This window comes from Bradyrhizobium sp. 17 (assembly GCF_023073515.1).
Taxonomy (GTDB): Bacteria; Pseudomonadota; Alphaproteobacteria; order Rhizobiales; family Xanthobacteraceae; genus Bradyrhizobium; species Bradyrhizobium canariense_D.
Window position 1 is genome coordinate 113,130 of record NZ_JADPJQ010000098.1, and the last position, 47,360, is coordinate 160,489.

The following is a 47,360-nucleotide window of genomic DNA, read 5'->3' on the forward strand; positions in this document are numbered from 1 at the left end:
GAATACATTGTGAACGACAAATTTTCCATCAGCGGAACACCCGTCACCGTCAGGATGGACAAGAACGTCCTTACGCTGTCGTCCGTCAACAAGGAAAATCCAACTGAGAAGGCGAACATAGAGCTCCGCCCTGTCTGGAAGCTCGTGCCAGCGCCGGAGGATGCTTCAAGCAAGCGCGAGAAAACCTCGCAGCCTCGTGCCGCCAAAAAGGAAAGCGCGGCCGAACCGAGCCCGTCAGGCAATGTCAGTGGGACGAGCATGGAAGAGCGCTATCGTGCTTGCAGAAAACTCGTCAAAGGATTTGCCCGGCGCGAGGCTTGTGCCCGTACGGGCGTGATCTAGCACCGGCGGGACATCCTGCCGCTAAACTAATCCTTTGATAAGGGCAACGCCTTAGCGATGCGCGTGATCCGCACGGTCGAGCGACTCCAGTGTCGAGGCATTGGCGCAGAAGCCGTGATAGTTCTCCGCGGCGGTGCCGTCGGCCAGCTCGCGATCGCACTGGCCCTTGTGGCTGCAAAGCGCGCACACCCGCTCCATGTCGCGCAGCAGCAGCGGATGCGCGCGGCCGAGCCCTTCGGCACTGATGCCGAGCTGCTCCAGCATCTTCGGCAGCTCGTCGGCGGCGTGCTTGCCGTGACGGACCAGATCTTCCAGATCGTCAGGCGCGATCCGCAGGTCTTGCGCGATCCGGTCGAAATCGGCGCGGTCGAGCTGCCGGATCTCGTTCAGCTCGCGGCGATGCTTCAGCCAGCTTGCAAAGGACTCGATGAGGTCCTGGACAATGGGATAAGGCCTGGTTGCGGTGCTCATGCGAAGCTCCATTCGAACGACGGAATTGGAGCGAGATTAGGCACAATGGTGCAGGTGCGCGTTGCGCTGGATCAAATACAGCTCTCGTGTCCCGGACGCGCTGCAGCGTGAAGCGCTGCTCGCAGAGCCGGAGCCATCTCGCCGCATCGCTGGGCCCCGGCTCAGCAAAGCACCGCTTCGCGCTGCGCTGCGTCCGGGCGCGAGAGCGCCGCACAGCGGAGAAAATTATGCGAACCGCTCCGCCGCCCACGCATACAGGCTGCCCGGGATCGGCTTCTCACCGCCGCGGCCCTTGGGCGAGATATGCAGGCCGATGATGTCGCGGTCGGTGACGAGGCCGAGATAGCTCGAGGGATCGAAGAACAGTTTTGGCTCGGCATGCACGGCGTAGAACGATTGCTTCGGCAAGGCGCAGTGCAGCTCGCCGGTGCGGCGCGCGAGCGCGGTGAGTGCCGCCGGCCCGAAGATCGCGACGCGGATGTCGGAGAGGCGGTTCGAGCCGCCGCGCAGGCGGCGCATCGCAAACGTGACGCGATGGCGCAGCGACAGCCAGTTCGGCGTCAGCTCCTCCTGCTCCATCAGCTCTTCGAAAGCGGCAACGATGCCGTGTTCAGGTGGAAGGTAAATCACGGAGTTGCCGAGCTGGCGCGGCCGCTCCCACGCGAAATAGGGCTTTGCCGGATCGATCTCGACGGGCCTGAGCAGCAGCACGTCGGCGTCGAGCCAGAGGCCGAGGTCCTTCGCCATCAGCTTCATGCGGAAGAAGTCGCTGAACTGAAGCGTGGTCCAGTCGCGCCAGCTGCCGTCCGGCTGCGGCGGTCGCAATCGTTCGGAGAACGCATGTGGCAGGATAGCTTCGGCATCGGCATTCTCGACGCCTGCGGGCAGGCCGGGAATGGTGTCAAAACTGTAGACCGTGACCTTGTGGCCGGCAGCCAGCTGCGAGCGCAGACAGGTCTGGCGCAAGGCGTCCATCGGGCCGTGCCAGAAGGTGACGATGTCGGGCAGCATGCGCGGAGCTTAGAGCATGATCCGGAAAAGTGTGCAGCGGTTTTCCGACAAGATCATGCTCGAAAGATACGGGATAATCAGAACAAAGAAAAAGCCCCGGCGCTTGTAGCACCGGGGCTTGAACAAAAACTTGAGATCAGGCCCAGGCGCGTTCGCGCTTTAGCTTGTCCTCATAGGTGTCGATCGAGGCCTTCTTCTCCATCGTCAGGCCGATGTCGTCGAGGCCGTTGATCAGGCAGTGCTTGCGGAACGGGTCGATCTCGAACTTGACCTTGCCGCCGTCGGGACCGCGGATCTCCTGGTTCGGCAGGTCGATCGTCAGCGTCGCGTTGGCGCCGCGCTCGGCGTCGTCGAACAGCTTGTCGAGGTCTTCCTGGGCCACGCGGATCGGCAGAATGCCGTTCTTGAAGCAGTTGTTGTAGAAGATGTCGCCGAACGAGGTCGAGATCACGCAGCGGATGCCGAAGTCGAGCAGCGCCCAGGGCGCGTGCTCGCGGCTCGAGCCGCAGCCGAAATTGTCGCCGGCGACCAGCACCTTCGCGTTGCGATAGGCGGGCTGGTTGAGGACGAAATCGGGGTTCTCGCTGCCGTCGTCCTTGTAGCGCTGCTCGGAGAAGAGCCCCTTGCCAAGGCCGGTGCGCTTGATGGTCTTGAGGTACTGCTTCGGAATGATCATGTCGGTGTCGACATTGATGATCTTCAGCGGCGCCGCGACGCCTTCCAGCGTGGTGAACTTGTCCATGGTTGCGCTTTCCCGGGATGGTCTAGGGAACCGGTATTTATCGCGATCGGGGCGGAAATCCTAGGCCGAATTCGGCAGATCTCGTCTGCCTAACCGGGCTCTCTGCTCAACCCGGCTCTTGAGCCTCGATCGCGGACATATCGTCGTCCGACAGGCCGAAATGATGGCCAATCTCGTGGATCAGGACGTGGCGAACGATATGGCCGAGGCTTTCGTCGTGCTCGGCCCAGTAATCCAGGATCGGCCGGCGGTAGAGCCAGACCATGTTGGGCAGCCGCGCCACGTCGGCAAAACTCTGCTGCGGCAGGCCGACGCCCTGGAACAGGCCGAGCAGGTCGAACTCGCTCTCGCATGCCATCTCGTCCAGGACTTCCTCGGTGGGGAAGTCGTCGACGCGGATGATCACGCCCTCGCACAGCCTACGAAACTCCGCCGGCAGGCGTTCGAACACTTCATGCGCCATCGCTTCCATCTCGGCCAGCGAGGGCGCTTTCAATTCCGTCCACATGGGCTTCTCATAGCGTGGGTTTCGCGGCGATGCATCCGGCTTTATAAGCGCGGCGAGGTTGACGAGCGCCGTCAAAACGGGGAGCGTAGGCCTCGAAGTGGACGTTCAGGTGGGCAGAAAAATGCGAGCGAAAACAGCGCTGACGCTACTGTGCATGGGGTTGTTTTCGCAGTTTTGCGTTGGCGCGGAGGCCCAGACCGCGGCTCCCGGGATCAGGCTGGCCCAAGCGGCCTCGCGAGACGATCTGCCGCCGCCGCGCAAGCGGACCCCGGCGCGCCTGCGCGTCACGCCCTATTACAGTCCGGATGGCGTCTATCCCCGCTACAATCCCGGTCCCGATGCGGTCCGCGAGTGCAACGCCACCTATGTGCAGGAATATCGCCCGAGCGGCACGGTGATCGTGCCGCATATGAGCTGCTACTGGCGCCGGGGCTGATACGAGCGCGATGCCGTCGCGCGCCGATGAAGCGCCATGTTGCAGGCAGAGGCCGTCATGATGAGATGGATCGCGTTGGCCGTCGCTGCCGGACTTGCCGCAGGCCTGCCTCACGCTTTTGCAGCGCATAGGGTGACGAAGCTGCCGGATGCCTCGGCAGGGCGCGCGGCGTTCGACGGAGGGCGACATGTGCGGCCCGACATCATGCATTACGCTCCGCGTCCTGATCCGCATTATTACGCGCGGCCGGTCTTCTACCGCCCCTATCCCTATGCCGTGCCGGCGCCATTCGTGTTCGGCTATGGACCGTGGCGGTGATGCACTAGCCTGCAGGCGCTTCCGCGGAATGCCGTTCATTCATGATGGGTTCACGTCGCTGTCCGTAATTTAATCTCGGGAGCGACCGCCAATGAACACGGATGACGCGAGCCGGGAGCGAGCGTCGCAACTCCGCTGTCCAGATTCAGGGAGAAGTCGATGCTGAGGATATTGGGTCTCAAGGCAAGCCGGATGCGCTTGCTCGGAATTGCGGCCGCCGCGACGCTGATGTTGTCGGCCGGCACGACGCGCCGCGCTGAAGCGATGACACCAGTCAATCCGACCGCGTTGCCTGCGGCGAAGGCCGCAAGTGACGACATGATCCAGGTTCGCCACGGCGGCGGCGGTGGTGGTGGACATGGCGGCGGCTTTCATGGCGGCGGCGGTTTCCACGGTGGAGGCGGCTTCCACGGTGGCGGAGGACATATCGGTGGCTTCCGCGGCGGTGGTTTCCACGCTGGTGGCTTCCGGGCCGCACCCGCCTTTCATGGCGGCGGCTATCGTTACGGCGGAGTTCGCCACTATGGCGGAGGCGGATTCCATCGCTACGGCATCTATCGTCCCGCCTATTACGGCCATCGCCATTTCCACCGGCGCTACTATGGCGGCTACTATCCCTATTACAGCCATCCGCGCCGCTGCCGGGTCATCTGGACCTATTACGGCCCGCGCCGCGTCTGCCGCTGGCATCGCTGGCACCATCCGTATCGCTATTGGTAAGCACGACCGAAATGAAAAGGGCGCCTCGACGGCGCCCTTGTTCATCCGGTGGCCTAAAGCCAATCCTTCAGTTTCCACGTCGCCGACGTCCAGCGCGTGAGGTTCTCCAGCTTCCATTGCTTGAACATCGCCGGCGGCCAGCGGCTGAGCTTCGAGGCCTCCTCGACCTCGGGCTTGGCGACCATGCGCAGCGGTGCCGCGCGCCGCCGGTGCTGGGGCGTCGCCGCGCTGATCAGATCGACATATTCAGGCTTGCTGGCCATGAGCTGGTGTCCTCGCGAAACGCTCGCGAGGACACAGTGTCGGCGCTGCCGATTAACGGCGGTTTGCCGCAATCACTCAAATTGCAGGGAGCAGCTTACCGCCACTCCCTGATGTCGACGAAGTGACCCGCGATCGCAGCGGCTGCGGCCATCGCCGGCGACACCAGATGGGTGCGGCCCTTGAAGCCCTGGCGGCCCTCGAAGTTGCGGTTCGAGGTCGAGGCGCAGCGCTCTTCCGGAGCCAGCTTGTCGGGGTTCATCGCGAGGCACATCGAGCAACCGGGCTCGCGCCATTCGAAGCCGGCCTTGATGAAGATCTTGTCCAGACCTTCAGCCTCGGCCTGCTCCTTCACGAGGCCGGAGCCCGGCACGACCATGGCGTTGACGCCGCCTGCGACCTGCTTGCCTTCCGCGATCTTGGCGGCGGCGCGCAGATCCTCGATCCGGCCGTTGGTGCAGGAGCCGATGAAGATGCGGTCGAGCTTGATGTCGGTGATCTTCGTCCCCGCGGTCAGGCCCATGTATTTCAGCGCGCGGTGCTTCGACAGGCGCTTGGCCTCGTCCGCGATCTTGTCGGGATCGGGCACGCTGCCGGTGACCGAGATCACGTCTTCAGGGCTCGTGCCCCAGGTCACGATCGGCGGCAGCTTCGCGGCATCGAGCCGCAGCTCGTGGTCGAAATGCGCGCCCTCGTCCGAGCGCAGCTTCTCCCAGTAACGCATCGCCGCGTCCCAGTCGGCGCCCTTCGGTGCCTTCGGGCGGCCGCGCAGGAAGTCGAACGCCTTCTGGTCCGGCGCGACCAGTCCGGCGCGTGCACCGCCTTCGATCGACATGTTGCAGACCGTCATGCGGCCTTCCATGCTGAGCGCACGGATCGCGTCGCCGGCGTATTCGAGCACGTAGCCGGTACCGCCCGCGGTGCCGATCTCGCCGATGATGGCGAGGATGATGTCCTTGCCCGTCACGCCATCCGGCAATTTGCCGTCGACAGTGACGCGCATGTTCTTCGCCTTCTTCTGGATCAGCGTCTGCGTCGCCAGCACATGTTCGACTTCCGACGTGCCGATGCCGTGCGCGAGCGCGCCGAACGCACCATGCGTCGAGGTGTGGCTGTCACCGCAGACGATGGTGGTGCCGGGCAGCGTAAAGCCCTGCTCGGGGCCGATGACATGGACGACGCCCTGACGCTTGTCGAACTCGTCGTAATATTCGATGCCGAATTCCCGGGCGTTGTCGGCCAGTGCCTTGATCTGCTCGATGCTTTCAGGGTCGGGGTTCGGCTTGGTGCGGTCGGTGGTCGGCACGTTGTGGTCGACGACGGCCAGCGTCTTCTCCGGCGCGCGCACCTTGCGTCCGGTGGCGCGCAAGCCTTCGAACGCCTGCGGTGAAGTGACCTCGTGCACCAGATGGCGATCGATATAGAGCAGGCAGGTGCCGTCCTCGGCTTCGTGCACCAGATGGTCGTTCCAGATCTTGTCGTACAATGTGGTCGGCTTGGACATGAGCGTCAGCTCCAGGAATGTTGTGTAGAGCGGGTTGCGCGGATAGCGCGCGGGCAACAAAATCGTCAGCGCAGCTTTTAGGCTGCGCGCGTAAGCTCTGACGTTGCCGAGGTCGCGAAGCGTCCGAAGAACCGGCCAGGCAGCCGCGAGCGATCGTCGATGACGACGCGCTTGACGGGCGAGAGGCTGGTCAAATCTGGAAACATTCCAAGAATATATAGCAGGCCGAACCGGAATCGCGAGGGCTTTGACGCGCACGGCTGACGCAACAAAAAAGCGCGGGGTTGGCCCCGCGCTTTTGGAAACTCGCCTGTAAGCGGAGCTTACTCGTTGACGGCAGCCGGACGGTCCTGCTTCTTCTCGACGATGCGGGCCGACTTGCCGCGAAGGTTGCGGAGATAATAGAGCTTGGCGCGACGCACCTTGCCGCGGCGCACCACCTTGATCGAGTCGATCATCGGCGACATCACCGGGAACACGCGCTCCACGCCTTCGCCGTACGAAATCTTGCGCACCGTGAAGCTCTCGTTGAGACCGCCGCCGGAACGGCCGATGCAAACGCCTTCATAGGCCTGCACGCGGGTGCGGTCGCCTTCGACGACCTTCACGTTGACGATCACGGTATCGCCGGGGCCGAATTCCGGAATCTCCTTGTTGGCGGAGAGCTTGTCGAATTGCTCTTTTTCGAGCTGTTGGATCAGGTTCATGGGTAAATCTCCATCGGCGCGCCCAGCCTTGGAAAACGGGGGCTGCGCGAAATTCGTTTATCCAGCCATTGCGGATGTGGCCGCTGCTATAAGGCAAGCCGGAGCGTTTGTCACCCGTCTGTCTTGTTTTTTGGCGTTTTTTGGCGTCCGCCCCGATTCGGGACTTTGCTCGGGATCCGGGCCCACAAATCCGGTCGCCGGGCCGCGGTCAGGGCCTCGGATTCCTCCCGCCGCCAGCTGGCGACCTTGGCATGGTCACCGGAGGTCAGGATCTCCGGAATCGGGGTTCCCTCGAACCGCTGCGGCCGGGTGTATTGGGGGTATTCGAGCAGGCCGTCCGAGAAGCTTTCCTCGGTTCCCGAGGCCTCCTTGCCCATCACGCCCGGAAGCAGCCGAACACAGGCGTCGATCAGGGCCAAGGCCGCGATTTCGCCGCCGGAGAGGACGTAATCCCCAATCGAGACCTCCTCCAGGCCCCGCCCGTCGATCACGCGCTGGTCCACCCCCTCGAACCGCCCGCAGACGATCAGAGGACCCGGGCCCTTGGCGAGTTCGAGAACCCGGGCCTGGGTCAATGGCCGACCCCTCGGGCTCATCAGCAGTTTCGGCCGGTCCGGCCCGATCCCGGCGGCATCGATCGCGGCCGCCAGAACATCGGCCCGAAGCACCATGCCCGGTCCGCCGCCGGCCGGGGTGTCATCGACACTGCGGTGGCGGTCGGTGGCCGAGGCCCGGATGTCCCGCGCCTCCAGCTCCCAGAGCCCGCCAGCCAGCGCCCGGCCGGCCAGGCTCACGCCCAGCGGCCCCGGAAACATCTCCGGAAACAGCGTCAGCACCGTCGCGCGCCAGGGTGAGGGGTTGGTCATCGGATCTCAGTTATTGTCGTCCCGGACAAGCGGAGCGCAGATCCGGGACCCAGAACCACCGCACTTCGTTTGGCGACGGCTGGCGCGATCAGCTTAGCTAAAAATTCTGGCACTGTGGTTATGGGTCTCGGCCTTCGCCGGGACGACCCGGGGAGGGATCCTCGCCCGCGATCTCCTGCGGCAGCGCGATCACGACGCGGCCGCCGGCGATGTCGACCTCCGGCACCACCGCATCGGTGAACGGCAGCAGCATCGTGGTGCCTGTGGGCGGCGCAATCTCGATGATGTCACCGGCGCCGAAATTGTGGATCGCGAGCACGCGGCCGAGCGCATCGCCGGCCATGGTGACGGCGGCGAGCCCGATCAGATCGGTGTGGTAATATTCGCCCTCGTCCGTCGCGGGCAGCTTTTCGCGCGCGACGTAGAGCTCGATGCCGTTGAGGCGCTCGGCCTCATCGCGAGTCGTGACGCCCTTGAACGTTGCAACCAGATGATCCTTGGCCGCGCGCGCCGTTGCGACCTCGAACTGGCGCTTGCCGTCCTTGGACGAAAGCAGACCGTAGCTCCGCACGGCAAACGGATCTTCCGTGAAGGTCCACAGTTTGACCGCGCCGCGCACACCATGCGCGGCGCCGATCCGCGCGACGCAGACCAGCGCCGGCATGATCTGGCCTTAACCCTTCGCGGCGGCTTCGGCCTGCGCCTTGCGCTCCTTGCGCGGCACGGCCTTCTCGGGGTTGTTGCGCACTTCGCGCTTCTTGACGCCGGCGGCGTCGAGGAAGCGCGATACACGGTCCGACGGCTGCGCGCCCTTGGCGAGCCAGGCCTTCACCTTGTCCATGTCGAGCTTCAGCCGGGTCTCGTTGTCCTTCGGCAGCAGCGGGTTGAAATAGCCGAGACGCTCGATGAAGCGGCCATCGCGCGGAAAGCGCGAATCGGCGACGACGACGTGATAGACGGGACGCTTCTTGGTGCCAGCGCGGGCGAGACGGATAACGACGGACATCTAAGTTCTCCTTCAAAGTACGTTTTGTTCGGTTGATTGGTATTCCGCGTTGCGCGAGACCGCTGCGATCTCCCGCGACGAATTCCTCATTTCTTCTTGCCAGGGAAACCGCCGAGACCCGGCAGCATCGGCTTGCCGCTCAGCCCGGTCAGGCCCGGAACGTTCGGCAGACCCTGGCGCAGCCCGGCAGGTAGATCCTTCGGCAGGCTGGGCAGACCCTGTCCGCCGCCACCCTGCATCTTCTCCTGCAGCGCCTTCATCTCTTCCGGCGAAGGCGGCTTCATGCCGCCGCCAAAGCCCATCGCCTGCGCTATGCCCGCGAGCGGACCGCGCTTGCCGGAGCCCATGGCCTTCATCATATCGGCCATGTTCCGGTGCATCTTGAGCAGCTTGTTGACCTGCTCGACGCTCTGGCCGGAACCTGCGGCGATGCGCTTCTTGCGGCTGGCCTTGAGCAAATCGGGATGACGGCGCTCGTCGCGCGTCATCGAATCAATCACCGCGACCTGGCGCTTCAAAATCTTGTCGTCGATGCCGGCGGCCGCGATCTGGTTCTTCATCTTGGCGATGCCGGGCATCATGCCCATCAGGCCGCTGATGCCGCCCATATTGGCCATCTGCAACAGCTGCTCGCGCATGTCGTTGAGGTCGAACTGACCCTTGCGCATGCGCTCGGCGGTGCGCGCGGCCTTTTCGGCATCGATGTTGGCGGCAGCGCGTTCGACCAGCGAGACCACGTCGCCCATGCCGAGGATGCGGCCGGCGATACGATCAGGATGGAAATCCTCCAGCGCATCGGTCTTTTCGCCGGTGCCGAGCAGCTTGATCGGCTTGCCGGTGACCGCGCGCATCGACAGCGCGGCGCCGCCGCGGCCGTCGCCGTCCACGCGCGTCAGCACGATACCGGTGAGGCCGACGCGCTCGTCGAAGGCGCGAGCGAGATTGACGGCGTCCTGGCCGGTGAGGCTGTCCGCCACCAGCAGCACTTCATGCGGATTGGCGGCGGCTTTGATCGCTGCCGCTTCCGCCATCATCTCTTCGTCGAGCGTGGTACGGCCGGCAGTGTCGAGCAGCACGACGTCGTAGCCGCCGAGCTTGCCGGCCTCGAGCGCGCGCTTCGCGATCTGCGCCGGCTGCTGGCCGGCGACGATCGGCAGCGTCGGAATGTCGAGATCGCGGCCCAGGACGGCCAGCTGCTCCATCGCCGCGGGACGGTAGATGTCGAGCGACGCCATCAGCACCTTGCGCTTGTCGCGCTGGACCATGCGACGGGCGAGCTTTGCGGTGGTGGTGGTCTTGCCGGAGCCTTGCAGACCGACCATCATGATCGGCACCGGCGGCACGGAATTGATGTCGATGGTCTGGCTTTCGGCGCCGAGCGTGTTGATCAGCTCGTCATGGACGATCTTGACCACCATCTGGCCTGGCGTCACCGACTTGACGACGGTGGCGCCGATCGCCTGCTCGCGGACCCGCTCGGTGAAGCTGCGCACCACCTCTAACGCGACGTCGGCTTCCAGCAGTGCGCGGCGCACTTCGCGCATCGCGGCGTCGACGTCCTTTTCGGTCAGCGCACCGCGCCCCGTCAGACGATCGAGAATGCCGCCAAGCCGTTCCGACAGATTGTCGAACAATGCCGTTGTCCTTTTTTCACCTCTCCCCGCAAGCGCGGGGCGAGGGAGCAGAAATCCAAACACCTTCACGCCCGAGGGCGCATCGCGCTGTCGGGCGTTGGCCTCTGGCCTCTGGGACCAGTCGGCGGGTCGAAAAGAAAGCCTTTCCGAGAAGTGCCGGGGTTAAACGCCGCTGACGCCCGAAAGTCAAGGAAAGTTAGGGTGGCCGGGGCTGCTTTGGAAGGCAAAGCCTTGAAAAGATGAACTTTCCGGCGGCGGGTTCCTTTTCCGCAGACCCCGCCCATATAGCGGTGATGTCCTCCCCCTCCGACCATCTTTGAAGCCAGTTCCGTGCCGATCACCCGCCGCCGCCTTTTCGGACTGCTCGCCGGTGCCGGCGCATTGGTCGGCGTGCCCTCCCTTTGGATGTCCCGCATGAAAACCTATGACGGCCCGGTCTCCGACCATTTCGACGGCCTGAACTTCTTCGATCCGGACGGCGTGCCGCCGAAATCGCTTCGTGAGGTCCTGCGCTGGCAATTCGGCGGCAAGCGGCAGCGCGCGACTTGGCCGGATTGGGCGCCGAGCCCCCATGCCGACGCCCCGCCCGACCGCGTCCACGGCGACAAGGTGCGGCTCTCTTTCGTCGGCCACGCCAGCTGGCTGATCCAGACCGGCGGCCTCAATATTCTCGTCGATCCCGTCTGGTCGACGCGGGTCTCGCCCGTCAGCTTCGCCGGGCCGAAACGGCACAACGATCCCGGCATTGCGTTCGACAAGCTGCCGAAGATCGATGTCGTGCTGGTCTCGCACGGCCATTACGATCATCTCGACATGGCGACGCTGTCGCGGCTCGCCAAGAATTTTGCGCCGCGTGTGGTGACCCCGCTCGGCAATGACGTCACGATGCGCAGCACCGATGCGACGATCAAGGTGGAAGCGTTCGACTGGCATGATCGCGTCGAGCTCGGCGGCGGTATCGCCGTGACCCTGGTGCCGACCCGGCACTGGTCGGCGCGCGGCATGTTCGATCGCAACAAGGCGCTGTGGGCGAGTTTCGTGCTGGAGACGCCTGCGGGGAAAATCTACGTCGTCTGCGATTCCGGCTACGGCGATGGCGGGCATTTCCGCCGCGTCGCCGAGAGGCACGGGCCGCTCCGCCTGGCGATCCTCCCGATCGGCGCCTATGAGCCGCGCTGGTTCATGCACGACCAGCACATGAACCCGGAAGACGCGGTGAAGGCGCTCGCGGATTGCGGCGCGCAAGCCGCACTCGGGCATCACCACGGCACGTTTCAGCTGACCGATGAAGCAATCGATGCGCCGGCGAAAGCGCTGGTCGAGGCGCTCGATGCCGCGAAGGTTCCGCAGGAAAGATTTGTGGCGATGAAGCCGGGGCAGGTGGTGGAGATCTAGCTTCGCCGTCGCTTCGAACCCGCTGTCGTCCCGGCCTAGTGCGCAATTGCGGCCGGGACGACAATGGAGTCTGTAGCGGCAGCTGCCCCTACTGCTCTTTCGCCTTGATCGCCCAGCTCACATTCACCGTCACCGCTAGCGTTTCCTCGCCCGGCGCGACCGCGGCCTGCGGTACGGCCATGGGAGCTGCGGCCATGCGTCCCTTGAACAGCGGCATCGGGGCGCCGCCTTCGGAGACGCTGAGCGGTGCACCCAGCGTGACGCCGGTCGCCTTGGCGTAGATCTCCGCTTTGCGGCGGGCGTCTGCGACAGCTTTCTCGCGGGCATCGTCGAGCAGTTTCGAGGCCTGCGTAACCTCGAAGGAGATGTTGCCGATATCATTGGCGCCGGCGCCGACCAGCGTGTCGATGATGGCGGCGACCTTGGTCACGTCGCGGATCTTCACGGTGACGCGGTTTGAGGCGCGGAAGCCGACCACGGGCGAGGCGCCGGTGGATTTGTTCTGGCCGTATTGCGGCTGCAGCGACAGCCGCGAGGTCTGGTAGTCCTTCTCGTCAATGCCTGCGCCCTTCAGCGCCAGCAGCACCTTGCCCATCGCGGCGTTGTTGGCGTCGGAGGCTTCCTTCGCAGACTTGGCGTCGTTGGCGACGCCGGCGTCGATCTGCGCCAGATCAGGCGCGGCGGAGATCGTGGCTTCGCCGCTCACCGAAATCGCGGACGGAAAATCGTCGGCGAGCGCAGGCGTTGCCAGCATCGTGGCGGCAAAGGACGCAACAAGGGAGGTCAAAAGGATGGCAGGCTTTTTCATCGGTTTCACTTCAGCGGCACGAAAACATTGATCACGAGCTTGTCCTCCGCCGTCTTCAGGGGATCGGTGAGGTATTCCTCGATGAAGGTGTCCTTGGCTTCCAGCTTCTTGTCGTCGAGATGATTGGTGATCGCCTCATAGGTGTTGTCCATGTTGTCGTAGGAGCCGCGATGAACGAATTTCAGCGCCTTGCCCTCCGGCGATTTGCCGACGCTCATGTCCTTGGGCAGGTTCTTCGGGTCCTGCTCGACCGGGATCTCGGCTAGGAAGGTGAAGCCGGTGTCGTCGGTCGAGGTGTAGACGATCATCGAATTGCCGGCGTGCTTGATGCCCTGCTTGTCCAGCAGCGTGTTCAGCGCCTTGAAGGCGTCAATCAGCGTGTCGAAGGCCGAGTCCCAATTGGCAGTGCCCTTGACCATCAAAACCTTCTTGGACTCGAGCGTGGTCTCCTGGCCGAAAGGATCGGCCGTCTGCACGGGAGCCGGCGTCGCGGCGGCAGCCGGGGGCGGAGTGGCCGGGCTGGGTGACGCACTGGCGGCTGGCGAGGGCGAGGTTGCAGGGGACGTTGCAGGGCTTGGCGTGGCGCTGGCCGCCGGCGAGGGCGTGGCGACGCGGGCAGCGCTCGCGGCCGGGGCGGGCGAAGCCGACGGGGCCGGCGAGGGGCTCGCTGATGCGGCCGGTGCCGGGCTCGGCGTTTGGGCCAGCGTGGCGGACAGACTAAACGACAAGGCCGCTGCCGGGATCAGCGCGGCCAAAACGAGACGACGAAACCTGAACATTTTTATTCTCCCCAATAGCTTATCCGCCAAGGCCTTACGTCCCCGAAGCCTTAGCCCGGCCGCATGTCCCGGATCGCGCGAATTGCGCCGTTCTAACACGCGAGCGCCGAATTCGTCCCATGACAGATGCGTCATGGCAGCGTCCTGGCTCTTGTCGGCAAATCACTGGCCAAGAGGGCCAAGGATCGCCATATAAGGCAGGCGAAATTCGGGAATTTTCATGAGCGCGCTGGCCAACCACGCATTTGCCAAGATGAACGGCATCGGCAACGAGATCGTCGTTGTCGACATGCGCGATTCCACCTCAAAGGTCACCCCGGACGATGCCCGCGCGGTGGCATCGCCGCGAGGCGGCGTGCCCTACGACCAACTCATGGTGCTGCAGAAGCCGCGCTTCGACGGCACCGAAGCGTTCATCAGCATCTACAACAGAGACGGCTCCGAGGCCGGCGCCTGCGGCAACGGCATGCGCTGCGTCGTGCGGCGCATCTTCGAAAAGACCGGCCAGAGCACGGCAACGTTCGAGACGGCCGCGGGCCTGCTCAATGCCTGGCAGGGTCCGGCGCCGGATCTTTATACGGTGGACATGGGCGCGCCGAAGTTCGGCTGGCAGGACATTCCGCTCGACCAGGAATTTCGTGACACCCGCTACATCGAATTGCAGATCGGCCCGATCGACAATCCGATCCTGCATTCGCCCTCGGTGGTCAGCATGGGCAATCCGCATGCGATCTTCTGGGTCGATGACGTCAACGCCTACGACCTCGAGCGTTTCGGTCCGCTGCTGGAGAACCATCCGATCTTCCCGGAGCGCGCCAACATCACGCTAGCCCATATCGTCGATCCCCAGCACATCACGATCCGCACCTGGGAGCGCGGCGCCGGCCTGACCAGGGCCTGCGGCTCGGCCGCATGTGCCACGGCGGTCGCGGCGGCGCGGCTGAAGCGCGCCGAGCGCAATGTCGAGATCACGCTGCCCGGCGGCAAGCTCGGGATCGAATGGCGCGAGCGCGACGATCACGTGCTGATGACGGGCACGGCGACCTTCGAATATGAAGGCCGTTTCGATCCGGCGCTGTTCGCGCCGGTCGGGTGATGAGCGTCGACATCGTCACCTTCGGATGCCGCCTCAATGCTTTCGAGGCCGAGGTGATCCGCCGCGAGGCCGAGGGCGCGGGCCTTTCAGATGCCATCGTCATCAACAGCTGCGCCGTCACCAACGAAGCGGTGGCGCAGGCGAGGCAGTCGATCCGCAAATTGAAGCGCGAGCGGCCGGGAGCGCGCATCGTCGTCACCGGTTGCGCGGCGCAGACGCAAAGCGGCATGTTCGCCGAGATGGCCGAGGTCGATCGCGTCGTCGGCAATGACGACAAGATGCGGTCGTCTGCGTGGCGCGAGGCGCGTACGGCGTTCGATCTCGGTACGAGCGAAAAAATCGCCGTCAGCGACATCATGGCGGTGAAGGAGATGGCGCCGCATCTCATCGACGGCTTTGCGAGCGGGCTGCCCCGCGTGTTCGTGCAGGTGCAGAACGGCTGCGACCATCGCTGCACCTTTTGCATCATTCCGTTCGGGCGCGGCAATTCGCGCTCGGTGCCGATGGGCGCCGTGGTCGATCAGGTCCGGGCATTGGCCGAGCGCGGCCATGCCGAGATCGTGCTGACGGGCGTCGACCTCACCAGCTACGGCACTGACCTGCCGGGCACGCTCAAGCTCGGCATGCTGACGAAGCAGATTTTGCGGCATGTGCCGGAGCTGAGGCGCCTGCGCATCTCCTCTATCGATTCGATCGAGGCGGACAGCGATCTGTTGGATGCAATTGCTGAGGATTCGCGGCTGATGCCGCATCTGCACCTGTCGCTGCAGTCCGGCGACGACATGATCTTGAAGCGCATGAAGCGGCGGCATACGCGCGGCGACGCCATCGCGTTCTGCGACCAGGTCCGCCGGCTGCGCCCGGATATCGCGCTGGGGGCCGACATCATCGCGGGCTTTCCGACCGAGACCGAGGAGATGTTCTCGCGCTCGCTCGATCTGGTCGAGCAATGCGGCCTGACGTTCCTCCACGTCTTCCCCTATTCGCCGCGTCCCGGCACGCCGGCCGCGCGGATGCCACAGGTGGCGGGCGGTGCAATCAAGGAGCGTGCGAAGCGGCTGCGCTCGGCCGGTGAGACCGCGCTCCTGCAGCGGCTGCAAGCCGAGATAGGCGCCACGCGTGAGGTGCTGATCGAGAGCGACGGTCAGGGACGGACGGAGCATTATCTGCCGGTGGCGATTGCGGGCGAGCGTGTGGGGAGTGTGGTGTCGCTGCGGATTGCCGGTCGCGATGGCGCGCGGCTGACGGTGTGATGCTTCCTTCCCTTCTCCCCTTGTGGGAGAAGGTGGCGCGAAGCGCCGGATGAGGGGTTGCTTCCGCGTACTCAACTCAATGTGGACTCGCGGAGAGAGACCCCTCACCCGTCTCGCCGCTGCGCGGCGAGCCACCCTCTCCCACAAGGGGAGAGGGAAAAACTACAACGCCCGCACCTGCCAGAAGCGCAGCGTCCGCCGCGCATTCTCCGGGGTCATGCGCGCGTAATGGCTTTGAGCCCTTGCGATATCGGCCGGCTTCATCGCGCCGCTCGCAAAGCGGCTTTCGAGCACGGCGGCGGTGGTTTCCCAGCTGAGCTGCGCTGCCTTGCACGGCACCAGCAGGCCGTCCTCGCGCAGGCTTTGCATCAGCGGGCGGATGACTTCGACAGTCGATCCCGACAATGCCGCCAATGCGGCCACCGCTTCTTCATAACGGCGCTGTGTTGCGAAGCCGAGCAGCGTCGCTTCGCTGAGCTGGCCGGTCGCCCTGAGACCTGCGACGGCGCGCTTGGCGCCTTCGAAATCGCGGACACCCGACATCTCGCGCTCGACACCGACGGTGACTGCGGCGATCGCGCTCTGGATCTCCTCGAACAGATGCGGCGGCGCGCGCGACAACAGGCGGGTCCGCACGGCCTCGCTCGCCGAGCGCAGCAATTGACGGCGCAGGTCTGACGGCAAATCGACGCGGACGCCGACGCTGACAGCGAGCTCGGGATCGGCCTCCGCCTGTCCGACGATGACGGCAAATCCGCTTCCGGAGACGCGCGCGCCGGGATTGGCGGCGAGCCGCCGGCTGACGCTGGGATAACGTCGCGCCAGCAATGCATCGGTGACGATCTCCTTCAGCCACCAGCGTCCGGCGACCGCGAGCAGATGCGGCTCGCCCTTGGATGATGCGATCTGCACCAGCGCGCCGTCGTCGAGGCGCGCGGATTCCTGCAGCACGGGACCAGCGATGCGGATTTCGTCATTGTTGGCGAGGCGGCGAATGACCGATGGCGGCGCCTGCGCGATCGGCGCGAGCTGCGCGCTGATCTCGGCGAGCGCTACGCGCGCGCCCATGTCGGCGATGGCGCGGAGCTCGATGGTGCCGATCAGGCGATCGAGCACGTCGTCAAACAGTGCGATCTGCTCGTCGTCGAAACTGCCGGCGGAGGACAGGAACAGGTCGGTGACGCGGCGGGCTGTTGCCAGGCCCTTTTCCGCCGAGCCAGTCCGAAGCGCGGACTCGACCTCGTCGATGATCGATAACTCGGCCGTGGACATGACGCGCAGCTCGTCCTGAGCAGATTGACGGAAGCTTGTTCTAAGCAACCGCTATCATTAGAGACGAGCACTGAACGTTTCGTAAACTATAGGGGGCGCTGCGCGGCCTCCTCACCATGAGGGGCGAGCAGTCGGGCTACTCCCCGTTCCACCCGCAGGCGCGGAGCCGCTCGTGCATGTGGGGCGGGGCAGGCGCCACCACGCGGACCGGCTCCTTGTTGCGGGAGATCGGTACCACGATCTCGCGGGAATGCAGGTGCAGCTTCGGCTCGCCGAAGCGCGGGCCGTTGCCGTAAATGTTGTCGCCGAAGATCGGCCAGCCGGTCGCCGACGAATGCACCCGCAATTGATGGGTCCGCCCGGTCACCGGTTCCATGGCGAGCCAGGTCAGGCCATCGCCCCGGCCCATCACCTTCCAGTTGGTGATGGCCTTCTGGCCCTCGGGATCGGGCTTCTGCCACCAGCCTCGCTCGGCGTTCAGCCGTCCGAGCGGCATGTCGATGGTGCCTTCGTCCTCGGTGGGGCCGCTCTCGACGATGGTCCAGTAGGTCTTGCCGATCTTGCCATGCTTGAACAGCAGGCCGAGCGACGCCGTCGCCTTGCGATGGCGGCCGAGCACGAGGCAACCCGAGGTGTCCTTGTCCAGCCGGTGGGCCAGCACCGGCGGCCGCGGCAGGCCGAAACGAAGCGCCTCGAAGGAGGTTTCCAGATTGGCACCGCCCTTGGGTCCGCGATGCACCGGCAGGCCGGCCGGCTTGTCGATGACCAGCATCAATCCGTCGCGATGGAGCACGCGCGCCAGGATTTCGTCGGCCGTCAATTCGGGAACATCGAGCAATTGCAGGACTTTCGGTCAAGACTTTCGTTTGCGAGCCGGAACGGCTAACACACCGCCACCATGAACGATACCACCCCCGAGACCCCCAAGCTGAGCTGGTGGCGCCGCCTGTCCGACGGGCTGAAGCGCACCTCGTCCTCGCTCGGGACCGCGGTCGCCGACCTCGTCACCAAGCGCAAGCTCGACCGCGCCATGCTCGACGATATCGAGGACGTGCTGCTGCGCGCCGACCTCGGCACCTCGGTCGCGGTGCGGATCGCGGATGCGGTTGGCACGGGACGCTACGACAAGGCGATCTCGGCGGACGAGGTCAAGGACGTCGTCGCGACCGAGGTCGAGAAGGTGCTGGCGGCGGTGGCGAAGCCGCTCGAGATCGACGCCGGCAAGAAGCCGTTCGTCATCCTCGTGGTCGGCGTCAACGGCTCCGGCAAGACCACCACCATCGGAAAACTCTCGCAAAAATTCGCGTCCGAAGGCCGCAAGGTGATGCTGGCCGCCGGCGACACCTTTCGCGCGGCGGCGATCGAACAGCTCAAGGTCTGGGGCGAGCGCACCAGGACGCCCGTCATATCAGGCGCGCAAGGCTCGGATTCGGCGAGCCTCGCCTTCAACGCGCTGACGGCGGCGAAGGAGCAGGCCGTCGACCTGCTCCTGATCGACACCGCCGGGCGGCTTCAGAACAAGGCCGAGCTGATGAACGAGCTCGAAAAGGTCGTGCGCGTCATCCGCAAGGTGGACGCGACTGCACCGCATGCGGTGCTGCTTGTGCTGGACGCCACTGTCGGCCAGAACGCGCTGTCGCAGGTCGAGGCCTTCCATCGCACCGCAGGGGTCACCGGTCTCGTGATGACGAAGCTCGACGGCACCGCCCGCGGCGGCATTCTGGTGGCGCTCGCGGAGAAATTCAAACTGCCGGTGCATTTCATCGGCGTCGGCGAAGGCGTCGACGATCTCGCGCCGTTCACCGCGCGTGATTTCGCCCGCGCCATTGCCGGAATCGAAAGCTGAAGAATGGACAAGACCCAGCCGCATCCGCTGTTCAAGCTTGCGACCGAGCTCGGCCCGCTGCTCGTGTTCTTCTTCGTCAATGCGAAGTTCAATCTGTTCGCAGCGACCGGCGCCTTCATGGTCGCGATCGTCGCGGCGATGATCGCCTCCTATGTGGTGACGCGCCACATTCCGATCATGGCGATCGTGACGGGCGTCATCGTGCTGGTGTTCGGCACGCTGACCTTGGTGCTCCACGACGAGACCTTCATCAAGCTCAAGCCGACCATCATCTACGCTTTGTTCGCCGCGATCCTCGGCGGCGGCCTGTTGTTCGGCCGCTCCTTCATCGCCGTCATGTTCGACCAGATGTTCAATTTGACGCCGCAGGGCTGGCGCATCCTGACGCTGCGCTGGGCGCTGTTCTTCGCCGGCATGGCGGTGTTGAACGAGATCGTCTGGCGCACCCAGAGCACCGACTTCTGGGTCAACTTCAAGGTGTTCGGCGTCACGCCGATCACCATGATCTTCGCCATCGCCCAGATGCCGCTGACCAAGCGCTATCACCTCGAGCCGGCGTCGCTGGAAGCGAGCGAGGCCGAGGCGGGCGATGTGAGGAAGGGTTGAGCTCTCAACTCATCATTGCCGGTTGCGGCCACACACTCAACTGTCATCGCCGGGGCGATCCAGTATTCCAGAGACGGTTGTGAGATACGGAGAGGCCGCGGCGTACTGGATGCCCCGGTCAAGCCGGGGCATGACAGCGGTGTTTGGGGTTGGGTCCTTCGCTCACACTGACGACAGAGCTAGCTCCCCGCCGCCTTCAACGCGTTCTCCATCTGCGGCAACAGCACCGTCCGCAAATTCTCCGGCGTGATCGGTCCCACCAGCTTGTAGACGATGGTGCCTTCGCGACCGACGACAAAGGTCTCCGGCACGCCATAGACACCCCATTCGATCGAGGCGCGGCCGTTGGCATCGACGCCGACGTGGCCGAACGGGTTGCCGTAGCGCCCCAGGAAGCGCCGCGCATTGTCGGCGGCATCCTTGTAGTTGATACCGACGAGCTGGAAGCGCTTGTCTTTTGCCAATTCGGTCAGCAGCGGCGCCTCGTCGTGGCACGGCACGCACCAGGACGCCCAGACATTGACGAGGCTGACCTTGCCCTTGAACGCGGCGGGATCGAGGCCGGGGATCTGCACATTGTCAGCCTGCAATCCCTCGAGCGGCGGCAGCGTGGTTTGCGGCGCGGGGCGTCCGATCAGCGCAGACGGTATTCGCGAGGGATCGCCGCTGCCGAGCCGGAACCAGAACAGCAGCGCCAAGCCGATGAAGGCGATCAGCGGCAGCGCCATCAGGAAGGTGCGGCGCTGCGGCGGAGCGGACGTCGATTGCTCGCTCATGATTGATCTCTCATGCTCGATCTCTCATGGCCGATCCGTCGCGCTACGGCCGGAGCGGCGGGTCACGCCGCTGCGCTCGAGCTCGCGCAGGCGCTGTGTCTGGCTACGATGATCGAGCACGATCCAGCCGATCAGGATCACGACCACAAGGGCGGCCGCGGCATAGGATGTCACGATGAAAGACGCATAGGGACCGAGCGACATGATCATGCAGCCCCAGCTTCTTTTGACGTGCTGCCTTCACGCGAGCCGGTGCCGACTTCTGCAAACGCCACACGGCTCGCCTGCATCATCTGCAGGGACCGCACGCGCCGTCGCAAAATCTCGTTGCGCATCGCAGCCAGATGCAGCGTGACGAACAGCAGGGTAAACGCGACCGCCATCACCAGCAACGGAATCAGGAATGATCTGTCGAGCGACGAGCCGCCCATCCGCATCACCGAGGCCGGCTGGTGCAGCGTGTTCCACCAGTCGACCGAGAACTTGATGATGGGCAGGTTGATGGCGCCGACTAGGGTCAGCACGGCGGCGGCGCGCGCCGCGCGGGAGGGCTCGTCGACCGCGCGCCACAGCGCCATCAGGCCGAGATACATCAGGAACAGGATCAGCACCGAGGTCAGCCGCGCGTCCCATTCCCAATAGGTGCCCCACATCGGCCGGCCCCACAGCGAGCCCGTGAGCAGCGCAAGGAAGGTGAAGCTGGCGCCGATCGGGGCGGCCGCTTTGGCGGCGACGTCGGCAAGCGGATGCCGCCACACCAGCGTGCCGAGCGAGGCAATGCTCATCACGCCCCATACGAACATCGACAGCCAGGCATTAGGCACGTGGATGAACATGATCTTTACCGTCGCGCCCTGCTGATAGTCGTCGGGTGCGGTGGCAGACTGATAGAGCCCGATCGCGAGCAGGATGATGGTCGCGGCCGCAAGCCATGGCAGCAGCCGCGCCGTCAGCGCGAGGAACCGTGTGGGGTTGGCGAGGTCGATCAGCGTCATGGTATCCTGATAATCACCGGTAAGCGCTCACGCAATCAGCACGAAAGTCCGCAGCGAAAGTTGATCGGGGTCAAGGTCAGTCCAGCCCATCTCAATCCAGCCCATGCTTCAGGCTCGCCGCAGCCGCGAAGGGGCCGATCACGAGACTGACCAGCGACAGCGCGCACAGGATCGAGAACGGCGCGCCGAACGTCATGGGTCCGACGATCGCCGCCTGCGAGGCTGCGACGCCGAAGATCAGCACCGGTATCGACAGCGGCAGCACCAGGACAGCTATCAGCAAGCCGCCACGATGCAGCGTCACCGCCAGCGCCGCACCGACCATCCCGGTAAATGTCAGCGCCGGGGTGCCGGCGAGCAGTGTCAGCGCCACAGCACCGGTTGCGACCATGTCGAGGTTGAGCAGCAGGCCGAGCACGGGGGTTGCGACGATCAGCGGCAGGCCGGCGGCCAGCCAATGCGCCAGCGCTTTCGACGCGCAGGCGAGTTCCAGCGGGGTCCGGCTCATCGTGATCAGGTCGAGCGAGCCGTCCTCGTGGTCGGCCATGAACAGCCGGTCCAGGGTCAGCAGGCTCGCCAGCAGCGCCCCCAGCCACAGGATGGCGGGTCCGAGCCGCGACAGCAGTGCCAGGTCCGGCCCCACAGCAAACGGCATCAGCACCACCACGGTCAGAAAGAACAGCACGCCAATCAACGCCCCGCCCCCGACGCGGAGCGCGATCCGGATATCCCGGCGGATGAGGGCAGACAGGGCGGTCATGCCACTGCTCCCAGAGGTGAGGAGGCAGCGTCGGCCGGTTGCGCCGGGCGAGCTGCGCTCCCTCCCCCCTTGTGGGGGAGGGCGGGGGAGGGGGGTAGCCCCGAGGAAGATGGTTCTTGGGTGCGGGCTGCTAGCAACGGAGCGCCCGCCTGCCGAACGCGAGAACCGAGAGAGTGCGCCGTGTGGCACCCCCCTCCCTGACCCTCCCCCACAAGGGGGGAGGGAACGGAGAGGGCGGAGTTCGGCCGCTTGGAAACCTGAGGGTCGACCCGAATCACGCCGCACCCCCGATCCGCAGCTCCCGCGAATCGATCCCGAGCGGGGCATGGGTGGCGGCGACGATCAGGCCGCCGCGCGCCAAGTGCCCGCGCATCAATCCGGAAAACATGTCCTGTCCCGCGACATCGAGCGCCGTGGTCGGCTCGTCCAACAGCCAGACGGGGCGGCGGACGGTGAGCAGGCGGGCCAGCGACAGCCGGCGGCGCTGGCCGGCGGACAGGAAGGCGGCGGGCAGATCGGCGGCATGGTCGAGCCCGACGGTGGCGAGTCCCTTGCCGGTGTCGAAACGCTCGCCGCCGAGAAAATCGGCCCAGAACGTCAGATTCTCCGCCACGCTCAGGGCTGGCTTCAGGGCGTCGCGATGACCCAGATAGTGGCATTGCTCCGGCAACGTCAGCTCGGCGTCACCCCCGTCCAGCGCGATCGTGCCGCTCGCCGGAATGAGCAGGCCCGCGATCAGCCTCAGCAGCGAGGTCTTGCCCGATCCGTTGCGGCCGACGACCGCCACGGCTTCGCCGGAGCCGGCCTCGAAATCGAGCGCGGAAAACACCTCGCGCCCGCCCCGCACGCAACTGACCCCGCGTCCGGAAAGCTGCATCTTGCCTCGTATCGATCCGCTCAAAGCCAGGCCTCAGGAAAACTTGGGGTAGCGTATGGGAATTTTTGGCTCGCGGATTGCCGCGGCACGATTGTGGCTGTGGCGGCGCGGTTAGAAAGCTTCTATAAGCCCGGAACTACTTGATGCGGCAACTCAACCTGCCCCTGCAAGTGACTCAGCCTGCCTACGCTGACGGTGTTAAAATACCCTGCCGGGTATAACTGACAATTGGGATTTCCTACATGACCTCGCTCGACAGCTTCAAATGCAAAAAGACCCTCAAGGTCGGCGCCAAGACCTATGTCTATTACAGCCTGCCCACGGCCGAGAAGAATGGTCTGAAGGGAATTTCGAAACTCCCCTACTCGATGAAGGTTTTGCTCGAGAACCTGCTCCGCAACGAGGACGGCCGCTCGGTCAAGAAGGAAGACATCGTCGCGGTGTCGAAGTGGCTGCGCAAGAAGTCGCTGGAGCATGAGATCGCCTTCCGCCCGGCGCGCGTGCTGATGCAGGACTTCACCGGCGTGCCCGCCGTGGTCGATCTCGCCGCGATGCGCAACGCGATGCAGAAGCTCGGGGGCGACGCCGAGAAGATCAATCCGCTGGTGCCGGTCGATCTCGTCATCGACCACTCCGTGATCGTGAACTTCTTCGGGGACAACAAGGCCTTCGGCAAGAACGTCACCGAGGAATACAAGCAGAACCAGGAGCGCTACGAGTTCCTGAAATGGGGCCAGAAGGCGTTCTCGAACTTCTCCGTCGTGCCGCCCGGCACCGGCATCTGCCACCAGGTCAATCTCGAATATCTCTCCCAGACGGTGTGGACCAAGAAGGAGAAGATGACGGTCGGCAAGAAGACCGGCACCTTCGAGGTCGCGTATCCCGACTCGCTGGTTGGCACCGATTCCCACACCACCATGGTCAACGGCCTTGCCGTGCTCGGCTGGGGTGTCGGCGGCATCGAGGCGGAAGCCTGCATGCTCGGCCAGCCGCTGTCGATGCTGCTGCCCAACGTCGTCGGCTTCAAGCTGAAGGGCGCGATGAAGGAAGGCGTCACCGCGACCGACCTGGTGCTGACGGTGACGCAGATGCTGCGCAAGCTCGGCGTCGTCGGCAAGTTCGTGGAGTTCTTCGGCCCCGGCCTCGACCATCTCTCGGTCGCAGACAAGGCAACCATCGCCAACATGGCGCCCGAATATGGCGCGACCTGCGGCTTCTTCCCGGTCGATGCCGCCGCACTGGATTATCTCAAGACCTCCGGCCGCGCCTCGGCGCGCGTCGCGCTGGTGCAGGCCTATGCGAAGGCGCAAGGGCTGTTCCGTACCGCCAAGTCGCCCGATCCGGTGTTCACGGAAACGCTGACGCTCGACCTCGGTGATGTCGTGCCCTCGATGGCCGGCCCGAAGCGCCCCGAAGGCCGCATTGCGCTGCCGTCCGTGGCCGAGGGCTTTTCGCTCGCGCTCGCCAGCGAATACAAGAAGGCCGAGGAGCCGGGGAAGCGCTTCGCCGTCGACGGCAAGAACTTCGACATCGGCCATGGCGACGTCGTGATCGCCGCGATCACCTCCTGCACCAACACCTCGAACCCGAGCGTGCTGATCGGCGCCGGTCTTCTGGCGCGCAACGCCGCCGCGAAGGGCCTCAAGGCAAAGCCGTGGGTGAAGACCTCGCTCGCCCCGGGCAGCCAGGTGGTGGCGGCCTATCTTGCCGATTCCGGTCTCCAGGCCGATCTCGACAAGGTCGGCTTCAACCTGGTCGGTTTCGGCTGCACCACCTGCATCGGTAATTCAGGTCCGCTGCCCGAGGAGATCTCGAAGTCGATCAACGACAACGGCATCGTCGCGGCTGCGGTGCTCTCCGGCAATCGCAACTTCGAAGGCCGCGTCTCACCGGACGTGCAGGCGAACTATCTGGCTTCGCCGCCGCTCGTGGTCGCCCACGCGCTCGCGGGCACCGTCACCAAGAACCTCGCCGTCGAGCCGCTCGGTGAAGGCAAGGACGGCAAGCCGGTCTACCTCAAGGACATCTGGCCGACGACCAAGGAGATCAACGCCTTCATGAAGAAGTTCGTGACCGCGTCGATCTTCAAGAAGAAGTATGCCGACGTGTTCAAGGGCGACACCAACTGGCGCAAGATCAAGACGGTCGAGAGCGAAACCTATCGCTGGAACATGAGTTCGACCTATGTGCAGAACCCGCCCTATTTCGAAGGCATGAAGAAGGAGCCGGAGCCGGTCACCGACATCGTCGAGGCCCGCATCCTCGCCATGTTCGGCGACAAGATCACCACCGACCACATCTCGCCGGCCGGTTCGATCAAGCTCACCTCGCCCGCCGGCAAATATCTCAGCGAGCACCAGGTGCGTCCGGCCGACTTCAACCAGTACGGCACGCGGCGCGGCAACCACGAAGTCATGATGCGCGGCACCTTCGCCAATATCCGCATCAAGAACTTCATGCTGAAGGGCGCCGACGGCAATATTCCGGAAGGCGGTCTCACCAAGCACTGGCCCGACGGCGAGCAGATGTCGATCTACGACGCCGCGATGAAGTACCAGCAGGAGCAGGTGCCGCTGGTGGTGTTCGCCGGCGCCGAATACGGCAACGGCTCCTCGCGCGACTGGGCCGCGAAGGGCACCCGTCTGCTCGGCGTGCGCGCCGTGATCTGCCAGAGCTTCGAGCGCATCCACCGCTCCAATTTGGTCGGTATGGGCGTGCTGCCGCTGACCTTCGAGGACGGCACCTCCTGGTCGTCGCTCGGTCTGAAGGGCGACGAGAAGGTCACGCTGCGCGGCCTCGTTGGCGACCTCAAGCCGCGCCAGAAGCTGACCGCGGAGATCGTCTCCGGCGACGGTTCGCTGCAGCGCGTTTCGCTGCTCTGCCGCATCGATACGCTGGACGAACTCGAATACTACCGCAACGGCGGCATCCTGCACTACGTGCTACGCAAGCTCGCGGCGTAAGCGCGGATTTGTGAACGGTGGCTCACTGCGAAGTGAGTAGTAGGTTACACGAAGGCGGCCTATCACAAGGCCGCCTTCACGCGTTTGCGGCAGGCTTCAGATGGGCCCGCCCGGCACAGAACCTCCCCTTGTACGGTTCTTGGACGGACAACAAATGTGTGAGGCCCGTAAGATTACGGTGACCATCCGGCGGTAAGATTTCCCTCTCACGAGCAATGGTGTGCGGCGTTCGACATGACAACAATGACGGCTTCTCATCTGGTTTCACGCTGGTCCGGTGCCCTCTGGTCGGGAGCTCTTGGTCTCTGTGCAATCGTCGCCGTCATCCGCCCTGCCGAGGCTGATCCCCGCGCCGTTGTCGAGTTGTTTACCTCGCAGGGCTGCTCCTCCTGCCCGCCGGCCGACAAGATCATCGGCGACCTCGCCCGCGATCCCTCGATCATCGCGCTGAGCATGCCGATCGACTATTGGGACTATCTCGGCTGGAAGGACACATTGGCCGATTCGCGCTTCTCTGCACGGCAGCGTGCGTATTCGCGCATGCGCGGCGACCGCGAAGTCTACACGCCGCAGGTCGTGGTCAACGGCTCCACGCATGTCGTCGGCAGCGACCGCACCGGCATCGAAAGCGCCATCGGCAAAACCGAGACGGGCACTGGTGTGATGAGCGTGCCGGTGACGATGTCGCTCGCGGGCAAGCAGATCAACGTCTCGGTGGCCGCGAGCAAGGAGCCGACGGCGTCCCACGGCGAGGTCTGGATCTGCTCGATTGCGAGGTCGGTGCCGATCGCGATCAGTCGCGGCGAAAATCGCGGACAGCAAGTGATCTATCACAACGTGGTGCGCAACCTGCTGAAGGTCGGCGACTGGACCGGCCGCCCGGAAAGCTGGACGGTGCCGATCGAGAACCTCACGCGTGACGGCGTCGACGGTGCCGTGGTCTATGTCCAGGACGGCAGCCGGGAGAGACCGGGCCCGATGCTGGGCGCGGCGTACACGTCGCTGCACTGACGCGCACTTCGAATCGTCCGACTCAAGCACACTCTCAATCCTCATGGTGAGGAGGCGCGTCAGCGCCGTCTCGAACCATGCAGGCCCTGCTGAGGCAGCTCGGCCTCGATCCTTCGAGACGCCGCTTCGCGGCTCCTCAGGATGAGGGGAAAGGGTTTTTGCTGAGATGCTGAGATATCCGTCGAGGCAGAAACATCCCGACCCAAACAATTCGACTCAAACAAAAAAGGACCAACTCGCGTTGGCCCTCCTTGTCGTGCGAACAGACCCGATCCTGACGGCCCCGGGGGGCTGGGGGCTGAGGAATCCGGAACCGAAAGGACCGGGTCAACGCACATAGGTCTTTTCGCAACGCAGGGCGGCAGTCGCTTGGCGGAAAAGCGGCGACACTATGATTCCTGCTAACGATCCCGTGACGGTTTGCCGCGACAGAGTTCCACCGCTGCGTGTGGGCGGATTGGCTCCGATTCCAAGGTCCTTCCAAGGGCCCTTGCGGTGGGGAACAGTTGGCGCAATCATGCAACCGTCATGATCCGCGGTCGAGGGACGGTCTTCGCGGACGCGGTCATGCTGATGCGACAGGAGGCGGCCTATGAGTCTGTCGGAGGATACCGATCCGAGCGAACAGCGTGCGGCGGCGCGCCCCGCCGCTTCGAATGCGCAACTGAGCCGCGTGACGTTCAACCGGCTCGAGCTGCACCGTATTCTCAATCTCTACGGCCGGATGGTTGCCGAAGGCGAGTGGCGCGACTATGCCATCGACTTCCTCAGGGATCGCGCTGTGTTCTCGGTCTTTCGCCGCGCCTCGGAAGTGCCGATCTATCGTATCGAGAAGGATCCGCGCCTCGCGCGCAAGCAGGGCATGTACAGCGTGATCTCGGCGACGGGCTTGATCCTGCGCCGCGGCCACGAACTGGAGCGCGTGCTCCTGGTGATCGATCGCAAATTGGCGGTGGTGTAGCAGGGATCCAGTAGCCCGGATGAGCGTAGCGACATCCGGGTCTTTGCTTGCAGCGTTCCCGGGTATCGCTTCGCTCACCCGGGCTACGGGCCTTACTTCCCCGGCACGCTCTTGGCGCCCTCGCCGAGGCTCCGCTGCATCATTACCGTGTCCAGCCAGCGGCCGAATTTCAGCCCGACGCTGGGATGCGTGCCGATCATTTTGAAGCCGGCCCTGGTGTGCACGCCGATCGAGCCGGCATTGGTGGAATCCCCAATTACCGCGATCATCTGACGGAAGCCGCGTGCCTCGCATTCGACGATCAGCCGCTCCAGCAGGAGCGCCCCGATGCCGCGGCGGTGGAAGGATGGATCGAGATAGATCGAGTTCTCGACCGTGAAGCGGTAGGCCGGGCGGGGCCGGTAGGCACCGGCATAGGCGTAGCCGGCGACGCGCCCGTCGAGGATGGCGACGAAATAGGGGTAGCCGCCGTCGATCAGCGTGCGGTAGCGGCGCGTCATCTCGGCAAGGTCGGGCGGCTCCAGCTCGAACGTCGCGGTGCCCTCGCGGACAGCCTGCCGATAGATGGCCGTGATGGCGGGGAGGTCGGCCTCGGTGGTGGGCCTGATATCGGGTGCGGACATGCCGCAAGATTAGAGCCTTCCCGGGGCGGCTGGAAGAGGCAACCGTGCTTCCTCATACTCCGTCCTTGCGAGGAGCCCTTGCGACGAAGCAATCCAGAAATGCACCAGCGGAGGGACTCTGGATTGCTTCGCTGCGCTCGCAATGACGGTGGGTGTTGAGAGGCTCGCCCCAAACAAAAACCCCGGCCTCTCGGCCGGGGGTTGCTGTCGTCCACTCTGGGCTGGCGCTTAGTCGCGCTGGCCGAGGAGCTGCAGGAGCAGCGTGAACAAGTTGATGAAGTTCAGGTACAGCGACAGCGCGCCGGTGATGGCCGCACGCTCTGCGATGTCACCGCCGGCCGAAGCGTAACCGTAGATGTAGTCGTTCTTCAGCCGCTGGGTATCCCAGGCGGTGAGGCCCGCGAACACCAGCACGCCGACCACCGACACGACGAACTGCAGCACCGAGCTCGCCAGGAACAGGTTCACCAGGCTCGCGATGACGATGCCGATCAGGCCCATGAACAGGAACGAACCCATTCCGCTCATGTCACGCTTGGTGGTGTAACCGTAGAGGCTGAGCGCGCCGAAAGTCGCCGCGGTGATGAAGAACACCCGGACGATCGAGGTGTGCGTGAACACCAGGAAGATCGAGGACAGCGAGACGCCCATCAGTGCCGCGAACACCCAGAACAGGATCTGGGCGGTCGAAGGAGCGAGCCGGTTGATGCCTGCCGAGATCACGAACACCATGGCGAGCGGCGCGAGCATGAACAGCCACTTCAGGGGGCTGACGAACATCGCGTAGCCGAACGGCGTCAGGAACAGCTTGCCGACCCGCACGGCTTCCGGGGTCGGAACGTCCGTCACGGCGGCCATGTAGACGCCGAGGGCGGCAAGGCCGGTGATGGCCAGGCCGATGCTCATGTAGTTGTAGATGCGCAGCATGTAGGCGCGCAGGCCGGCATCGACCGTCGCGGCGTCAACACGCCCGGCGGCCCTGCCGAAAGGAGAAGCGTAATTGCGGTCTAGGTCCGACATGGTCGAATTCCCGTTGGTTGGTCCGGTCCGGCATGAGGGTCGCCATGCCGCCGGTTCGTCAAATTCTATCTCGGATACCGATGTCTGCCGACTAAATTTTGGCTAACAATCGGGGCTCCGAACCCATTCGATATGTGGGAAACTAACACATTCGCTGCAACCGTCCACGCGCGGCTGAATGTCGCCCTTACCTGCAATCCAGACGAGCGGACGTGGTTAATCGCAGGAATCGTGCGATTTCGCTCCCGTGCCGCCGCCCGCTACCATTTGTCACAAATTCCGCAACACCGTGGCGGGCTTTTTGTTCAACGCCAGCAGGGTGCCGGCGAGCCCGAGGCCGACCGTGACGACCAAGGCAGCCGCGACCACGCCGGCTGCGCTGCCGCCCTGCCAGACGAAAGTGAGGGTCATCAGCCGGGTCACGATCATCCAGGCCGCGACGCTGCCGGCGAAAACGCCGAAGACCGCGGTGGCAAGCCCGATCAGGAGGTATTCGAGCGCATAGGCGCCGAGCAGCCGCAGCCGGGTCGCGCCCAGGGTCTTGAGGATCACCGCATCGTAGACCCGGTGGCGATGGCCGGCGGCGAGCGCGCCGCCGAGCACCAGGATCGCCGAGATCAGGGTCACCGCGCTGGCGCCGCGGATCGCCAGCGCCAGGTTGGTCACGACCGAGCCGACCGTCTCCATCACCTCGCGCACGCGCACGCTCGTCACCATCGGATAGGCGTCAGCGACCTCCTTGATGATCTTGCCGTCGCCGGCCGCATCGCCGCCGGCTTCCGTCAGCGTCGCGATGTGGGTGTGCGGCGCGCCCTTGAATGCGTTCGGCGAGAACACGAGGACGAAATTGATGCCGAGGCCCTGCCAGTCGATGCTGCGCAGATTGCTGATCTTCGCGGGGATGTCGCGGCCGAGGATATTGACCACGACCTCGTCGCCGACCTTGAGGCCGAGTCCGTCCGCGATCTTCTTCTCCATCGAAACCAGCGGCGGGCCGGAATAATCGGCGCTCCACCACTCGCCCTCGACCACCTTGGAGCCCTTCGGCAGCTCGGCGGTATAGGTCAGGCCGCGGTCGCTCTGCAGCACCCACTCGGAATCGGTGCTGGGCTTGAGCTCCTCGGCGCGGACACCACGGGCTCCGACGATCCGTCCGCGCAGCATCGGCACGTCGTCGACTTTCGCGCCAGGGGCGATCTGGCGCAGGTATGTGTCGAACTGCTCGGCCTGCGTGCTCGGAATGTCGATGAAGAAGAACGATGGCGCGTGCTCGGGCAGCGCCGCCAGGAACTGCCGGCGCAGATTGCCGTCGATCTGGGTGATGGTGACGAGCACGGCGAGCCCGAGCCCGAGCGACAGCACGACCGAGGGCGTCAGCGCGCCCGGCCGGTGGATGTTGGCAATCGCAAGTCGCAGCATCGGCCATCGCGTGCGCGGCAGCCGCCGTGCGATCGTCATCAGCAGGGCGGCAATGCCGCGGAGCAGCGCGAACACGACCACGGAGGAGGCCACGAACACCGCGGCGATGCGCTTGTCGAAGGACAGCCCGATCACGACCGCGATGAGCAGCGCGATCACGACGGCCATGAAGACGAGATAGCTCCAGCGTGGCCGATGCCATTCGGAGCTGATGGTGTCGCGGAACAGCGCCGCCACCGGCACGTCGTGCACTCGCCCGAGCGGCCACAGGCCGAAGGCAAGCGCCGTGAGCAGCCCGTAGACGAACGACAGCGCGAGCTCGTCGGCATGCACCGCCGGCACCACCGGCAGGGGCAGCAGCTTGCCGAATAGGCCGACGATCGCGAACGGCATGGCGGCGCCTAGTGCGAGGCCGATCACTGAGCCGATCGCGGCGAGCAGGAGAACCTGGGCGAGATAGATGCCGAACACGTCGCGCCCGGTGGCGCCGACGGCCTTGAAGGCCGCGATCACCTCGAGCTTGTGGTCGATATGGGCCTTGACGGCATTGGCAACGCCGACGCCGCCGACCAGCAGCGCGGCGAGGCCGACCAGCGTCAGGAACTGCGTGAAGCGGTTGATGTTGCGCTCGAGCTGCGGCGAGGCATTGGAGCGGCTGCGGACCTCCCAGCCGGCCTGCGGCGCGGCGTTGCGGGCGTCCGCGATGAAGGCGTCGGTGGCGCGCTCGTTGTTGGCGATCTCCGGCAGCTTCACACGATAGACCCAGCGCACCAGGCTGCCGGGTTGGACGAGCCCTGTCGCGCGCAGGCCCGCTTCGCTGATCAGGAAGCGCGGGCCGAAGCCGATGCCGCCTGCGAGCTTGTCGGGCTCGGCTTCGACGGCGCTGCGGATCTGGAACGTCGCAGCCCCGACGGTGACGCGATCGCGGGTCTTGAGCGACAGCCGCGCCAGCAGTGTCGGATCGGCGGCCGCGCCGAACGCGCCGTCGCGCTCCGCGAGCAACTCGGACATCGGCAGCGGCGGCGCCAGCGTCAGCTGGCCCAGCATCGGATAGGTGTCGTCGACCGCCTTCATCTCGACCAGGGCCAGCTTGCCCTCGGCCGAGCGCGCCATGCCGCGCAGTGTGGCGGCGCTCGAGACGGTGCCGCGCGAACGCAGGAAGGCGACTTCCTCCGGCTTCGCCTCGCGCTGAAACAGGACGAACGACACGTCGCCGCCGAGCAGCGTACGGCCTTCGCGGGCGAGGCCGTCGCTCAGGCTCGCCGAGACCGAGCCGACGCCAGCGATGGCCATCACGCCGAGCGCGATGCAGGCAATGAAGACGTAGAAGCCGCGCAGGCCGCCGCGCAATTCGCGCAGCGCGTAACGCAGCGACAGCGCGACGCCGTTGGGCTTCGCAAACGGTGCGGCAGCAGCACTCATGCCGGCGCCGACTGCGTGTCGATGCGCCCCGAACGGAGGCGGATCACGCGATCGCAGCGCTGCGCGAGCGAAGAATCGTGCGTGACCAGCACCAGCGTCATGCCGCGCTCGGCATGCTTGCTGAACAGGAGGTCGACGATCTGTTGTCCCGTGGCTTCGTCGAGATTGCCGGTCGGCTCGTCGGCGACGAGGATCGCTGGATCGGGTGCCAGTGCGCGGGCCAGCGCCACGCGCTGCTGCTCGCCGCCGGAGAGTTGGGTCGGATAATGATGCAGACGGTCGCCGAGCCCGACCGATTGCAGCTCCTGCGCCGCGCGCTTTGCGGCGTCGGGATTGCCCGCAAGCTCGAGCGGCACCGCGACATTCTCCAGCGCGGTCATGGTCGGGATCAAATGGAAGGACTGGAAGACGATGCCGACCTGGCGGCCGCGGAAGCGGGCCAGTGCGTCCTCGTCGAGGGCATTGAAAGGCGTGCCGTTGACCACCACCTCTCCGCTATCAGGACGCTCCAGCCCCGCCATCACCATCAGCAGCGTGGATTTGCCCGAACCTGACGGGCCGATCAGGCCGATCGTCTCGCTCCGGCCCACGCGCAAGCTGATATCCTTGAGGATGTGAACGCGTGCCGCGCCCGTACCCAATGACAGATTGACGTTGGAGATGGCGATGGTGTCGGCCGAACTGTCGGCGAGCGAAGAGGAAGAGATGCGAGTGTCCATGGTCCGGTCATATGGCAACTCCGCCCGCGCGGTCGAGAGGCGTTACGGATTGTTCATGCACATAGCCGTGTTGATGTTCGCTTTGATGACCGTCGCAAATCCGGCATGGGCTGAGGCGGCGAAACCGATCAAGCTGGTGGTTCTCGGCGATTCCCTGAGCGCGGGTCTTGGCCTCCCGGCCCAGGAAGCGTTCCCCACAAAGCTTCAAAAAGCTTTACAAGACAAAGGCATAGAGGTCGGCATGACCAATGCCGGGGTATCCGGCGACACCTCCTCGGGGGGCCGTGACCGACTCGACTGGTCGGTCCCTGACGGAACCGACGGTGTGATCATCGAGCTCGGCGCCAATGATGCGTTGCGCGGCATCGATCCCGATTTGACCCGCACCGCGCTGACCGAGATCGTCCAGCGCCTCAAGGCGCGCAAGATCGCGGTGATGCTGTGCGGCATGCTGGCGCCGCCGAATTACGGCGCGGATTATGCTGCGCGCTTCAATTCGATTTATCCGGATCTGGCGAAAAAATTCGGCGTGCCGCTCTATCCGTTTTTTCTCGATGGTGTCGCGGCCGATGCCAAGCTCAACCAGGCCGACGGCATTCATCCGACCGCGGCCGGCGTCGATATCATCGTCAAGAATATCTTGCCTACGGTTGAGGCATTCCTTGGCACCATCGCTGAGCAACGGCGTTGAAAACCAGGCAGCGCTAACCGTAATTCCCAGGGTTTTACCGGAGTAAGGCGCGCGATGCTTCGCAGGGTCACACAACTGCGATAGGAATTAGGGTACCGGTGATTCGTCGCCGGCTCTAAAATTTGGATATGATCTTGCCCTGGGATCATGCCCAAGCATCGGGAGTGCGAAACGATGCCGCGTTTGTTCACTGGTCTGGAAATTCCGGCCGAGATTGGCCAGTCGCTTTCCAATTTGCGGGGCGGCCTTCCCGGCGCCCGCTGGATCGATCCCGAAAATTACCATGTCACCCTGCGCTTCATCGGCAATATCGATGGCATGTCCGCCAACGAAATCGCCTCGATGCTGTTTCGCGTCGACCGTAAGCCGTTCGAGGTGAAGGTGCAGGGTTTGCAGAGTTTCGGCGGACGCAAGCCGCGCGCGGTGGTCGCCACCATCGTGCCGAGCAAGCCGCTGATGGAATTGCAGGCCGAGCTCGAGCGCCTGATGCAGCGGATCGGCCTCGACCCGGAAGGCCGCAAGTTCATCCCGCATGTCACGCTGGCCCGGCTGCACGACGCCACCGACCGTGACGTCGCCGATTATCTCTCGCTGCGTGGCTATTTTCCCAGCAAGGCATTCACGGCCGAACGTTTTGTTTTGTTCTCGTCCCGCGCCTCAACCGGCGGCGGCCCGTATGTGGTCGAGGACGCCTACGAGCTGTGTGAGTAGCGAAGCTCTCGTGCCCCGGACGCTGCGCAGCGCGAAGCGGTGCGCTGCAGAGCCGGGGCCCATTACGCGGCGATAGACGAACGGTCCTGTACGAAACAGTCGGTCCCGGCTCTGCGCAGCGTCACTGCGTGCCGCAGCGCGTCCGGGACACGGAATGCATGGCGCCCCGCCCCAATTCACGGCTTGCAATTTCCGCTCATCTCTGGCGGTAAAGAGCATGCTCTCGACCCCCAGTTCCTCATTCCGCGAGGCCTATCAGGCCCAGATCGCGTCCGGCGCGATCGAGCCCGACGCTGCGCAGGCTGAAATCGCCGACGCCTATGCCGCGCTCGACCAGCGGCTCGCCGATTACAAGCCGCCGCGCAAGCAGGGCCTGCTCAGCCGCCTGTTCAGCAGCGACAAGGACGAGGCGCCGCACGGGCTCTACGTCCATGGCGAGGTCGGCCGCGGCAAGACCATGCTGATGGATCTGTTCTTCCAGCACTCGACAGTCGAGCACAAGAGGCGCGCCCATTTCCACGAATTCATGGCCGAGGTGCACGAGCGCATCTACGATTATCGCCAGGGCATCGCGCGCGGCGAGATTGGCGACGGCGACGTCATCGCGCTGACCGCGCATGCGATTTTCGAGGAGAGCTGGCTGCTCTGTTTCGACGAATTCCACGTCACCGACATCGCGGACGCGATGATCTTGGGCCGCCTGTTCGCAAAGCTGCTGGAGCTCGGCACCGTGGTGGTCGCGACCTCCAACGTCGCGCCTGACGACCTCTACAAGGGCGGCCTGAACCGTTCGCTGTTTCTGCCCTTCATCAGGCAGATCACCGACCACATGGACGTGCTGCGGCTCGACGCGCGCACCGACTTCCGGCTGGAAAAACTTCAGGGCGTACCGATGTGGCTGACGCCGGCAGACACCGAGGCGGACGCCGCGCTCGACCGCGCCTGGTCGAAGATGTCAGGCGGCGCCAAATGCAAGTCGCGCGATATTTCGATCAAGGGCCGCATCCTGCACGTGCCGTGCTCGGCCCACGGCGTGGCGCGCTTCACGTTCGCCGATCTCTGCGACAAGCCGCTCGGGGCATCCGACTATCTCAGGCTGGCGCACGACTATCACACCATCCTGGTCGACCATATTCCAGTGATGGATTTCTCCCAGCGCAACGCCGCCAAGCGTTTCATTACGTTGATCGACACGCTGTATGACAATGCCGTGAAGCTGATGGCCTCCGCCGATGCCAACCCGATCTCGCTCTATCTTGCCAATGAGGGCAACGAGGCCAACGAGTTCAAGCGCACCGCGTCGCGCCTGATCGAAATGAGCTCGGAATCCTATCTGGCGCTGCCTCACGGCCGCAAGGATTCCACCGCCAGCGGCTCGACCAAGGGCTTGGTCGAGACTTAAGTCCTATTTGCCAGCGCTGTCATTCCGGACTCGGCGCTTCCCCAAGCCCCGGAATGACAAGGTTGCGCTTGAATACGCGGCAAGCCCGACAATTGGGCAACCCGTGACTTGAACGGGGGAGGCGAAAGGGATAACCACCCGTCTCAGTTTTCCCCTCCTTACGTGTCTAAAGGACAGGCTCACATGGCGCGCGACAAGATTGCTTTGATTGGCTCCGGTCAGATCGGCGGAACGCTGGCTCATCTCATCGGCCTGAAAGAGCTGGGCGACGTGGTGATGTTCGACATCGCCGAGGGCGTGCCGCAGGGCAAGGCGCTCGACATCGCGCAGTCCTCGCCGGTCGACGGCTTTGACGCGCACTACACCGGCGCGAACTCCTACGAGGCGCTCGACAACGCAAAGGTCTGCATCGTCACCGCCGGCGTGCCGCGCAAGCCCGGCATGAGCCGCGACGACCTCCTCTCCATCAACCTCAAGGTCATGGAACAGGTCGGCGCCGGCATCAAGAAGTACGCTCCCGACGCCTTCGTCATCTGCATCACCAACCCGCTCGACGCGATGGTCTGGGCCCTGCAGAAGGCCAGCGGCCTGCCGCACAAGAAGGTCGTCGGCATGGCCGGCGTGCTGGATTCGTCGCGCTTCCGCTACTTCCTGGCCGACGAGTTCAACGTTTCGGTCGAAGACGTCACCGCCTTCGTGCTGGGCGGCCATGGCGACACCATGGTGCCGCTGGTAAAATACTCCACCGTCGCCGGCATCCCGTTGCCCGATCTCGTCAAGATGGGCTGGACCTCGCAGGCGCGCCTCGACGAGATCGTCGACCGCACCCGCAACGGCGGCGCCGAGATCGTCAATCTGCTCAAGACCGGCTCGGCCTTCTATGCTCCGGCGGCTTCCGCGATCGCGATGGCCGAGAGCTATCTGCGTGACAAGAAGCGCGTGCTGGCCTCGGCCGCCTACCTGAACGGCGAATACGGCGTGAAGGACATGTATGTCGGCGTGCCCGTCGTGATCGGCTCCAAGGGCGTCGAGCGCGTCGTCGAGATCGAGCTCGTCGGCAAGGACCGCGAAGCCTTCGACAAGTCGGTCGGCGCAGTGCAGGGTCTGGTTGACGCCTGCAAGAAGATCGCGCCCGATCTTCTGGGCCGCTAAACCCAACATTCCCCGCCGAAGATCGAAAAACCGGTCTTCGGCGGTTTCACTTCCGGGCCCCCGCTGCAACTCTTGTAGAGGACGGGGCGGGCTCCGGATCGGCAGTCCAGAGATCGATGTCAGAGAATCCGGGTTGCAGTTCCTGTGGTATATGGTATGCCAGCCACAAGACTGAGGTGGGCCTACGAGGTCACCGCCCGCGGGTTCAGGGAGCGACTAAATGAATATCCATGAATATCAGGCCAAAGCGCTGCTGAACGAGTTCGGTGTCGCGATCTCGAAGGGCGTTCCGGTCCTGAAGGCAACCGATGCGGACGCGGCGGCAAAGGCACTCCCGGGCCCGGTCTGGGTCGTGAAGAGCCAGATCCACGCCGGCGGCCGCGGCAAGGGCAAGTTCAAGGAAGCGTCGGCCGGCGACAAGGGCGGCGTCCGCATCGCCAAGTCGGCCGCGGAAGTTTCCGAATTCGCCAAGCAGATGCTCGGCGCAACGCTCGTCACCATCCAGACCGGACCCGCCGGCAAGCAGGTCAACCGCCTCTACATCGAGGACGGCTCAGACATCGACAAGGAATTCTACCTCTCGATCCTGGTCGACCGCGAGACCTCCCGCGTCTCCTTCGTGGTGTCGACTGAGGGCGGCGTCAACATCGAGGACGTCGCGCACAACACGCCTGAGAAGATCGTGACCTTCTCGATCGATCCCGCGACCGGCATCATGGGCCATCACGGCCGCACCGTCGCGAACGCGCTGAAACTCTCCGGCGATCTCGCCAAGCAGGCCGAGAAGCTCACCGCGCAGCTCTACGCGGCCTTCGTCGCGAAGGACATGTCGATGCTGGAGATCAACCCGCTCGTCGTGACCAAGCAGGGCCAGCTCCGCGTGCTCGACGCCAAGGTGTCGTTCGACGACAACGCCCTGTTTCGTCACCCCGAGGTGCTCGCGCTGCGCGACGAGACCGAGGAAGACGCCAAGGAAATCGAGGCGTCCAAATACGACCTCAACTACGTCACCCTCGACGGCAATATCGGCTGCATGGTCAACGGCGCCGGTCTCGCGATGGCGACGATGGACATCATCAAGCTCTACGGCATGGCGCCGGCGAACTTCCTCGACGTCGGCGGCAGCGCCAGCAAGGAAAAGGTCGCGGCCGCCTTCAAGATCATCACCGCGGATCCCAACGTGAAGGGCATCCTGGTCAACATCTTCGGTGGCATCATGAAGTGCGACGTGATCGCCGAGGGCGTCACGGCCGCCGTGCGTGAAGTCGGCCTCAGCGTGCCGCTGGTGGTTCGCCTCGAAGGCACCAATGTCGAGCTGGGCAAAAAGATCATTCGTGAATCCGGCCTGAACGTGGTGCCGGCCGACAATCTCGACGACGCCGCGCAGAAGATCGTGAAGGCCGTCAAGGGAGGCTGAGGCCATGACTCAGGACCATCTCGCTGCATCATCCCCGCTGCCGGAGCACGCGCGTCTTGCCGCGTTCGCCGGTGAATGGAATGGCGAAGAGGTGGTCTTTCCGTCGCGCTGGACGGAGGGTGGAACGGCGACTTCTCGCGTCGTGGCCCACATGGATCTCAATGGCTTCTATCTGATCCAGGACTCGGTCCAGACCCGCGACGGCAAGCAGAGCTTCGCCACCCACGGCATCTTCACCTTCGACCGCGAAGACCGGACCTACAAATTGTTCTGGTACGACTCGCTCGGCTACACGCCGCCTTCGCCCGCCTCCGGCGGGTGGGTCGGCAAGACCCTGACGCTGGTGCGCGGCTCGCTCCGCGGCAATGCGCGCCACGTCTATGAAATCATCGACGACGATTCCTATTCGTTGAAGATCCAGTTCTCGCCGGACGCAGAAGGCTGGGCCGACGTGCTCACCGGCGTCTACCGCCGCATCCACTGACCTCTCACTCGTTAGTTTCGCGAAAGCAGACCTCATGTCCATCCTGATCGACAAGAACACCAAGGTCATCTGCCAGGGCTTTACCGGCAAGAACGGCACCTTCCATTCGGAGGCCGCGATTGCCTATGGCACCAAGATGGTCGGCGGCACCTCGCCCGGCAAAGGCGGCGCGACGCATCTGGGGCTGCCGGTGTTCGACACCGTGCGCGAGGCGCGTGAGAAGACCGGTGCCGATGCATCGGTGATCTATGTGCCGCCGCCGGGCGCGGCCGATGCGATCTGCGAAGCCATCGACGCCGAGATCCCGCTGATCGTCTGCATCACGGAAGGTATCCCGGTCATCGACATGGTCAGGGTGAAGCGTTCGCTGGCCGGCTCCAAGTCGCGCCTGATCGGGCCGAACTGCCCGGGCGTCATGACCGCCGGCGAGTGCAAGATCGGCATCATGCCAGCCAACATCTTCAAGACCGGCAGCGTCGGCATCGTCTCCCGCTCCGGCACGCTGACCTACGAAGCCGTGTTCCAGACCACCCAGGAAGGCCTCGGCCAGACCACCGCGGTCGGCATCGGCGGCGACCCGGTCAAGGGAACCGAGTTTATCGACGTGCTGGAAATGCTGCTCGGCGACCCCAAGACCGAGTCGATCATCATGATCGGCGAGATCGGCGGTTCCGCCGAGGAGGACGCCGCCCAGTTCCTCAAGGACGAGGCCAAGCGCGGCCGCAAGAAGCCGATGGTCGGTTTCATCGCCGGTGTCACGGCCCCTCCCGGCCGTCGCATGGGCCACGCCGGTGCGATCATTTCGGGCGGCAAGGGCGACGCCGGTTCCAAGACCGACGCGATGAAATCGGCTGGAATTACAGTGTCGCCATCTCCCGCGCGCCTCGGCCACACGCTTGCCGAAAAATTGAAATCTTGATTCACACCTTCGTAATTTTCCGGGCGAAGTTTCGCAGCAAATAGGGTAAATGGTGCCTGTCGCGCTGGTCCTCTGCCGGGGAGCCCAGCGCCAGCGCCGTTTGTTATGCGCGAACCGAAATCGCCAGGAACTCAAGTATGTCTCGCCAAGACGCGAACGCAGCCTTTGCCCTCTCCTCCTTTTTGCAGGGCACCAACGCCACCTACATCGACGAAATCTACGCCCGCTACGAGAAGGACCCGTCCTCGGTGGATGCCGAGTGGCAGGACTTCTTCAAGAGCCTCAACGACCAGCCGGGTGACATCAGCAAGAACGCCCAAGGCCCGTCCTGGGAGCGCGCCAACTGGCCGCTGACCCCGCAGGATGATCTGACCTCCGCGCTCGACGGCAATTGGGCGGAAGTCGAGAAGACGGTCGGAGCCAAGATCGCTGCCAAGGCGCAGGCCAAGGGTGGCGATAAGAGCGGCGGCCTCTCCTCCGCCGACCTTCTCCAGGCCACCCGCGACTCGGTCCGGGCCCTGATGCTGATCCGGTCCTACCGCATGCGCGGTCACTTCCACGCCAAGCTCGATCCGCTCGGCATCGAAGCCCAGCGCAATCGCGAAGAGCTCGACCCGCGGACCTACGGCTTCAGCGAAGCCGATTTCGACCGCAAGATCTTCCTCGACCATGTGCTCGGTCTCGAATACGCCAGCTTGCGCGAAATCACCGCGATCTGCGAGCGCACCTACTGCCAGACGCTCGGCGTCGAGTTCATGCACATCACCAACGCGGCGCAGAAGGCGTGGATCCAGGAGCGGATCGAGGGGCCGGACAAGGAAATCTCGTTCACCCGCGAAGGTCGCCGTGCCATCCTGATGAAGTTGGTCGAAGCCGAAGGTTTCGAGAAATTCTGCGACACCAAGTTCACCGGCACCAAGCGCTTCGGCCTGGACGGTGCTGAATCGCTGATCCCCGCGCTCGAGCAGATCATCAAGCGCGGCGGCAATCTCGGCGTGAAGGAGGTCGTGCTGGGCATGCCGCACCGCGGCCGCCTCAACGTCCTGACCCAGGTGATGGGCAAGCCGCATCGCGCGCTGTTCCACGAGTTCAAGGGCGGTTCGGCCAATCCTGATGCGGTCGAAGGCTCGGGCGACGTCAAATATCACCTCGGCGCGTCTTCGGATCGCGAGTTCGACGGCAACCGCATCCATCTGTCGCTGACCGCCAACCCCTCGCATCTGGAGATCGTCGATCCCGTGGTGCTCGGAAAAGTCCGCGCCAAGCAGGATCAGCACGGCGATCCGCCGGATATGCGCATCTCGGTGATGCCGCTGCTGATGCACGGTGACGCCGCGTTCGCCGGCCAGGGCGTGGTCGCGGAATGTTTCGGCCTGTCGGACCTGAAGGGCTACCGCACCGGCGGCTCCGTGCACTTCATCGTCAACAACCAGATCGGCTTCACCACCTATCCGCGTTATTCCCGTTCGTCGCCTTACCCGTCCGACGTGGCGAAGATGATCGACGCGCCGATCTTCCACGTCAACGGCGACGATCCGGAAGCCGTCGTGTTCGCGGCCAAGGTTGCGACCGAGTTCCGGCAGAAATTCCACAAGCCCGTCGTCATCGACATGTTCTGCTACCGCAGGCATGGCCATAACGAGGGCGACGAGCCGGCTTTCACCCAGCCGGTGATGTACAAGAAGATCGCGGCCCATCCGTCGACGCTCGAACTCTACGCCCGCCGCCTCATCAGCGAAGGCGTGTTGACCGAGGGCGAGGTCGAGAAGGCCAAGGCCGACTGGCGCGCGCGGCTCGATGCCGAACTCGAAGCCGGCTCCGGCTACAAGCCCAACAAGGCCGATTGGCTCGACGGCAAATGGGCCGGCTTCAAGATCGCCGATCAGGAAGAAGATGCGCGGCGTGGCGTCACCGGCGTCGACATCGCCGCCCTGAAGGACATCGGTCGCAAGATCACCAAGGTGCCGGACGGTTTCCGCGTCCACCGCACGATCCAGCGCTTCCTAGAAAACCGCGCCAAGGCGATCGACGGCGGCACGGGCATCGACTGGGCGACCGGCGAAGCGCTGGCGTTCTGCACGCTGCTCAACGAGAACCACCATGTCCGCCTGTCCGGACAGGATTCGGAGCGCGGCACTTTCTCGCAGCGCCACTCGGTCCTGATCGACCAGGAAGACGAGAGCCGCTACACGCCGTTCAACCATCTCGGTCACGAGCAGGGCCATTACGAGGTCATCAACTCGCTGCTGTCGGAAGAAGCCGTGCTCGGCTTCGAATACGGCTATTCGCTCGCCGAGCCGAACACGCTCACCCTGTGGGAAGCGCAGTTCGGCGACTTCGCCAACGGCGCGCAGGTCGTGTTCGACCAGTTCATCTCCTCGGGTGAGCGCAAATGGCTGCGCATGTCCGGCCTCGTCTGCCTCCTGCCGCACGGCTATGAAGGCCAGGGACCGGAGCACTCCTCGGCGCGTCTGGAGCGCTATCTGCAGATGTGCGCGGAAGACAACATGCAGGTGGTCTATCCGACCACGCCGGCGAACTACTTCCACGTGCTGCGCCGGCAGCTTCATCGCGAGATCCGCAAGCCGCTGATCGTGATGACGCCGAAGTCCCTGCTGCGTCACAAGCGGGCGGTGTCGCGTCTCGAGGAGCTCGCGAAGGGAACGACCTTCCACCGCATCCTCTATGACGACGCCCAGATGCTGCCGAGCGAAGCGATCAAGCTCGTTCCCGACGAGAAGATCCGCCGCATCGTGCTCTGCTCGGGCAAGGTCTATTACGACCTCTACGAGGAGCGCGAGAAGCGCGGCATGGACGACATCTATCTGATGCGCGTCGAGCAGCTCTATCCGGTGCCGCTCAAGGCGCTGGTGGCCGAACTGTCGCGCTTCAAGAAGGCCGAAGTGGTGTGGTGCCAGGAAGAGCCGCGCAACATGGGTGCCTGGCACTTCATCGAGCCCTATCTGGAGTGGGTGCTGAACCAGGTGAACGGTGCGAGCCGGCGTCCGCGTTATGTCGGCCGCGCCGCCTCCGCTGCGACCGCCACGGGTCTGATGTCGAAGCATCAGGCGCAGCTGAAGGCGTTCCTGGACGAAGCATTGAGCTGAGAAGTTTTTACACCTCGTCATGCCCCGCCTTGTGCGCAATTGCGCACCGGGGCGGGGGATCCAGTATTCCGCGCCGCCCGTCTCTATCACGACTGTCACGGCGTACTGGATCGCCCGCATCCGCGGGCGCTGACATCTGCACCTATGTCCGCATTGGCGATCTCCTTAAGGAAAAGACCATGACTGAAATTCGTGTGCCGACCCTCGGCGAATCCGTCACCGAGGCCACCATCGGCCGCTGGTTCAAGAAGGCCGGCGATCCCGTCGCCGTCGACGAGCCCTTGGTGGAGCTCGAGACCGACAAGGTCACCATCGAAGTCCCGGCGCCCTCAGCCGGCACGCTGAGCGAGATCATCGCCGCCGATGGTGCCACCGTCGCCGTCGGCGCGCTGCTCGGCCAGATTACCGAAGGCGCCGCCGGCGCTGCCAAGCCGGCAGCTGCGCCCGCGAAGCCCGCGGCTGCCGCTCCTGCGGCCGCTGCTGCTCCCGCCGCGGCGAAGGCGCCACCGGCCGATGCGCCGCTCGCTCCCTCCGTGCGAAAGCTCTCGGCCGAGACCGGCGTCGATGCCTCGACCGTTCCCGGCTCCGGCAAGGACGGGCGCGTCACCAAGGGCGACATGCTCGCCGCGATCGAGCGTGCGGCCTCGGCGCCGACCCCCGTCAACCAGCCGGCCGCAGCGGTTCAGGTCCGCGCACCGTCGCCGGCCGATGACGCCGCCCGCGAAGAGCGCGTCAAGATGACCCGGCTGCGCCAGACCATCGCGCGCCGCCTCAAGGACGTGCAGAACACCGCCGCGATGCTCACGACCTTCAACGAGGTCGACATGACCAACGTCATGGCGCTGCGTGCCCACTACAAGGATGCGTTCGAGAAGAAGCATGGCTCGAAGCTCGGCTTCATGGGCTTCTTCACCAAGGCCGTCGTCCAGGGGCTGAAGGACATCCCGGCCGTCAACGCCGAGATCGACGGCACCGATCTGATCTACAAGAACTACTATCACATCGGCGTCGCCGTCGGCACCGACAAGGGCCTCGTCGTGCCCGTGGTGCGCGACTGCGACAACAAGTCGATCGCCGACATCGAGAAGGGCATCGCCGATTTCGGCCGCCGCGCCCGCGACGGCCAGCTCAAGATCGACGAGATGCAGGGCGGCACCTTCACCATCACCAATGGCGGCATCTACGGCTCGCTGATGTCGACCCCGATCCTGAACGCGCCGCAGTCCGGCATCCTCGGCATGCACAAGATCCAGGAGCGGCCGATGGTCGTCGGCGGCAAGATCGAGGTCCGCCCGATGATGTATCTGGCGCTGTCCTACGATCACCGCGTCATCGACGGCAAGGAAGCCGTGACCTTCCTTGTCCGCGTCAAGGAGAGCCTGGAAGATCCGGCGCGCCTGGTGCTCGATCTCTGATCGCTGATGCTCTGCGAGCGCCGTCGCCTTTCGCGACGGCGCGTGTCGAACTATGGAGGCGCGCGTGACGGATAAAGTCGTTGTCATCACCGGCGGCAGCCGCGGCATCGGCCGTGCGACCGCAATTGCCGCCGCGGCACGCGGCTTCCGGATCGTTGTCGGCTATGCCAGCAACAAGACGGCCGCCGATGAGGTGGTCGCCGAGATCGCGGCCAGCAACGGCAAGGCCATCGCGGTGAAATGCGACGTCGCCGAGGAAAGCGACATCCTGGCGCTGTTCAAGGCCGCGGACGCGTTCGGCACGCTCGGCGCGCTCGTCAACAATGGCGGTATTGTCGGGACCAGCGGCGTGCGCGTCGACGAGATGTCGGCCGAGCGCATCCAGCGTGTGATGGCGGTCAACGTCACCGGCTCCATCCTCTGCGCGCGCGAAGCCGTGAAGCGGATGTCGACCAGGCATGGCGGCCAGGGCGGCGTCATCGTCAATCTGTCGTCGGTTGCGGCCAAGCTCGGCGCGCCGAACACCTATGTCGACTATGCCGCGTCCAAGGGCGCGATCGATTCCTTCACCATCGGCCTCGGCTATGAGGTTGCCGGCGAGGGCATTCGCGTCGCGGGCATCCGCCCCGGCCTGATCGACACCGAAATCCACGCTGCCGGCGGTGAGCCCGACCGCGCCCATCGCTTGGCCCATATGGTGCCGATGAAGCGCGTCGGTACGGCCGATGAAGTCGCCAATGCCATCGTCTGGCTGATGTCGGACGATGCCTCCTACGTTACCTCAGCCATTCTCGATGTGTCCGGCGGACGCTGACGCGCCGCGCGGACGCTGACACATCCTTCAACGCTAAACTTACGGGACTTTCTCTCATGGCTACCTACGATCTCGTCGTCATCGGCACCGGACCGGGCGGTTATGTCTGCGCGGTGCGTGCAGCGCAGCTCGGCATGAAAGTCGCCGTGGTGGAAAAGAACGCGACGCTCGGCGGCACCTGCCTCAATGTCGGCTGCATGCCGTCGAAGGCGCTGCTGCATGCCTCCGAAATGTTCGAGGAGGCCGGGCATTCCTTCGCCAAGATGGGCGTCAGCGTCTCCGCGCCGAAGCTCGATTTGCCTGCGATGATGAACTTCAAGCAGCAGGGCATCGACGGCAACGTCAAGGGCGTCGAGTTCCTGATGAAGAAGAACAAGATCGACGTGCTCAAGGGCGCCGGCAAGATTCTCGGCACCGGCAAGGTCGAGATCTCCGCCGACGGCAAGTCGCAGGTCGTCGAAACCAAGAGCATCGTGATCGCCACCGGCTCGGACATCGCGCGGCTCAAGGGCATCGAGATCGACGAGACCCGCATCGTGTCGTCGACCGGTGCGCTGTCGCTGGACAAGGTCCCCGGCAAGTTGCTGATCGTCGGCGCCGGCGTGATCGGCCTCGAGCTCGGCTCGGTCTGGCACCGTCTCGGCGCCGAAGTGGTCGTCGTCGAATTCCTCGACCGCATCCTGCCCGGCATGGACGGCGAGATCGCCAAGCAATTCCAGCGCATCCTGGAGAAGCAGGGCTTTGCCTTCAAGCTCAGTGCCAAGGTCACGGGCGTGGACACCTCCGGCAAGACGCTGAAGGCGACGATCGAGCCCGCCGCGGGGGGCGCTGCCGAGACGCTGGAGGCCGACGTCGTTCTCGTCTGTATCGGCCGTGTGCCGTACACGGAGGGGCTCGGCCTGAAGGAAGCCGGTGTTGCACTCGACAATCGCGGCCGCGTGCAGATCGACCCGCATTTCGCCACCAGCGTGAAGGGCGTCTATGCCATCGGCGACGTCGTCGCGGGCCCGATGCTCGCGCACAAGGCCGAGGATGAAGGCGTCGCGGTTGCCGAGATCATCGCCGGGCAGGCCGGCCACGTGAACTACGATGTTATCCCAGGCGTCGTGTATACCACGCCGGAAGTATCCTCCGTCGGCAAGACCGAGGAGGAGCTGAAGCAGGCGGGCGTGGCTTATACGGTCGGAAAGTTTCCCTTTACCGCCAACGGGCGCTCCAAGGTCAACCAGACCACCGACGGCTTTGTGAAGATTCTCGCAGATGCGAAGACCGATCGCGTCCTCGGCGTGCACATTATCGGCCGCGAAGCCGGCGAAATGATCCATGAGGCAGCCGTTCTCATGGAGTTTGGCGGCAGCGCGGAGGATCTCGCGCGCACGTGCCACGCGCACCCGACGCGCTCCGAGGCCATCAAGGAAGCCGCGCTTGCAGTCGGCAAGCGGGCCATCCATATGTAGGTCGCGCCCAGCGCCGAATCGGGCGGGAAACACATGCTACGCCGCCTGCTTCAACCGGTCTGGGTCCTGCTTGCGATCATCTTCCTGATCGAAGCCTGGCTGTGGGACCATCTCGAACCGATCGTCGCGCGGGTTGTCGCAATCGTCCCGCTTGCGCGGTTCAAGCAATGGCTGTCGGACCGCGTCGATGCGCTGTCGCCAGCGATGACGCTGATCGTGTTCGCTGTACCGATCGTCCCGCTGTTTCCGCTCAAGCTGGTTGGCCTGTGGCTGCTCACGCACGAATACTGGACCAGCGCGGTCTTCACCATCGTGTTCGCAAAGCTGCTCGGGGTCGGCGTCACCGCCTTCGTGTTCGACGTGACGCGCGACAAGCTGATGGAGATGGCGTGGTTCGAGCGGCTCTATGATCTGGTGCTGAAGCTGCGTGCCAAGGCCGCCGAGCTGGTCGATCCGGTCAAGCGACGCATCAAGGAGCTGATCGCCGGCAACGGCGAAGGCTGGTCCTCCCGCACGCTCCGCCTGATCCAGCGCTTTCGCAAGAGCGTGCACGAAGCGCGGTGAAGCCTCACCGCAGACTCGCTGTCATCGCCCGGCTTGACCGGGCGATCCAGTATTCCAGAGACGGCAATGGCTACGGAGAAGCCGCGGCGTACTGGATGGG

General features: G+C 64.6%; 47 protein-coding genes and 1 pseudogene (1 of these 48 only partly in view). 24 read left to right on the plus strand and 24 right to left on the minus strand.

The window, feature by feature from the left end; translation table 11 throughout:
- Nucleotides 1–342: pseudogene (locus tag IVB13_RS18310) on the plus strand (caspase family protein); it begins 1,301 nt to the left of the window's first position.
- 51 nt (nucleotides 343–393) lie between these two features.
- On the opposite strand, the gene IVB13_RS18315 reads toward IVB13_RS18310, so the two are convergent.
- From IVB13_RS18315 to IVB13_RS18330, 4 genes are all read right to left on the minus strand, one after another.
- Nucleotides 394–813: a hypothetical protein gene (locus IVB13_RS18315; RefSeq protein ID WP_026233876.1), complete on the minus strand. Its 420-nt coding sequence runs from the start codon at nucleotides 811–813 to the stop codon at nucleotides 394–396.
- Nucleotides 814–1,038: 225 nt separating this feature from the next.
- The gene (locus IVB13_RS18320; protein WP_018459794.1) at nucleotides 1,039–1,824 is read right to left on the minus strand and encodes a hypothetical protein; all 786 of its coding nucleotides are present in this window, start codon (nucleotides 1,822–1,824) and stop codon (nucleotides 1,039–1,041) included.
- Between the two features lie 136 nt (nucleotides 1,825–1,960).
- A complete protein-coding gene (gene leuD / locus IVB13_RS18325) occupies nucleotides 1,961–2,566 on the minus strand; it encodes a 3-isopropylmalate dehydratase small subunit (protein ID WP_018459795.1) in 606 nt (201 codons plus the stop codon).
- Between the two features lie 106 nt (nucleotides 2,567–2,672).
- A complete protein-coding gene (locus tag IVB13_RS18330; protein ID WP_026233877.1) occupies nucleotides 2,673–3,074 on the minus strand; it encodes a metallopeptidase family protein in 402 nt (133 codons plus the stop codon).
- Nucleotides 3,075–3,228: 154 nt separating this feature from the next.
- Between IVB13_RS18330 and IVB13_RS18335 the strand changes: the two genes are divergently transcribed.
- The 3 genes from IVB13_RS18335 (at nucleotide 3,229) to IVB13_RS18345 (ending at nucleotide 4,548) form a co-directional block, all read left to right on the plus strand.
- Nucleotides 3,229–3,510: a hypothetical protein gene (locus tag IVB13_RS18335; RefSeq protein WP_018459797.1), complete on the plus strand. Its 282-nt coding sequence runs from the start codon at nucleotides 3,229–3,231 to the stop codon at nucleotides 3,508–3,510.
- A 57-nt stretch (nucleotides 3,511–3,567) separates the two neighbouring features.
- Nucleotides 3,568–3,828, plus strand: coding sequence for a hypothetical protein (locus IVB13_RS18340; RefSeq protein WP_026233878.1), 261 nt, complete (start codon nucleotides 3,568–3,570; stop codon nucleotides 3,826–3,828).
- 159 nt (nucleotides 3,829–3,987) lie between these two features.
- On the plus strand, nucleotides 3,988–4,548 hold the full coding sequence (locus IVB13_RS18345; protein ID WP_026233879.1) for a hypothetical protein: 561 nt from the start codon (nucleotides 3,988–3,990) through the stop codon (nucleotides 4,546–4,548).
- A gap of 53 nt (nucleotides 4,549–4,601) precedes the next feature.
- On the opposite strand, the gene IVB13_RS18350 is transcribed toward IVB13_RS18345, so the two are convergent.
- From IVB13_RS18350 to ffh, 7 genes are all read right to left on the minus strand, one after another.
- Nucleotides 4,602–4,811, minus strand: coding sequence for a hypothetical protein (locus tag IVB13_RS18350; protein WP_018459800.1), 210 nt, complete (start codon nucleotides 4,809–4,811; stop codon nucleotides 4,602–4,604).
- A gap of 95 nt (nucleotides 4,812–4,906) precedes the next feature.
- A complete protein-coding gene (leuC, locus tag IVB13_RS18355; protein ID WP_026233880.1) occupies nucleotides 4,907–6,313 on the minus strand; it encodes a 3-isopropylmalate dehydratase large subunit in 1,407 nt (468 codons plus the stop codon).
- A 323-nt stretch (nucleotides 6,314–6,636) separates the two neighbouring features.
- Nucleotides 6,637–7,020, minus strand: coding sequence for a 50S ribosomal protein L19 (gene rplS, locus IVB13_RS18360; RefSeq protein ID WP_018459803.1), 384 nt, complete (start codon nucleotides 7,018–7,020; stop codon nucleotides 6,637–6,639).
- 110 nt (nucleotides 7,021–7,130) lie between these two features.
- Nucleotides 7,131–7,886 carry a tRNA (guanosine(37)-N1)-methyltransferase TrmD gene (gene trmD, locus IVB13_RS18365; RefSeq protein WP_018459804.1) on the minus strand — a complete coding sequence of 252 codons (756 nt, stop codon included), beginning with the start codon at nucleotides 7,884–7,886 and terminating at the stop codon, nucleotides 7,131–7,133.
- Nucleotides 7,887–8,004: 118 nt separating this feature from the next.
- A complete protein-coding gene (gene rimM, locus IVB13_RS18370; protein ID WP_018459805.1) occupies nucleotides 8,005–8,550 on the minus strand; it encodes a ribosome maturation factor RimM in 546 nt (181 codons plus the stop codon).
- Nucleotides 8,551–8,559: 9 nt separating this feature from the next.
- Nucleotides 8,560–8,892 (minus strand): 30S ribosomal protein S16, encoded by a 333-nt coding sequence (gene rpsP, locus IVB13_RS18375; protein WP_007598827.1) that lies wholly within the window; start codon nucleotides 8,890–8,892, stop codon nucleotides 8,560–8,562.
- A gap of 86 nt (nucleotides 8,893–8,978) precedes the next feature.
- Entirely contained in the window at nucleotides 8,979–10,526 is a 1,548-nt protein-coding gene (gene ffh, locus IVB13_RS18380) for a signal recognition particle protein (RefSeq protein ID WP_018459806.1), read from the minus strand.
- 330 nt (nucleotides 10,527–10,856) lie between these two features.
- Here ffh and IVB13_RS18385 point away from each other — a divergent pair, with 330 nt between their 5' ends.
- Entirely contained in the window at nucleotides 10,857–11,921 is a 1,065-nt protein-coding gene (locus IVB13_RS18385) for an MBL fold metallo-hydrolase (protein WP_018459807.1), read from the plus strand.
- Between the two features lie 88 nt (nucleotides 11,922–12,009).
- On the opposite strand, the gene IVB13_RS18390 is transcribed toward IVB13_RS18385, so the two are convergent.
- Nucleotides 12,010–12,729, minus strand: a complete 720-nt coding sequence (locus IVB13_RS18390; protein WP_018459808.1) for an SIMPL domain-containing protein — start codon at nucleotides 12,727–12,729, stop codon at nucleotides 12,010–12,012.
- A 5-nt stretch (nucleotides 12,730–12,734) separates the two neighbouring features.
- Nucleotides 12,735–13,508, minus strand: a complete 774-nt coding sequence (locus IVB13_RS18395; protein WP_247489940.1) for a GyrI-like domain-containing protein — start codon at nucleotides 13,506–13,508, stop codon at nucleotides 12,735–12,737.
- Between the two features lie 220 nt (nucleotides 13,509–13,728).
- On the opposite strand from IVB13_RS18395, the gene dapF reads away from it, so the two are divergent.
- Together dapF and mtaB are read left to right on the plus strand one after the other, a co-directional pair.
- Complete coding sequence (dapF, locus tag IVB13_RS18400; RefSeq protein WP_018459810.1) at nucleotides 13,729–14,604, plus strand: diaminopimelate epimerase; 876 nt, start codon at nucleotides 13,729–13,731, stop codon at nucleotides 14,602–14,604.
- Nucleotides 14,604–15,857 carry a tRNA (N(6)-L-threonylcarbamoyladenosine(37)-C(2))-methylthiotransferase MtaB gene (gene mtaB, locus IVB13_RS18405; RefSeq protein ID WP_247489942.1) on the plus strand — a complete coding sequence of 418 codons (1,254 nt, stop codon included), beginning with the start codon at nucleotides 14,604–14,606 and terminating at the stop codon, nucleotides 15,855–15,857. The genes dapF and mtaB overlap by 1 nt, the downstream gene beginning before the upstream one ends.
- 162 nt (nucleotides 15,858–16,019) lie before the next feature.
- Here the strand turns inward: mtaB and IVB13_RS18410 are convergent, their stop codons facing one another.
- Entirely contained in the window at nucleotides 16,020–17,129 is a 1,110-nt protein-coding gene (locus IVB13_RS18410) for a DUF2336 domain-containing protein (RefSeq protein ID WP_247295774.1), read from the minus strand.
- A 136-nt stretch (nucleotides 17,130–17,265) separates the two neighbouring features.
- Complete coding sequence (locus IVB13_RS18415) at nucleotides 17,266–17,967, minus strand: RNA pseudouridine synthase (RefSeq protein WP_026233882.1); 702 nt, start codon at nucleotides 17,965–17,967, stop codon at nucleotides 17,266–17,268.
- Between the two features lie 60 nt (nucleotides 17,968–18,027).
- On the opposite strand from IVB13_RS18415, the gene ftsY reads away from it, so the two are divergent.
- Nucleotides 18,028–18,975 (plus strand): signal recognition particle-docking protein FtsY, encoded by a 948-nt coding sequence (gene ftsY / locus IVB13_RS18420; RefSeq protein ID WP_018459814.1) that lies wholly within the window; start codon nucleotides 18,028–18,030, stop codon nucleotides 18,973–18,975.
- A gap of 3 nt (nucleotides 18,976–18,978) precedes the next feature.
- The gene (locus IVB13_RS18425; protein ID WP_007598838.1) at nucleotides 18,979–19,581 is read left to right on the plus strand and encodes a septation protein A; all 603 of its coding nucleotides are present in this window, start codon (nucleotides 18,979–18,981) and stop codon (nucleotides 19,579–19,581) included.
- Nucleotides 19,582–19,760: 179 nt separating this feature from the next.
- Here the strand turns inward: IVB13_RS18425 and IVB13_RS18430 are convergent, their stop codons facing one another.
- The 5 genes from IVB13_RS18430 to ccmA all read right to left on the minus strand — a co-directional run bounded on the left by IVB13_RS18430 (nucleotide 19,761) and on the right by ccmA (nucleotide 22,989).
- A complete protein-coding gene (locus IVB13_RS18430) occupies nucleotides 19,761–20,357 on the minus strand; it encodes a DsbE family thiol:disulfide interchange protein (RefSeq protein WP_247489943.1) in 597 nt (198 codons plus the stop codon).
- 24 nt (nucleotides 20,358–20,381) lie between these two features.
- The gene (gene ccmD / locus IVB13_RS18435) at nucleotides 20,382–20,567 is read right to left on the minus strand and encodes a heme exporter protein CcmD (RefSeq protein WP_018459816.1); all 186 of its coding nucleotides are present in this window, start codon (nucleotides 20,565–20,567) and stop codon (nucleotides 20,382–20,384) included.
- Nucleotides 20,564–21,352 (minus strand): heme ABC transporter permease, encoded by a 789-nt coding sequence (locus IVB13_RS18440; protein ID WP_018459817.1) that lies wholly within the window; start codon nucleotides 21,350–21,352, stop codon nucleotides 20,564–20,566. The genes ccmD and IVB13_RS18440 overlap by 4 nt, the downstream gene beginning before the upstream one ends.
- 91 nt (nucleotides 21,353–21,443) lie before the next feature.
- Nucleotides 21,444–22,112 carry a heme exporter protein CcmB gene (gene ccmB, locus IVB13_RS18445; RefSeq protein ID WP_018459818.1) on the minus strand — a complete coding sequence of 223 codons (669 nt, stop codon included), beginning with the start codon at nucleotides 22,110–22,112 and terminating at the stop codon, nucleotides 21,444–21,446.
- A 274-nt stretch (nucleotides 22,113–22,386) separates the two neighbouring features.
- A complete protein-coding gene (ccmA, locus tag IVB13_RS18450) occupies nucleotides 22,387–22,989 on the minus strand; it encodes a heme ABC exporter ATP-binding protein CcmA (RefSeq protein ID WP_026233883.1) in 603 nt (200 codons plus the stop codon).
- A gap of 242 nt (nucleotides 22,990–23,231) precedes the next feature.
- On the opposite strand from ccmA, the gene acnA reads away from it, so the two are divergent.
- The 3 genes from acnA (at nucleotide 23,232) to IVB13_RS18465 (ending at nucleotide 27,924) form a co-directional block, all read left to right on the plus strand.
- On the plus strand, nucleotides 23,232–25,952 hold the full coding sequence (acnA, locus tag IVB13_RS18455) for an aconitate hydratase AcnA (RefSeq protein ID WP_018459820.1): 2,721 nt from the start codon (nucleotides 23,232–23,234) through the stop codon (nucleotides 25,950–25,952).
- A 234-nt stretch (nucleotides 25,953–26,186) separates the two neighbouring features.
- A complete protein-coding gene (locus IVB13_RS18460) occupies nucleotides 26,187–26,963 on the plus strand; it encodes a DUF1223 domain-containing protein (RefSeq protein ID WP_026233884.1) in 777 nt (258 codons plus the stop codon).
- A gap of 592 nt (nucleotides 26,964–27,555) precedes the next feature.
- Entirely contained in the window at nucleotides 27,556–27,924 is a 369-nt protein-coding gene (locus IVB13_RS18465) for a DUF2794 domain-containing protein (RefSeq protein ID WP_018459822.1), read from the plus strand.
- 92 nt (nucleotides 27,925–28,016) lie between these two features.
- Here IVB13_RS18465 and IVB13_RS18470 read toward each other — a convergent pair whose 3' ends face one another.
- From IVB13_RS18470 to IVB13_RS18485, 4 genes are all read right to left on the minus strand, one after another.
- Complete coding sequence (locus IVB13_RS18470; RefSeq protein ID WP_018459823.1) at nucleotides 28,017–28,547, minus strand: GNAT family N-acetyltransferase; 531 nt, start codon at nucleotides 28,545–28,547, stop codon at nucleotides 28,017–28,019.
- A gap of 228 nt (nucleotides 28,548–28,775) precedes the next feature.
- On the minus strand, nucleotides 28,776–29,567 hold the full coding sequence (locus tag IVB13_RS18475; RefSeq protein ID WP_007598855.1) for a Bax inhibitor-1/YccA family protein: 792 nt from the start codon (nucleotides 29,565–29,567) through the stop codon (nucleotides 28,776–28,778).
- A 270-nt stretch (nucleotides 29,568–29,837) separates the two neighbouring features.
- On the minus strand, nucleotides 29,838–32,408 hold the full coding sequence (locus IVB13_RS18480) for an FtsX-like permease family protein (protein ID WP_247489945.1): 2,571 nt from the start codon (nucleotides 32,406–32,408) through the stop codon (nucleotides 29,838–29,840).
- A complete protein-coding gene (locus IVB13_RS18485) occupies nucleotides 32,405–33,127 on the minus strand; it encodes an ABC transporter ATP-binding protein (RefSeq protein WP_018459825.1) in 723 nt (240 codons plus the stop codon). Before IVB13_RS18485 ends, IVB13_RS18480 begins: the two co-directional genes overlap by 4 nt.
- Nucleotides 33,128–33,182: 55 nt before the next feature.
- On the opposite strand from IVB13_RS18485, the gene IVB13_RS18490 reads away from it, so the two are divergent.
- From IVB13_RS18490 to IVB13_RS18545, 12 genes are all read left to right on the plus strand, one after another.
- On the plus strand, nucleotides 33,183–33,818 hold the full coding sequence (locus IVB13_RS18490; RefSeq protein ID WP_026233885.1) for an arylesterase: 636 nt from the start codon (nucleotides 33,183–33,185) through the stop codon (nucleotides 33,816–33,818).
- Nucleotides 33,819–33,992: 174 nt separating this feature from the next.
- Entirely contained in the window at nucleotides 33,993–34,529 is a 537-nt protein-coding gene (thpR, locus tag IVB13_RS18495; RefSeq protein WP_007598862.1) for an RNA 2',3'-cyclic phosphodiesterase, read from the plus strand.
- Nucleotides 34,530–34,746: 217 nt separating this feature from the next.
- The gene (zapE, locus tag IVB13_RS18500; RefSeq protein ID WP_085348694.1) at nucleotides 34,747–35,931 is read left to right on the plus strand and encodes a cell division protein ZapE; all 1,185 of its coding nucleotides are present in this window, start codon (nucleotides 34,747–34,749) and stop codon (nucleotides 35,929–35,931) included.
- A 183-nt stretch (nucleotides 35,932–36,114) separates the two neighbouring features.
- On the plus strand, nucleotides 36,115–37,083 hold the full coding sequence (gene mdh, locus IVB13_RS18505) for a malate dehydrogenase (RefSeq protein WP_007598869.1): 969 nt from the start codon (nucleotides 36,115–36,117) through the stop codon (nucleotides 37,081–37,083).
- A 220-nt stretch (nucleotides 37,084–37,303) separates the two neighbouring features.
- Nucleotides 37,304–38,500, plus strand: a complete 1,197-nt coding sequence (gene sucC / locus IVB13_RS18510) for an ADP-forming succinate--CoA ligase subunit beta (RefSeq protein WP_018459829.1) — start codon at nucleotides 37,304–37,306, stop codon at nucleotides 38,498–38,500.
- 4 nt (nucleotides 38,501–38,504) lie between these two features.
- Nucleotides 38,505–38,984, plus strand: a complete 480-nt coding sequence (locus IVB13_RS18515) for a DUF1579 family protein (RefSeq protein ID WP_007604324.1) — start codon at nucleotides 38,505–38,507, stop codon at nucleotides 38,982–38,984.
- A 34-nt stretch (nucleotides 38,985–39,018) separates the two neighbouring features.
- Entirely contained in the window at nucleotides 39,019–39,903 is an 885-nt protein-coding gene (sucD, locus tag IVB13_RS18520; RefSeq protein WP_018459831.1) for a succinate--CoA ligase subunit alpha, read from the plus strand.
- 137 nt (nucleotides 39,904–40,040) lie between these two features.
- A complete protein-coding gene (locus IVB13_RS18525; protein WP_018459832.1) occupies nucleotides 40,041–43,010 on the plus strand; it encodes a 2-oxoglutarate dehydrogenase E1 component in 2,970 nt (989 codons plus the stop codon).
- A gap of 179 nt (nucleotides 43,011–43,189) precedes the next feature.
- Entirely contained in the window at nucleotides 43,190–44,425 is a 1,236-nt protein-coding gene (gene odhB / locus IVB13_RS18530; RefSeq protein ID WP_026233886.1) for a 2-oxoglutarate dehydrogenase complex dihydrolipoyllysine-residue succinyltransferase, read from the plus strand.
- A gap of 64 nt (nucleotides 44,426–44,489) precedes the next feature.
- Nucleotides 44,490–45,239: an SDR family oxidoreductase gene (locus IVB13_RS18535; protein WP_026233887.1), complete on the plus strand. Its 750-nt coding sequence runs from the start codon at nucleotides 44,490–44,492 to the stop codon at nucleotides 45,237–45,239.
- 56 nt (nucleotides 45,240–45,295) lie between these two features.
- On the plus strand, nucleotides 45,296–46,696 hold the full coding sequence (gene lpdA, locus IVB13_RS18540) for a dihydrolipoyl dehydrogenase (RefSeq protein WP_018459835.1): 1,401 nt from the start codon (nucleotides 45,296–45,298) through the stop codon (nucleotides 46,694–46,696).
- 33 nt (nucleotides 46,697–46,729) lie between these two features.
- A complete protein-coding gene (locus IVB13_RS18545) occupies nucleotides 46,730–47,260 on the plus strand; it encodes a hypothetical protein (protein ID WP_018459836.1) in 531 nt (176 codons plus the stop codon).
- The last annotated feature ends 100 nt before the right edge of the window (nucleotides 47,261–47,360 follow it).

Bases quoted from the DNA above. Each gene is read 5' to 3' on its own strand.
- IVB13_RS18315 (WP_026233876.1), bottom strand. From the start codon at position 813: ATGAGCACCGCAACCAGGCCTTATCCCATTGTCCAGGACCTCATCGAG.
- IVB13_RS18320 (WP_018459794.1), bottom strand. From the start codon at position 1,824: ATGCTGCCCGACATCGTCACCTTCTGGCACGGCCCGATGGACGCCTTG.
- leuD (WP_018459795.1), bottom strand. From the start codon at position 2,566: ATGGACAAGTTCACCACGCTGGAAGGCGTCGCGGCGCCGCTGAAGATC.
- IVB13_RS18330 (WP_026233877.1), bottom strand. From the start codon at position 3,074: ATGTGGACGGAATTGAAAGCGCCCTCGCTGGCCGAGATGGAAGCGATG.
- IVB13_RS18335 (WP_018459797.1), top strand. From the start codon at position 3,229: ATGGGGTTGTTTTCGCAGTTTTGCGTTGGCGCGGAGGCCCAGACCGCG.
- IVB13_RS18340 (WP_026233878.1), top strand. From the start codon at position 3,568: ATGATGAGATGGATCGCGTTGGCCGTCGCTGCCGGACTTGCCGCAGGC.
- IVB13_RS18345 (WP_026233879.1), top strand. From the start codon at position 3,988: ATGCTGAGGATATTGGGTCTCAAGGCAAGCCGGATGCGCTTGCTCGGA.
- IVB13_RS18350 (WP_018459800.1), bottom strand. From the start codon at position 4,811: ATGGCCAGCAAGCCTGAATATGTCGATCTGATCAGCGCGGCGACGCCC.
- leuC (WP_026233880.1), bottom strand. From the start codon at position 6,313: ATGTCCAAGCCGACCACATTGTACGACAAGATCTGGAACGACCATCTG.
- rplS (WP_018459803.1), bottom strand. From the start codon at position 7,020: ATGAACCTGATCCAACAGCTCGAAAAAGAGCAATTCGACAAGCTCTCC.
- trmD (WP_018459804.1), bottom strand. From the start codon at position 7,886: ATGACCAACCCCTCACCCTGGCGCGCGACGGTGCTGACGCTGTTTCCG.
- rimM (WP_018459805.1), bottom strand. From the start codon at position 8,550: ATGCCGGCGCTGGTCTGCGTCGCGCGGATCGGCGCCGCGCATGGTGTG.
- rpsP (WP_007598827.1), bottom strand. From the start codon at position 8,892: ATGTCCGTCGTTATCCGTCTCGCCCGCGCTGGCACCAAGAAGCGTCCC.
- IVB13_RS18390 (WP_018459808.1), bottom strand. From the start codon at position 12,729: ATGAAAAAGCCTGCCATCCTTTTGACCTCCCTTGTTGCGTCCTTTGCC.
- IVB13_RS18395 (WP_247489940.1), bottom strand. From the start codon at position 13,508: ATGTTCAGGTTTCGTCGTCTCGTTTTGGCCGCGCTGATCCCGGCAGCG.
- dapF (WP_018459810.1), top strand. From the start codon at position 13,729: ATGAGCGCGCTGGCCAACCACGCATTTGCCAAGATGAACGGCATCGGC.
- mtaB (WP_247489942.1), top strand. From the start codon at position 14,604: ATGAGCGTCGACATCGTCACCTTCGGATGCCGCCTCAATGCTTTCGAG.
- IVB13_RS18410 (WP_247295774.1), bottom strand. From the start codon at position 17,129: ATGTCCACGGCCGAGTTATCGATCATCGACGAGGTCGAGTCCGCGCTT.
- ftsY (WP_018459814.1), top strand. From the start codon at position 18,028: ATGAACGATACCACCCCCGAGACCCCCAAGCTGAGCTGGTGGCGCCGC.
- IVB13_RS18425 (WP_007598838.1), top strand. From the start codon at position 18,979: ATGGACAAGACCCAGCCGCATCCGCTGTTCAAGCTTGCGACCGAGCTC.
- IVB13_RS18430 (WP_247489943.1), bottom strand. From the start codon at position 20,357: ATGAGCGAGCAATCGACGTCCGCTCCGCCGCAGCGCCGCACCTTCCTG.
- ccmD (WP_018459816.1), bottom strand. From the start codon at position 20,567: ATGATCATGTCGCTCGGTCCCTATGCGTCTTTCATCGTGACATCCTAT.
- IVB13_RS18440 (WP_018459817.1), bottom strand. From the start codon at position 21,352: ATGACGCTGATCGACCTCGCCAACCCCACACGGTTCCTCGCGCTGACG.
- ccmB (WP_018459818.1), bottom strand. From the start codon at position 22,112: ATGACCGCCCTGTCTGCCCTCATCCGCCGGGATATCCGGATCGCGCTC.
- ccmA (WP_026233883.1), bottom strand. From the start codon at position 22,989: ATGCAGCTTTCCGGACGCGGGGTCAGTTGCGTGCGGGGCGGGCGCGAG.
- acnA (WP_018459820.1), top strand. From the start codon at position 23,232: ATGACCTCGCTCGACAGCTTCAAATGCAAAAAGACCCTCAAGGTCGGC.
- IVB13_RS18460 (WP_026233884.1), top strand. From the start codon at position 26,187: ATGACAACAATGACGGCTTCTCATCTGGTTTCACGCTGGTCCGGTGCC.
- IVB13_RS18465 (WP_018459822.1), top strand. From the start codon at position 27,556: ATGAGTCTGTCGGAGGATACCGATCCGAGCGAACAGCGTGCGGCGGCG.
- IVB13_RS18470 (WP_018459823.1), bottom strand. From the start codon at position 28,547: ATGTCCGCACCCGATATCAGGCCCACCACCGAGGCCGACCTCCCCGCC.
- IVB13_RS18475 (WP_007598855.1), bottom strand. From the start codon at position 29,567: ATGTCGGACCTAGACCGCAATTACGCTTCTCCTTTCGGCAGGGCCGCC.
- IVB13_RS18480 (WP_247489945.1), bottom strand. From the start codon at position 32,408: ATGAGTGCTGCTGCCGCACCGTTTGCGAAGCCCAACGGCGTCGCGCTG.
- IVB13_RS18485 (WP_018459825.1), bottom strand. From the start codon at position 33,127: ATGGACACTCGCATCTCTTCCTCTTCGCTCGCCGACAGTTCGGCCGAC.
- IVB13_RS18490 (WP_026233885.1), top strand. From the start codon at position 33,183: ATGCACATAGCCGTGTTGATGTTCGCTTTGATGACCGTCGCAAATCCG.
- thpR (WP_007598862.1), top strand. From the start codon at position 33,993: ATGCCGCGTTTGTTCACTGGTCTGGAAATTCCGGCCGAGATTGGCCAG.
- zapE (WP_085348694.1), top strand. From the start codon at position 34,747: ATGCTCTCGACCCCCAGTTCCTCATTCCGCGAGGCCTATCAGGCCCAG.
- mdh (WP_007598869.1), top strand. From the start codon at position 36,115: ATGGCGCGCGACAAGATTGCTTTGATTGGCTCCGGTCAGATCGGCGGA.
- sucC (WP_018459829.1), top strand. From the start codon at position 37,304: ATGAATATCCATGAATATCAGGCCAAAGCGCTGCTGAACGAGTTCGGT.
- IVB13_RS18515 (WP_007604324.1), top strand. From the start codon at position 38,505: ATGACTCAGGACCATCTCGCTGCATCATCCCCGCTGCCGGAGCACGCG.
- sucD (WP_018459831.1), top strand. From the start codon at position 39,019: ATGTCCATCCTGATCGACAAGAACACCAAGGTCATCTGCCAGGGCTTT.
- IVB13_RS18525 (WP_018459832.1), top strand. From the start codon at position 40,041: ATGTCTCGCCAAGACGCGAACGCAGCCTTTGCCCTCTCCTCCTTTTTG.
- odhB (WP_026233886.1), top strand. From the start codon at position 43,190: ATGACTGAAATTCGTGTGCCGACCCTCGGCGAATCCGTCACCGAGGCC.
- lpdA (WP_018459835.1), top strand. From the start codon at position 45,296: ATGGCTACCTACGATCTCGTCGTCATCGGCACCGGACCGGGCGGTTAT.
- IVB13_RS18545 (WP_018459836.1), top strand. From the start codon at position 46,730: ATGCTACGCCGCCTGCTTCAACCGGTCTGGGTCCTGCTTGCGATCATC.